Source organism: Priestia sp. TRM10, from assembly GCF_057808375.1.
The window spans coordinates 115,343-173,013 of record NZ_JBJZOT010000009.1 but is presented as its reverse complement, the minus strand read 5'-3'; the positions used below and the strand labels follow the sequence as shown (position 1 = coordinate 173,013).

The window sequence follows — 57,671 nt, the reverse complement described above, 5'->3', positions numbered from 1 at the left end:
GCCAGTATTGGCTTTTATAAATAAACAATGATCGATAATATAAATAACCTTAAGATTCTCTTCTTCATAATACATATTAAGAATACATACTGACACGTGAACTATAAAGAAGGTAATGGAATCATCGAACGGGAAAGAAAGCGGAGGAAAATGTTTTGAAAAAGAAAATGATCGCATTTAATGCAACGGTAATGTTAGGGCTAAGTGCTGTACTTTCAACACCGACATATGCTCAAACAATGAGCGAAATGCAAGCTCAAAAGCAAGAAGTTCAGAAAAAACAAGCTGATGTTCAAAGCAATTTGAAAGAAGCAGAAGACAAGCTTAGCAGTCTGAAGAGCGAACAAAAAGAATTAATTGCTCAGCTTAATCGTTTAAATCTAGCAACAGAGAAAAATAACGAAAAAGTAGAAGAAACAGAAAAGCAAATTACAGAAACAAATAAAAAAGTGAAATCACTAGAAAAAGAGATTGATGAATTAAAAGAAAAGTTAGCACAACGCGAAGAAGTTATTAAAGAGCGTGCTCGTTCTCTACAAAAAAGTGGTGGAAACGTAGACTATGTTTCTGTTATTCTTGGATCTGCAGATATCGGTGACCTTATTGGTCGCGCTTTTGCAGTAAATACAGTAGCTGAAGCTGACCGTGATCTTTTACAAGAAACAAAAGATATGCAAGATAGCTTAGAAAAGAAACAAAAAGAAGTGAAAGACAAACTTTCTAGCTTAAAAGATATGAAAGCAGAGCTTGAGGAAATGCAAGCACAGCTTGAAACACAAACAGCGCAAAAAGACAAAGTAATGGAAGACCTAAAAGCGCAAGAGATGGACAGCGCAGATATTAAAGAAGCCTTAGAACAGCAATCAAGTAGCTTAAAAGATCAAGAGTCTAACCTTGATGAAAGCATCTCAGCTGAACAAAAGCGTCAAGAAGAAATAAAGGCGCAGGAGGCAGCGAAAAAAGCAGCAGCTGAAGCGAAGCAAAATACAGAAAGCAACAGTGCTGAAGTAGCACAAGCACCTCAAGCGAAAGCTGCTCCTGCAGCAGCATCAAAATCAACAACTACATCAGAAGAACGTTCTTCTGTAAAAGCAGAGACTACATCTACACCATCTTCAAATGTCAGCTCAACGCCAACATCTGGAAATGTTGTAACAGTAGGAAACAAATGGATCGGAAACTCTGCTTATGTATTTGGTGGAGGACGTACACAGTCAGATATTGATAATGGACTTTTCGATTGCTCTAGTTTTGTTCGATGGGCATATGCTCAAGTTGGCGTAGACTTAGGGCCAATGGGGGCTGTTAGCACAGATACGCTCAAACATAAAGGAACAAAAGTATCAGCAAGTAGCATGAAACCAGGAGATCTTGTTTTCTTTGACACATATAAAAAAGATGGACATGTTGGTATTTACGTTGGTGGAGGCCAATTCATCGGTGCACAAAGCTCAACAGGCGTTGCTATTGCTAATATGTCTAGTGGATACTGGGCTGATCACTTCGCAGGTCACGTTGTGAGAATCTAACTAGTCTTTAAAAAGCGCTCTTAGTGAAAACTAAGGGGGCTTTTTTTATCAGTTTGAAAAGCGCTGCTTAATGCACTATTATAATGAAGAAAGAGATTTAGGAGGAATATAGATGTTAAAAGAGAATGTAATGAAAATGCTAGAAGAAAAGCAAATTGCTCAGGATTCAATAGAGCTTTACAAAGACGAAATAGCATACATAAATGAAAAAGAGCTTATCTCTCGGCTATCTGTGACAGAAACAGATTCGTACACTCGTTTTTTTGATGCGTATATTGAGCGAGTGAATAAAGAAACAGAGGAAATGATAGCAGAAGAAACACCTTCAAATTTTCTAGACAAGCCGCTCTCTTTTTTTAAAGAGAACATGGAGGAGTTCGCATACACTGAATCGCCTCTATTTGAGATGATTGGAGTTGAAGGGGTAACGCTTGAGCTTGATGATGTTTTTCGTTACTATAATGTTCTTCTTGGATTAAAAGTACAGAAGAAATGGCATGATGTGATTAAAACTTATCTTTCAGAAAAAATAAGTGGAGGGAAATTTGAGCTTAGCTTTAATGGGAATGATGGCCTCTGGGATGTAAACTTTGCTCTTGATGGAGTGCAAGGTTTTCACGAAGAAATGAGTATTGGAGAAGCATATAAGCTTATTTATATCTTTCTATTTAATCTTGTTGCTCAAACAGAAAAATAAAAAAGCAGGTTTTTACCTGCTTTTTTATTTTGTGAAAAAGTTTTCTGTATAATATGGCTGTGCTTCTTCATTAAAAGCAACGCCAACGCCTAACCGTCTAAAGTCAGGTTGTAAAATGTTTTTACGATGACCGAGTGAGTTCATTAGCCCTTCATGTGCAAATATACTGCTGAATTGCCCGTATGCAAGGTTTTCTCCTGCTACCGTAAAGCGAATATTATCCTCTTTCATACGATCAAATGGAGATTGACCTTGGAGGTTTTGGTGATCAAAATAATTATGTTCAGCCATATCTTCACTGTGAGCGAGAGCTGTTTCTTTCACTTGATCGTCCCATGTTAAAATAGGAAGGCCATGATTTACTCTGGCGGCATTTGTGAGATCAAAAAGTTGATATTCAAACCCTTTTTGAAGAGCTTCACTGCCTTTTGTATAAAAGTCTTGTTTATCTTCTTCAAGGTTTTCGTTCATAATCTGGATCGATGTAACTGTATTGTTTTCATGCTTGTCATAGAAAATCGTAACGAAACTATGATCAAGTTTGTACATATCATAATCTCGGTCTTTTTCTAATTTATAGTACACAAAGCCTTTGCGTATTTCTGTAAGGGGATCACCAAGCGTTTTCTCAACCGTTTCTTTTGTTGAACCACGTTTGATTCCTTTTGTAGAAGAAATTAAATCTTGGTTCGTATACAGTCCAACAACTTGATTTTCTTGATTGTACGCTACCATCATAAAGTGCTCATAGTTTTGGTGATAAGCTACCCATTCTACTCCATATTCATTGAGCGTTGAACGCTGTGGTTGTCCAAGCGTTTTCTCAACACTTGTTCGATCATCTCCAATCTCGACATTATAAACAGAAAAAGTTTGATTTTCTGGTACGTCTAGATTAGGCTTCTTCACTTCTTTTGGTTTCTGTTCTTCCGAAGTAAAGGGAAGGGCAGCAATTGCTTCATCAACTTTACCTGAAAGTTCTGTGAGTCCTGTGGAAAGTTTAGCAAATGTATCTTGGACATCAGGATTATCTTCAATTGTTTGAATTTTAGATGTTATATGGTTAATGGCAGACTGTGGAGAAGGATCTTCCGCAATCTTTTGTAAAGTGGGCCAAGAAAAGTACAGCACAGCAATGAGAATAATCAAAGAGAATAGTTTCCTCAATATGTCACCTCCTATGTTCTATTGTACCTAAAAAGAGGAGAAAAGGAAAAGAGAAAGGAAGGAAAAGAAATTCTGTTAAAAGTTGAATATTTAGAAAATTATTGAAATAAAAAAGCGTTCATGCTATATTTTTAATAAAATAGAGAATCTGTGCTATTTATTTTCTTATGCCCTTTGTCTCAAATTCGCCTAAGACCTAAAGGAGGAGAGTTATGATGGAATCATACGTTAAAGTTGGGAACCTTCGTGTGTCCCCTATTTTATATGACTTTGTAAATGAAGAAGCTCTAAAGGGAAGCGGTGTTGAGAAAGAAGAATTTTGGAAAGGGTTTCAATCTATTGTCGAAGAACTAGCACCTAAAAACAAAGCGCTACTACAGAAGCGTGAAGACCTCCAAAACAGCATAGATAAATGGCATAAAGAACATAAAGAAGGAACATCCATTTCTGATTATAAAGCTTTTTTAGAACGTATTGGTTATTTACAAGACGAAGGAGACGATTTTAAAGTCACAACAGAAAACGTTGATGAAGAGATTGCTACAATGGCGGGTCCACAGCTTGTTGTTCCTGTCAACAATGCGCGCTATGCTCTTAATGCAGCAAATGCCCGATGGGGAAGTTTATATGATGCGCTTTATGGTACAGACGTTATTCCAACAGAAGGTGGAAGTGAGCGGGGAAAAACATTTAATCCGTTAAGAGGAGATAAAGTTGTTTCATATGCTAAAAAGTTCCTTGATGATATTTGCCCTCTCGCAATTGGGTCTCATGAAGAAGTAACCAAATATACGGTTGACCGCGGCATTCTTGCAGCAGTACTTCAAGGCGGAGGCCGCACATCTCTTAAAACAGAAAAGCAGTTTGCTGGCTATCTAGGCAGCCCCGAAAGCCCCACATCTCTTCTGTTAAAAAACAATGGTCTTCATTTAGAAATCCAAATTGATCATTCATCCCCAATTGGGAGTAGTGACCGAGCAGGTATTAAAGATATTGTCATGGAATCAGCATTAACTACAATTATGGACTGCGAGGACTCTGTTGCAGCTGTTGATGCAGAGGATAAAGTTGATGTTTATCGCAACTGGTTAGGACTTATGAATGGCACTTTATCTGCTACATTCCAAAAAGGAAATGAAATGGTTACAAGAACATTAAATAAAGACCGCACGTACACGTCTCCAGAAGGAGGAAGCGTTACGTTGCGGGGGCGATCTCTTCTTTTTGTTCGCAATGTTGGTCATTTAATGACAATAAATGCTATCTTGAACGAAAAAGGAGAAGAGGTACCTGAAGGAATTGTTGATACAGTGATTACATCCTTAATTGCAAAACACGATCTTTTGCAAAGCGAATCTTTTCGCAATTCCAAGAAGGGTTCGATTTATATTGTAAAACCTAAAATGCACGGACCTGAAGAAGTAGCATTCGCTAATACGCTTTTTAATCGAACAGAAGATATACTTGGTTTAGCTCGAAATACCGTGAAGATTGGTGTAATGGATGAGGAGCGCCGCACAACGCTAAACTTAAAAGCATGCATTCGTGAAGTAAAAGAGCGGATTGTTTTTATTAATACGGGATTTTTAGACCGAACAGGCGATGAAATCCATACTTCAATGGAAGCAGGCCCAATGATTCGAAAGCAGGATATGAAATCTGCTCTTTGGCTTGGAGCTTATGAAAAGTCAAACGTAAGTGTTGGTCTTTCTGCCGGCTTAAAGGGAAAAGCGCAAATTGGTAAAGGAATGTGGGCAATGCCTGATAAAATGAAAGATATGCTCCAGCAAAAGAGTGCACATTTAGAGGCAGGAGCAAGCACAGCTTGGGTTCCTTCGCCAACGGCTGCAACGCTTCACGCTATCCATTATCATCGTATAAACGTAGCAAATATTCAGCATACTTTAATGCGCCAAAATCAACATGTGCGAGATGATATTTTACATGTTCCTGTAAGTAAGAATAAAGCTTGGACGGATGAGGAGATTCAAGCAGAACTTGATAACAATGCTCAAGGAATTTTAGGATATGTTGTGCGTTGGATAGATCAAGGCATTGGATGTTCCAAAGTGCCGGATATTAATGACGTTGGATTGATGGAAGATCGAGCAACACTGCGTATTTCGAGCCAGCATGTTGCAAATTGGCTTCATCATGGGGTTTGTACAAAAGGTAGAGTAGAAGAAACATTAAAAAGAATGGCAAAAGTTGTAGATGAACAAAACAAAACAGATCAAAACTACAAACCAATGTCTGCTGATTTTGAAGGATCTATTGCTTTCCAAGCAGCTCGGGACTTGATTTTTAAAGGGTATGAACAACCAAGCGGCTACACTGAGCCTATTTTACACAAGCGTCGTCAAGAAGCAAAAAAGAAGGAAGTAGCTCAAAAAACAAACTAAAAGGAGAAAAAGGAATGAATGTGTTTGAAGCAATTAAAACAAGAAGAACAGTTGGAGTTGTGAAACAAGATCCTGTTCCTCGAGATGTAACAGAGCGGATTCTTCAGTCTGCTGTATGGGCTCCAAATCATTTTCGAACAGAGCCGTGGCGCTTCTTTGTGTTAGAAGGAGATGGGCGTAACAAGCTAGCAACCGCTTTAGTAGATGCTATTAAAGAGAATATGGAAGATATAACAACAGAGGAAAATCAAAAAAGAATTGAAAAACAGCAAAATAATCCTTTTCGCGCTCCTCTTGTTATCGTAGTAGGGGTAGAGCCAAGTAATGAACCAAAAGTTCCGTTAAAAGAAGAGTACGCAGCTGTAAGTGCAGCGATTCAGAATATGCTGTTAACGGCCCATGCGAGCGGTCTTGGTGCGATTTGGCGTACAGGAGATATTTGTTATCATCCAAAAATTGCTCAGTCTTTTGGTTTATCAGAAAGAGGAGAGGTTGTTGGATTTCTCTATATTGGATATCCTGCTAAAGAGCCAAAAACTGTTAAAAAGACTGATGTATCAACATATACAAAGTGGTTTTCGTAATGACGAGAAGACTTCCTTATCATAAGGAAGTCTTTTTTTATTACAAAGGGGAAACGAGGATTTTGGCTTAGGTATATTAAGAATGACCACATTTAGTTGAAAATTACAGGTTTTCATTGAGACTTTTCATGAATTGACCAAATTTGTGAGAAGTTCTTTCTTTTTAATTTTTCGTCTTATGACCTTAGATGTTTATAGTGGTGTTGATATCACTATGTCCCGAAATTTTTTGGATTTCTTTTATTCCTCTTTCAATTAGAAATGAGGCATGGGGATGAGGAGTAAGAGGCTTTGTACCCGAGCTTTTCTTAAGCCATTTTTTCTCTGAATTTTTGTTATGTTAGTTTTCTAATCCCTACATAAAGAGGTGAGATTCCACATAAAGGAAGAGAAAGAACGATCAAAACCATTAAAGTGTATTTTATAGAATTACCTATGGCTTAATGGGAAAGTCTAATGTTAGTGGAATTTTTAAATGATATTTTAATTTTAGAAAGGGGAGAAGGGGATGGAATCAATATGGCTAGAGTATGCTTGGGCATTGTTAATTCTAATCGGATTAGAAGGATTGTTATCGGCTGACAATGCTCTTGTACTAGCAGTTATAGCCAAGCATTTACCCGAAAATGAGAAAAGAAAAGCTATAAATTATGGTATCATTATGGCCTTTGTTTTTCGATTTGTTGCTCTTTTTGCCATTTCTTTTATCGCAAACGTCTGGCAGATACAGGCGATAGGAGCAGCTTATCTTCTTTACTTAGGTTTAAAACATGTTATTCAAGCACGTTTTGGAAAAAAGAATAAAGATATTCATAAGGACGATGAAAAGGAAGCTGCTGGAAAAGGTTTCTGGCCGACAGTAGCAAAGATTGCGCTAGCTGACCTCGCTTTTGCCATTGATTCGATACTAGCTGCGGTTGCTCTTGCCCTTGGTCTTCCAGATTCACCGCTCGGTGATTTTGGTGGTATGGATGGAGGGCAGTTTATTGTTGTTCTTCTTGGCGGTATTGCTGGCCTTATCTTAATTAAGTTTGCAGCAACCTGGTTTGTGCAGCTTCTTGCAAAACGTCCAGCATTGGAAACAACAGCATATGTCATTGTTGCTTGGGTCGGTGTCAAACTTGCTGTCATTACCCTTGCCCACGAGGATATTGGGTTCTTAGATCATGATTTTCCTCACAGTACCGCTTGGACATTGATTTTCTACGGAGTATTAGTCGGTATTGCCCTAATTGGTTGGTTTGCACCAAGAAAAACGTGATTTCAAAGAAATCCTAAACAGTAGCTTTGAAAGAAAATTTGATTAAAACTATGTCACAAATTCCTATTTGACAATAAAAGCTAAGAATCCATTTTGAAAAATACGCAACCTGTAGATTAACTAAAAACCTTTAAGTAAAAAAGCTCTTATTACATTGATAAGAGCTTTTTTACTTAAATATAAGAAGTTGATTGTATGCGTTAGGAAAATGGAGGGAGTCCTGTTATCCACTTGTTTAAGAAATGGCGGATCACCTTTAAAAGAGTGTATGGGAAGCGGTGAAGCTCCTTTGAGTGAACTACTCAAAGACGCCATGAGGCATTGATTACAAATCATATTGTTAGTAGAAAACAGCTATCTTCTTACAAAGGTAGTTGTTTTCTTTTTATATAAAGTTAGTTAACATAACGTAATTATAAGCATTGAAAAGGGTTCGGTGTCTAGTTACCCAACCTCTTTTTAATATAACAAAATAACCTATTATTCCTTTCGATATCTTTCCTATTAGTTGAAATGGCCTTATTAGAAATAAATAGATAAAACCCTCTATTAAGATAATTTTGATCATTCAACCCTTTTTTAAAGAGTAAGTTTATATTTTTAGGCCAAAACAGGTTTTTGACGTGTAATATTCATCCAATCTTTGCTCTAACAATTTCATATGATATTACATATAAGATGTGAGGAGGTGAACACGTCTATGTATGAATTTGAATATGATTATGATAAAAAAGACTCTTGTTATGATAAACATGACAAACATGATAAATTTAAAAAAGTAAAATGTTATTGTGAAGAGCAAGAGGATCGTCGTAAATACGAAGATAAAGATGATTGTAAACATGATGATAAAGATGAGAAAAAGAAATTTGTTCTAAAAGGATATCTTTACTTCAAAGAAGATCATGATTGCGACCGCAAGAAAAAATATTAATAATATGAAAATATTTATACCTTTTCATATTGTTAAATGGATTATGCTTTGAATCATCTCTCAGTATGGATAAAAAGAAGCTGACCCCAAAAATTGTGAAAGTGAACTTTTGGTTGTCAGCTTCTTCTTTCTATTGAAGAGTCTCAAAATCTTTTTTTATTTAAAAAGGAGTGATTAAAATAAGTACGCATTATCCTTATAAGAAATCTCAAGTCTGGTACCCCAATCATAAAAGTGGCAGCGTAATATTGTCAGCATTCAGAGCTATCAATAATACTGCTAATCAATTTCTTCCCGCAAACGCTGCTAGCCAAGTTCTTTTTCAAAATGAACAATTTGATTTAGCGAATGAATATAATCCAAATACATCTACATTTATTCCACAAACGGATGGTGTATATTCGCTCACTGCATCTGTTGAGTTTCAACCGAATACTATTGGTGAGTTTACCTTAGAAATGGTTTTCCTGATAAATAGCGATGTAATTGAGGGAAGAAATAGTGAAACTTTTACAGGTAATATCCCGGCAATCCTAACGACTACTGAGATGCTTCAGTTAAATGCTGGAGATCAGGTACAGGTAGCAATGAGAAGTACTGCCGCTGGTGCAATCCAAGCAAGTCCAAGTACACACTTTGCAGCAGTTAGAGTTTCTTCCCCAGCAACATAAATAAGATTAGGCATCTAACCTCTAATATTTAATCTGTCGATAAGAAAAACGACCTTTTCTTTAAAAAAGTCGTTTTTTTGCTCTTTTTGTGTATTTATAATCCATATAATGAAATTTATAGGAAACAAAAATCCTGTTGAATTGAACAGGATTTTTAACATAATCATTTATCTGTTCACTTATTACAGATAAAACGTTTCATTAATTTCCCATGACTCGACAATTTGATGGGCTGTTCGTGGATCATATCCTTTACCCATCAGATAAGTAATAGCTGCTATTTCCATCATTGCATGAGGGATAGATGTTTTTTGAGCTTCATTTAAACCATATTGTACCCATGGATTAACCTTTAATAAAGTTTCTTGTTTGAGCTGATGTGAGGTAGTATAAAGAGGATACACAGTCATTACATCCTTTCAAATATAGTTAAATATCACAATCCTAGTTTATGCGCATTAATTAATCTTGTGAGGACTTTATATAATGGTTCTCATAATAAAAAAGCTTCCTGTCATAAGGAAGCCTTTTGCCTTTTCTCTTTTAATTCAAGAGCGTTTTGAAAGATATTTTTTTATTCAAAGCCATCATGATAAAAGCACCGATAAACATTACAACGAATTCACCAACAGCTGTTGTAAGCCATGTGAAAAGGAAGGGAAGTCCTAATGCTAAGTGTAGCTCAAAGGCGATAATAAACATTGTTACTGTAAAAATAGCTGTATTCACCATCATACGAGCCCATAAGTTCTTTATATAGCGGCCTACTCCAATTGTAACAAGTAGAGCTATAAGAGATTGAAGGACGCCAAATATAAGATCATATGCTCCAAGCGGTGAGAATAGTAAATTCGTTAAGAAAACTCCAATAACGATGCCAAAAACAAACTTCTTGTTAAATACAACAAGATGATTAAACATCTCAGAAAGTCTAAACTGAATGTTCGTAAAGCCAAATGGTTGAATTAAAAGAGATACGGCGATATATAAAGCCGCTACAAGGGCGTTAATACTCATTATTCTAATATTCATCAATCTATTTCTCCTTAGTTTTTTAGCGTGGGAGGGTTACGAACCACGATAATACTAAAAAATAATACAAGAGGGCGCACGTTTCGTCAATAAAGAGATAAGGAAAGAGAAAAAATAAAAACATTCTGGCTAGTCCTACAAAAAAGACTCTTTTTTAAAAAAGAGTCTTTTCACTATGTATAGGGATAAATTCTTCTTCCTCTTCATATAATCCACGTTCTTTTAAGTATTCAATGAAATAAAGGTCTGCTTCCTTTCTTTCATCATATGGTTTCTTTGAAAGAACGAAACCAATTTTCCCTTCATGAGTAAGTTCAACAGAAGAGATATAAGCTTGAATGTTATGACGAAGGAAAAGCTCTTTTGCAGGAATGATTAAACCTTTTAAAAATTGAGACAGAAGTTCTAACTCAAATTGAAATGTAAAACGTTCGACTTTAGAGAGATCTGCAAAGATGACGCCAATAAAGCCTGTATTAAAAATTTCATGTTCTTTTATTTTTTCATCTTCATTTAAATGTCCAACTTCACGTAGGTAGTTAATAAAATAACTTTTTCCTTCTTTACGGCGGAAGGGTGTCTTAGATAAAACAAGACCAATTTTCTTTTGCTTTGGTAAATAGATGCAGGAGATGTGCGCAGGAATACCGTGCTGCGAAAATAAAATGCTGCTTCCTTGCAATAGCCCATCAAGCACGTGATGTGTAATTTGTAGCTTTTTACGAGAGAAGTAGTATTCGTATTTCGTTAAATCATCTAAGTCTGTGAACGTTGCCCCAATGAAACCAGTATTTGAAAGAGTAGGGGAAGAGGTTTTTCTACGACTATGTTTTGTCATTCTTGCCATAAGCTCAGCTCCTTGCATTAGTAACACGAACAGATGTTCTATAACCCTATACTACAGCACTTTTCTCTAAAAGTAAAGAAAAAGAAGAGGAAAAATTGAGAGAGAAGGAAGATTTTCTCTTATTTTTCATCCAGTATAATAAAAAAGGAAACAAAAAAAGCATTGATCAGTATCATCAATGCTTTGATTATGCAAGGTTTGAACCTTCTTCATCTGTTTCATCTTCTACAAAACAGTCCATTGTATGTAATGTTTTATCATCGTGACTTCCATAATAAATCGTAATATTCATAAACATATCGCTCCTTTTTATGAGGAATGAATCTGTTGTTCACATTTCCATTGTAAGAGATAGTCTCATTATACCCCAAGGCAAGGTGTTCCACAACTAAAAAAGAGCGATATTTATATTATATTAAAATGGCTTCCATTTCACTTTCGTTGCTTCACGATAACGTTCTTCAACATGTGCCCAATTGACAACATTCCACCAGTTCTCAATATACTTCTTGCGGTCATTTTGATATTTCAAATAATAAGAATGCTCCCATACATCAAGAGCTAGAAGGGGGATAACATCGTATTGACTTAAGTTTTGGTGTTTTTCAGCTTGTAAAATCTCCACACGATGAGCACGGGGAGCCCATACTAAAATACCCCACCCAGATCCTTCTACTTTGTTTGCGGCTTCTGTAAACTGTTGTTTAAATCGTTCAAATCCTCCAAACGTGCTATCAATCGCTTTTCGTATTTCACCTCTTGGTTTTCCTCCACCATTTGGGCTCATTACATTCCAAAACAGCGTATGAAGATAATGTCCAGCACCGTGAAAAGCGGCTTCTCGTTCCCAATGGGCAATAAGCGTAAAATCTCCACTGCTTCTCGCTTTTTTCATTTCTTTCTCTGCTTTGTTCAACCCATCAACATATGTTTGATGATGTTTGTCATGATGAAGCCTCATTGTTTCGCGGTCAATATAAGGTTCAAGTGCTTCATACGGATATGGTAAAGGAGGTAAAGTATGTCCTCCAATCGGTACAGGATTAAAAGCAGGGCGAGACTCTTCATCATGATGATTTGCTTCGTCACGGTGACCCTCTTCATCATGGTGGTTCTCTTCATCGTGATGAATTTCTTCATCTCGCTCTTTCTCTTCATAGGCGTTTTCCCACAAAAGGTAAAGCTCTTTTGCTCGTTCAAAACAAGCATATGGCATATCTTGATCATGATTTTCTTCTAAAAGATGAGCAAATTCCTTCCACTTTTGGTGCCATTCTTCTTCATTTTTTCGGTGAGAGGAAAGAGAGTCCCAATGGCTGTATAAATCGTTAGCCCAGTCTTCTAAGTATGTTTTATAGTCCTTTGTCTCATTATCCATAGTACATAAGCCTCCTTCTACATCGTTGTGGTCACTATATGTAGAGGAGGAAAAAAAGGTTCATTAGTTTTTCTCTTTCATTTTTTTCATTTCTTCAGTTACCACAAATGCTAAATCATCATTTCCAAATAGGGATAAAACACCTAAAAGCGTGCTATCCCCAACTTCACCTGCTTCATCCTTTGGTACAGTAAGAGAAAGCGCGTGTTTTAATGCAGCATTCTCCTTTTGGTTAGGGTATGCGCGTATATATAGCTCAAAAGGATCTAAATCATGGTTAACGCACCATTGTGCAAAAACAAGAATCATCATTTCTTCGTCTTTTTGATAATTTTGAATAATTTTTTGTTCCATCTCTTTTGAATTCATGTTAAAAAACTCCTTTTTAAAGTGAGAGAATAAAAGTAGAATACCATATTTCTCTCTTTCTCTCTATTATAGTAAAAAAGTAAAGAAGAAAAACAGTTGAACATGGATTCTCTTTTAGTTTCTAAATTTAGAGACTAAAGAACTAGTTTGGATTAATTCTTTTTCCTTATTTAGAGAGTTTTTTGTTAACCTATAGTTGTGAAGGGTTTTAGAAGATGAGTATAAAATATGACTAGATTCACAGAGCAATATGAAAATGGTAAAAGGAAAAAATACAAGTGTTAAGGTTACAAGGGATAAAGATAAGTTAACATTAAAAGCGAGTGAAACAACTGCCTTTGATAAGGTGACATTTTATTTAAAGGATAATAGGGTTATAACGAAGTACGGAACGCTCCCTTATGATGGAATATTAGAAGCTTCAGAGCAGTAAATAATAACAGGTCCTTGGTCTGGAATGCTTACAAACTGCAAGAGGGAGAGGCAGATATAAGCAATGTAGACGAAAATACAAACTATAAATTTGTCAGATTATATGTTGGACAGCTTGAAGAGAGTAAGGATACTACATTACATATAAACTAACAAAGTAAAATAAAAGTATCTAAAAATTGCGCAAATTTATAAAGATAAGTTATCATAGATATATCCAAAATTGGGTATTAAATAGAGATGAGGGATGATTTATGATGAAAGTTCACGTAGCGACGGAAAATGGCTCTTTAGCAGACAAGTATGGAAAGCAAGCTTCAGAAGAATATTTAAGAGATGGTGTTCCATACGTTTCTTTCCCAATTTCATTTGAAAATGTGCCTGAAAATGCTAAAAGTTTAGCGTTGACTCTTATTGATTATGATTCAGTACCAGTTTGTAATTTCGCATGGATTCATTGGCTTGTAGCGAATATTCCAGCAGAGGTCAAAGAGCTTCCGGAAAATGCGAGTGATGAAAAGCCGTTTCCATTTGTTCAAGGGAACACAAGCTATGCTTCTCCAGTAGCCGGCCATAAAGATTCAAAAATTACCCAACAGTACGGGGGCCCAACACCTCCTGATAAAGATCATGACTATACACTTGTTGTATATGCGCTAGACACAGAGCTTGATTTAAAAGACGGCTATTATCTTAATGAATTTTATAGAGCAATTGAAGGTCATGTAATCGAAGAAAAAACAATCGCAGTTGTTGGACGAGCATAGAAGAAAAAGAGCTATCGAGACTGATAGCTCTTTTTAGCCTATCGAGATAAGCTTTAAAGCTGAACTATCTATAAAAGAGGGGTATACTAAAGGTAGCAAATGATGTAAGAAAGGTGGTTTTTTGGTTGTCTTTAAATCCTAAAGTTAAAATGATGCTTGATCAGCTGAATAGTATGCCAAAACTAGATTTGAAAACGATTACTCCTAAAGAATATAGAGCGCTTCAAGAACAAATGAAACAAGCTCCGACAACTGTTGAACGAGTAGGAGCAGTAGAAGATAAGATGATTCCATTAAAAGATCGAGATATTCGAGTGAGAGTCTACAAGCCAGAAGGCAATGGAAAGTTCCCTGCTCTTGTTTACTACCATGGGGGAGGTTGGGTGTTAGGAAATATTGATAGTCATGATGGCGTGTGCAGAGCAATTGTAAATATGGCGCAATGTACGGTCATTTCGGTAGACTACCGATTAGCCCCTGAACATAAATTTCCTGCTGGTGTTCACGATGCATATGACGCTCTTGTATATATTAGCGATCATGGGGAGGAATTTGATATTGATGCTAATCGAATTGCTGTTGGAGGTGACAGCGCAGGAGGAAATTTAGCTGCAGTTACAAGCATTATCGCTAAAGAGAAAGAAGGACCAAGCATTATTCATCAGTTTTTACTGTATCCATCAACAGGTCGTGATTATGAGCTTCCCTCCATGAAAGAAAACAGCGAAGGTTATTTTCTCACCCGTGAGCTCATGGAATGGTTTGGAGAACATTATGTAAATAAACAAGAAGATTGGAAGCATCCGTATGCATCCCCTGTACTTGCAGAAGATTTAGCAAACCTTCCTCCGGCAACAATCCTTACTGCTCAATATGATCCGCTTCGTGATTCTGGCGCGCTTTACGCAGAAAAGCTAAGAGAAAACGAAGTTCCTGTTTTTTATAAAAATTATGATGATTTAATCCACGGCTTTGCCAACTTTATTGAATTTGTTCCAGAAGCAAGAGAAGCGTTGAAAGAAGGAGCAGAATCTTTAAAAGAAGCGTTTTAAAGAAAATGATTTATAAAAAAGCAGGCTTCCGCCAAGGAAAGCCTGCTTTTTTAAATAGAAACAAATGTTGCACGTCGGTTTTCAAAAACACTCACTTCTGTAAATCCACACTCTTTGGCAAGAGCATACGCTTCTTTAATGCCTCGACCAATATGCTCTGAATAGTGAGAATCCGAACCAATGGTTAAAATGCGTCCGCCGAGCTCTCTATATAAAGACAAAATATAGTGTGAAGGCATTGGTTCTTGTAATGCTTCTACTGTTGAAGTATTAATTTCAATTCCAATACCTCGTTCAATGGCTTTAGAAAGTATCTTCCTTATAAGAGGCTCGAATTTTTCGAAGTCGTCCTTACTAAACGGTTCTTTTGAATAGCGCTTAATAAGATCAAAATGAGCTAAACAGTCAATGTCCGCTTTTTCGATAAGTAAGAGCATTTCTTTAAAATAAAGGTCATACGCTTCTAGCCGTGAGTATTTTGCTAACGTTTTGCGAAGGCCGATATCTTTAATATTGTGAACAGAACCAAGAATAAAATCAACGTGCTCTGTTTGAAACAGCTGTTTATATTCTTCTGTATACTTATGTGGTTCACAAAGTTCTATTCCTTTTAAGATGTGAAGAGGCTGATTTTTAAAAGCTTCTTGACACGTTTGAATGTCTTCACTGTACTTCTCCCATTTCATATGTCCATAAGTTGGAATGTTCGGGTTTAGAGTGAAGTGTTCGGTGAAGCAAATTTGTTCTACTTCGTTCTCAAGCGCTTTTTGACATGTTTCCATCATGATCGCTTTTGAGTCAAATGAATGGTTCGTATGTGTATGATAGTCCGTAAACATAATGTTCCTCCCTTTATATGTAATGAAGCCTTCTCTTATTTATTATGGCATAGATTGTGCAACGTGAAAAAGGGGATGTTGTGATACAATGAGCAAAGACTATGATGAAAGAGGAGAAAAGGATTCAGCATGAATGAACAGCTTATTCGGGGTCTATTCTATAAAGGACTGTTGAAGAAGAATGATTATTCCCCGGAAACAGAGAAGTGCATTTTTAATACGCTCAAAGGATTGAAAAATAAAAAGACAACGGCAAATAAGCCAGGGATGCTGCTTGGGAAAATCCAAAGCGGAAAAACGAAAACGTTTATTGGAATTACAGGATTAGCTTTTGATAACAATTATGATATTGCAATTGTTCTTACAAAAGGTACAAAAGCTCTTACAAGGCAAACGTACGAACGTTTGAAAGAAGAATTTTCTTCGTTTCAGGCTCATGATAAAATACAAATTTATGACATTATGAATCTTCCAGACAATCTCATTCAATATGAACTAAACCAAAAGCTCGTTTTTGTTGTGAAGAAAGAAATTCACAATTTAAAAAGGCTTCATAAAGCTTTTTTTGAACAATACCCGCTTCTTCAGAACCGAAAGATTCTTTTAATTGATGATGAAGCAGATTTTGCTAGTGTCGGTTTCTTGAAAACAAAAAAAGAAGCTCATGAAATAAGAGTTATCGCAGGGGAGATTGATCAGTTCCGGAAGAAAGTTGACAATATTTCCTTTTTACAAGTGACAGCAACACCATATTCTCTTTACCTTCAGCCTGAACATTTGAAAATCGATGGCTCTATTCAGGAGTTTCAACCTGTGAAGCCTTCATTCACAGAGCTTGTTCCTGTATCTGACGGCTATATTGGAGGAGAGTATTATTTCGAAGAGAGCACAAGGAAACAATCGCTTGCTTCTTATCTCTATGAAGCGATTCCATCGCATGAGCTTGCGATTTTAAAGAAACCAGATAGAAGGCGGTTCAAACTAGAAGAAGCGTTAACAAGTAAAAGGATTGAATCGCTTCGCACAGCGCTCCTTCAATTTATCGTTGGTGGAATTATCAGAAGGCTACAGCAGCGGCAAATGAGAAAAAGAGAGATGAAATACAGCTTTATCGTCCATACTGAGCAAGCAAAAGCAGCGCACGAATGGCAAGAAACGATTGTGGTTGAGATGAAACGAAAGCTTCAACAAATGACAGTTGAACAGCCTCTGGTTCTTTATAAACTCATTAAGCCTATTTATGCTAACTTAAAAAAATCATTAGAAAGAATAAAAGGAGAAATTCCAATGCTTCAAGATGTTCAGTATGAAACATGTTTTTACTTACAAAACGATTATGTACTTGTGACAAAAGTAAATTCAGAAAAAGAAATATCAGAGCTTTTAGATGATAAAGGACAGCTGAAACTTCGAGCACCTCTTAATATTTTTATTGGCGGACAAATTTTAGATCGCGGAATTACCGTACAAAATTTAATTGGTTTTTATTATGGACGAAATCCAAGAACATTTCAGCAGGATACCGTTTTACAGCACTCTCGAATGTTTGGTTACAGATTAAAGAAAGATTTAGCTGTCACTCGCTTTTATACAACGCTTGAAATTTATCAGGTGATGAAAAAAATTCACGAATTTGATACATCACTACGGGAATCTTTTGAAAAGAAGAGCCATGAAAGAGGTGTTGTATTTATAAGACGTGATGAAGATGAAAAGCTTGTTCCTTGCAATCCAAACAAAATCTTACTGTCTAAAACTGTAGCGCTAAAACCATTAAAGCGCCTGTTGCCTGTTGGATTTCAAACAGGTTATAAATCAACTATTGTAAAACATGTAAAAGAGATTGATCAAATCATAGAAAGGAGAAAAAGAGAAGAGGGAAAGCTCTTTTTGTTTCCTCTCGCAGAAGCTGTAAAAGTGATCCGAAAAATTAAATTAACGCATGATGAGAAAGAAGGAGAAAGTTGGGATGATGCAGCTTTTCTTTCGAGTCTCACGTACCTTTCTAAAAATTTGAACTCTAAATGCAGTGGCAACGTATTATGTATTGTAAGAGAAAATCGTAACATGAGCCGGATAAGAAGCAATTATCGCTATGAAGATGCACCAGATACAGCTGCAAATGAAGAAAGTGAGCTAATGCTTGCAAAACGCATTGCTATTGATACACCTGTGTTGATTTTACTTCGTCAAAATGGAAAAGAAGAAAACGGCTGGCGAGGCGGTCCTTTTTGGTGGCCTGTACTTGTGGCGCCAAAAAATACAAAAACAACGATCTTTACAAGTGGAGTATTAGAATAGGTGAGGCATGATATGTCTCACTTGTTTTAATGGAAGGCGATTTGTGACTATGAGGAATTTATTTGGTGGTGTAAGGAAAAAGGATCCGCCTGTTTGAAATAAGTTGCTTAATATTCTTTCTCCATAGGTGAGAGACATGTAGACTTGCGAATGAACAACATAAAAGAAAGAGAAAAAAGGATGAAGAATGTAGATTCTTCATCCTTAGGTTTTAACAAAAAAGCAATAACAAAACCTATTTTGCAGCATACAAGCGGAACAATCATCTAGGTAGTGTTGTTAACGTTTAAAATATAAATCTCCTGCTTTTTTTCTTTGCTTATCTATTCTATCTCAATGTTGTTTAAGGTGAGTGAATTAAGCATAATATGCTTCAGGACTTTTTCGCGGTTTTGTAGAGTTAAACCATTGTAAGCAAAGAAGAAAAATAAGCAGTGCGTCGATGATATCTCCCCCGTAGTACATTATCATGCCGCCAAGTTCAGCTTCATGAACGGGTACTCCATTAGGCGGTTGTGCATAAATGTATTTAGATAAAATTCCATGACCTGCTAGTGCAAAAATAAGGACAATCGTTCTGTACAGATAAGAAAAGCGATGTGACATAGGATCAAAATAAATCATAGAAATTGTAAAAAGATAGCCTGCTATAAACACGTGAGCATGAATGAAAATATGCAATAAAACATGTTCATGCATCATACTGTACAAATTTGTAGTATAAAGCAACCAAAGTCCGCCAACATTTAACAATGTTGCAACAACAGGATGAGTAAAAAAACGTGAAAATCTGCTTTTTAAAAAGGCAGAAAGCATTCTAGCTTGTTTCTTAGGAAGCGTACGCAGCAAAAGCGTTATTGGAAAAGATAAAGAAATCAACAGCGGTGAGAGCATGCCAAGCAGCAAATGTCCAACCATATGTAGAGCAAAATTAGAATGAGCTCCCTCCGCAATTGGACCGCTAACAGAGCCTACCGCACAAAGAATACCTAAAGCAAACAAAACTACTCTAGAAAAAGGCCATGTTTTATAGCGAGAATTAGAATGAAATACAGAAAAAAGATAAAGGAACAAAGCGATAAGAAATGGAGCAGCTAAGATGAAATCTGCTCTAACTATATGATGATGCATATTATTCATAAGAATGACGTCCTTGTTTCTTTTTGCTTATTTGTAGTAATACAATTCCAGCTATAATCATCAGAAGGGCTAACCCATTCCAAATAGTATCATATATCCATAAGGTATCAACATAGCGGATTTGATGAAGGCCCATAAGCTTATGCTGAATAAGTCCATCGTAAAGCTGAAATCCTCCTGTCCCAAGCCAAAAGCTACCGTGCCACTTTTTAAACTTCAGAGCATTTCGGCGGCGTAAGTCGGCAAATAGAAACAAACCTCCAATTGTGGCAAACCAGCTGAAGGCGTGAAAGAAACCGTCAGATATGATGCCAATTTTAGTTGTTGAACCGTCATAAAAATGATGCCACTGTAAAAGCTGATGAAAAACAACTTCATCAATAAAAGCAGCAAAACCCATTCCAACAAGAATACCTGAAAATACATTTCGTTTGACATAGTTTAACGATGCTTTGCCCATTTTATCATTCCTTTCTAAAAAAGTTACTATATACCACTTTCCCAACTCCTCTTTTGTGTAAACGGTTAAAAGAAAGTCTAAAAAAGCCAATTCTTATTCTCATTGTTCTCGTCCTTTTCTTTTACTTTTTCTTAAAAAGAGAATTTTATTTTGCCATTCAGAAATATTACGCTTTTTTTAGACAGTGTAAAACTAAAAGAATATAGGATGTATGCTCTGCAAAACCGTTTAGAAAAAGTCTAGCTAGAATATATAAATGGTATGAAAAAGAACGACTAAATCTCTATGATCCAATAATGAATCAAATAGAGGACATGCTTAAACATCACACTTATTAAATTCTAGAACGTATGATACATGTTTCCTTTTCTTTACGGAAAAAGTAAATATATATTTATACAGAAAAGGCAGGAGGGGAAATGGAACTTTTAAAAGAGCTAATGCTTATCTTTGGACGAATAGTCACAATTATCCCTTTACTTTTAGTTGTAACGCTTGTAATGGGAAGAAGGGCAATTGGAGAACTTCCTGTTTTTGATTTTCTTGTTGTTCTTGTATTAGGATCTGTTGTTGGAGCGGATATTGCAGATCCGAATGTTGAACATATTCATACAGCTATAGCTATTGTTTTAATTGCTTTTCTTCAACGTATTATCGCAAAGTCGGCCATCTCATTTCGAAGATTTGGAAAACTTATTACATTTGACCCAACGGTTGTCATTAAAGATGGTCAAATATCAAGAACTAATATAAAAAAGATACGCTATTCACTTGACAATATCTTGCAAATGTTAAGAGAAAACGGAGTTTTTGATATAACACATGTTCATCTTGGTATTATTGAATCAAACGGGAAGTTAACGGTTTATAAACATCCTGCTAACGATGTTGTAACGGTAAATGATTTAGGTATTGAAAAAAGTATTGATGGAATTGCTTATCCTGTTGTGATTGAAGGGAAAGTATATAGAAAGGTACTAACAGACCTCCATTTGACAGAAGAATGGTTAAATAAAGAATTGGAAAAGAAGGGGATTAAAGATATAAATCGTATTTTCTTAGCTTCTGTTAATGAGCGAAACGAAATGTATGTTTCACTTTATGACTCTAATCCAGTTATTAAGCCAGATGTTATTCATTAACCACCATTTAAACAATGGTGAGAAAAATCATCCCCTAATAAAAATAGAGAAAGTCTTTAACTATACTTTTCAAGAAGTAAATCATAAAAATCCGTAAACAGGTTTGTTTACGGATTTTTATGATGGCTTTCCTTGAAGAAACATAGAAGACTATATCTGAAAAATAAGGGGAAAGAGGAAGATAGAAAAGCAGGCTTCTCTTTTATAAGGGGCTGACTCTTTTCTAACCACAAGGTATTTTCTTTTCCCTCAGTTATAAAATAGTATGTATCATTTAAAACTAAAAAAATCATCTTACCTATACCATTATTTTTGTAAGGAATAATTTTTGTTTGTTGTTTTATACTAACTGCGAAAATATGGTTCCAAAAGGAGGAGTTTTAAATGATGCAAAATCAACAAGGTCAAACACATCAAAACATGCACACGGGGAATATTCCGCAACATATGAATCATGGTGGACATGAAGTATTTGATGTGCAAGAAGTATTATCAGGAACAATTGGTACTCTAAATTCTTATACGTTGTTACGTCAACATGTACAAGATCCTGAATTAAAAGATATTTTGGAACGCCAATATCAATTTATTCAAGATGAGTACAATACAACAGTAGAATGTTTTAAAAGTGGCCAAGATCCTTCAAAGCCAACGCAGAGTTATAAGATGAAGCAAGGTAATGACTTTGTATATGGTCTTAAGCCATCTCAACCTAAGAAGCCATTACAATCCGTAAATGAAATTACAGATGAATGTGTTTCAAGCTGTATGCTTGGCTCTGTAAAGTCATGTGCAACAATGAAAACAACAGCAGCTCTTGAAACAACTAATCCAGTTGTGCGCCGTGTGCTTGCAGATTCTATCCCAAATAGTATTGAAATGGCATATGAGCTTTCTCTTTATCAAAACAAACATCATTATTATCAAGTACCACAACTTGCGCAACAAGATATGCAACAAATGTTAAATGCATATGCACCTGCTCAAGGACAGCAAAACATGCCAAATAATAATACAACTCATTAATATTTATCTATTAATGACGAGAACTCATGGAACCTTTACTGGTTCCATGAGTTTTATTTTTGCGTATGACTAAACAATAAGAAGGGAAGAAATGAAGACTATTCTTCATCCGATTAAAACGGAAATTCTCGATATTTATCTTGGATAGAGATCCATTTTAACTTTGTAAATTCATCAATTATCCATGGGTTTCCAAACCTTCCCAGACCACTTTGCTTATTACCACCAAACGGTATATTAGATGCATCATTTACAGTTTGATCATTTATATGGGTCATCCCACTGTCAATTTTCAATCCATATTCTTCGCCTTTTTTTAAATCGGAAGTAAATATAGCAGAACTTAGGCCATAGATAGTGTCATTAGCTAATTCAATTGCATGATCATCGGATTCAGCTTTGATAATTGAAACTACTGGAGAAAATAATTCTGACTGAGCAATTTCATCAGAATTATTTACATCAACAAATACAAATGGGGTTAACACGTTTCCTATCCGTTTACCTCTTAGCCCTAGTTTGTTGCCACTTTTCTCAGCTTTTTCAATTAATTCAAGGACTTTTTCTATTTGTTTTTCATTAATCAGCGGACCAATTACTGTATCCCGCTTTGTTTGATCTCCGTACGGTAGCTTTGAAGCTCTTTCCATAAATTTATTCGCAAAGTCTTCATATAAATCTTTATGTACGATAAGTCGATTAATACACATGCAAATTTGTCCTTGATGCATAAACTTCCCAAAAATAGCTGCATCAACAGCCTTATTAATATCTGCATCTTGAAGAACGATAAAGGGGTTATTTCCACCAAGCTCTAATGCAACACGTTTGAGATTTTCTCCAGCTACTTTCCCTATATGTTTTCCAAATCCAGTAGAACCTGTAAAAGCAATTAGTTGTATCACTGGATTTTCTAACATTTCGTCCTTGATTTCATCAGGAGTCGTAAGGATAGACTGAAATACGCCCTTCGGTAATCCAGCATAATCGAAGGCTCGTGCAATAATAGAACCCCCTGTTAATCCAACTTGTAAATCTGCTTTATGAACAACTGTATTTCCAAGCGCAATAGCTGGAACAATAGAACGCAGTGATAAATTCATTGGAAAGTTAAAGGGGGAAATTGATGACACGACGCCAAGTGGTTGACGATAAACTCTATTTCTTTTTCCTTCGATTGTCGAAGGGATGTCTATTATTTCATCAACAGCATCCATATATTTAAACGTTTCTTTTAGTACATCAATAGAAAGATTCAATTCTAATTCTGATTTAAGTAGGGTTCCTCCTGTTTCTTGACTGATAATCTGAATAATATCCTCACGATTATTCTGAAGGAATTCAGCTGTCTTACGGAATATCATTTTTCTATCATTGACAGGTGAATGTGCCCAGTCTTTTTGTCTTGCTTCAGCGATTTTAAATGAATCCTTTACTTGTTGTAATGAGGCTAATTTAACAGAGGTTATGACCGAATGATCATATGGATTCATAATATCTTCTGTACGTTCCGCATCTCCATCAATCCACTCTCCATTAATATAGTTTTTATTGTACTTATTTTTAAAATCATTCATTTATTATCCACCTCTTTCCAAATATTTTTGTATTTTTCACCTTTTCAGTATGGTTTATGTATAGGATAGCATTTTACCCTAGATTGTAAAAGTTACCTTTACACCTAAATGTTTCTTCAATGGTTATATGAAAGATTCTTCTTACTTTTATAGAGTGTGGGACATTTTCGAAAGAATAAATAAAAATTCCTCTTATTTTTGTGTGAAAAATTAACAGTATAGAAGTTATTATTATTCGGCACCATTGTAAATGCAATCTTTGGAATAGTAGTATTCATAGTCAGTTTGTTCACGTCGTGATTACGAAAAAATTAATAAAGCAGAGAAGGAGAAACCTCAATAATTAAAAGATTTAGTAGAGAGGGGCACTAAGATGAAAGAAACATTGATGAAGATGTTAGAAAATCGCAAAGATGAGATGATTAACATCCGACGGTACCTCCATGAAAATCCGGAACTATCATTTCAGGAGAAGAAAACTAGTCAGTATATTGTAGAGTTTTATAAAGGCAAGAACGTCGAGATACAAACAAATGTAGGTGGAGGATATGGCATTATTGTAACGATTAAAGGAGAGAAAGAAGGAAAAAAGATTGGCTTACGGGCGGATTTTGATGCTCTTCCTATTCAAGAAGAAACGGATGTACCATTCAAGTCAAAGAATCCGGGGGTTATGCATGCCTGTGCACATGATGGGCATACCGCATATTTAATGATTCTTGCTGATTGTTTAATCCAGCTAAAAGATGAGATCCCAGGAACAATCAAAATTATTCATCAACCAGCTGAGGAAGAACCGCCTGGTGGGGCAATTGGTATGATTGAGTCAGGTTTAATTGATGATTTAGATCATATTTTTGGTGTTCATTTACTACCTCTTGGGCCTGCAGGGATAGTTGGATATAATAGTGGATACGTTTTTCCTGGGCGAGCATACTTTAAATTAAAAGTACAAGGGATAGGAGGGCACGGTTCTTCTCCCCATCTAGCAAATGATGCTATTGTAGCTGGTGCACATTTTGTCACAGCTGTTCAAACTGTTATTAGTCGACGATTAAATCCGTTTGACATGGGTGTTGTCACGATCGGTTCTTTTGATGGCAAAGGTACATTCAACGTGATTAAAGATAAGGTGGAACTTGAAGGTGATGTCAGGGGCATGACTGAAGAAACGTGGGAATTAATTGAAAAAGAAATTCGTCGTATTGCAAAAGGAATAGAAGCGGAATTTAATGTAACATGTGAGTTAACTTATACGCCTGACTATCCACCGCTATATAATAATCCAGAACTAACCAAGATGGTGGAAACTGCTTTGAAAAATACAAATGATAAAGATATTAAAGAAGTAAAAGAGTTTCCTAAATTATCGCCATCAGAAGACTTTGCCCATTATGCAAAAAAGTTTCCAGCTTGTTTCTTTTATATTTGCTGTACACCTAAAGACGTAGAAAAACCTTATTTCAATCACCATCCGAAATTTGATATTGATGAAGATGCCCTTTTAGTAGCAGCCAAAGCAGTTGGGACTGTTATTTGCGGTTATTATCAAATTAATGAATAACCAATTGCTATTGATTGTCTTCCCAAAAGAGATAACAGCCCATATTTTTCATTTTCTTAAATAAAAAAGAGAGCCTTAAGACTCTCTTCTTTATTTAATCATCATTTTGATTTGACATAGAAATAGGAGAACCAGTAGAAGTATGTTCATTGACCCAATCTCGTGTTGTATCCGAAACAGCGGACCAGTTCGGAATTTTGTCTTTGTTCTGCTGAATCCAATTCATGCAAAATTGAGGATCAATGCTATGTTGTTCACACTCCGATAAAAAGGATTGAACAGTAGTTTCATTGCAGTTTCCCCACGTTCCGCAAGTTGTGTTCCACAAGCTTTCCATTTTCTTCTGTACAGACTGATTTTCATTTAGCATATTTCTTCCTCCTTGTTATATACTGTCATTGATATAAAAGATACATAAACAGTATGTCCAAAGGAATTTAAAACATGTAGCTTCAAGAGAAAGTCAGGATGTTTGAACAAAGACGAACCAGAATATTTGATTTAAGTAGTTGTTTCGAAGTTTTTGCATCAGAGTTTAAAATAACTCTTAATTTTTAAACTCTATTTACTGTAAATTTATCATTTACATAGATGGCGTCTCGTTGTGCAATTAAGCACAGTTCGGCAGCTTTAAAGGTATGTTCTTGAGTCATAGCATTTTCCGTATCATTTAAACAATCTAATATGAGTTCACCAAAGTAAGGAAAGCCTACTTTTCCATTTAAAGAAAAATGTTGCTCTGTATCATGGTTCACTAGGTATAAGTGATCTCCATCTTCGTCTCTAGCTATATCAATATATTTGCGAATTTCAATATATCCATCTGTTCCAAGGATAGTTGTACGTCCATCTCCCCAAGTTTTAAGTCCATCAGGAGTAAGCCAGTCTACTCTGAAATAATTTGTAGCCCCATTATCAGCGATTAAAGTTGCATCGCCGAAGTCTTCAAATTCAGGATACTGTTGATGCTTGTAATTGCCAATTTTGCTATGTACGACTTTTGCATCTTTTGCATCTGAATAGAAGAGAAACTGCTCAATTTGATGGCTACCAATATCACATAGGATTCCACCATAATATTCTCTCTCAAAAAACCAGTTTGGTCTGCTTTCTACATTACTACGATGTGGACCAGTTCCAAGAACTTGGACTACTTTCCCAATGGCTCCTTGTTCAATCAATTGCCCAGCAAACACTGCACTTTCTACATGTAACCGTTCACTATAATAAACCGCCCATTTAAGTCCCGTTTCAGCGGTTTTCTTACGTGCTAACTCTAATTGTTCTAATGTTGTAAACGGGGATTTATCAGTAAAATAGTGTTTACCATGATCTAATACACGTAATCCTAAATCACAACGCTTAGATGTAATCGTTGCGCCTGCTACAAGTTTTACATCAGGATCTTCAAGAATTTCTTTTTCACTTTGAGCTGGCTGTACTTGAGGATAAGTTTTACAAAAATCTGCTACCTTTTTTGAATCTTTGTCATATACCCATTTTAATGTAGCACCAGCTTCAATTAATCCATTACACATCCCGTAGATATGTCCATGATCAAGACCGATAGCTGCAATGATAAATTGTCCATCTGTAACAACAGGAGCACTTTTTCCTTTAGGAGCATAATTCATTCCATCGCTTTTTTTCATCATTCTTCCTCCTTAAAAACATTTTAGAGTTTGAGATAAGGTTTAGATACATGACATTAAATGATTATATTTATCCCTTTTTATAATCTCTTCCGACTGTTATCGTATCATCTGAGAAATTTTCTACACTGCTTTTTTTCTCATAAAAGTGTTTAACATTGGCTAGCATTCCTTTACGTGTATAAAAAGGATCGTCTGATAAAAGAGGGAGCTTTACATTTACTCCTAAGTTTGCTGATTTATAGATAGCTGTAATAAGTTCAAGCGTCTTTCTTCCTTCTGTTCCATCAATTAAAAGCTTGTCACCTTTATTAATAGCCATTAAGAAATTGTTTATTTGTCCAGTATGGCCTTCAAATTGTAGCTCTGGATATTGATCAAAAGCTTCGTGAATTTGATTTTCTAAATTTTCGTCATTTTTTTCTTGAGGAAATCCATTTTCTTTAGATATTTGAGCTGTTACTTTCCAAGGAACAGATATTCTTGCTTTTTCACCTTGGAAAATAAGTTGCTGTTCTTCTCCGTGATGAACAACAGAGCTTGTTACTTGCGCTAAACTGCCATTGTCATAACGAAGTACAGCAACAGATAAGTCTTCAACTTCTGCATTATCATGTAGAGCATTGCTAGTTACGGCAAAAATATCAGTTGGCAATCCTAACATCCATTGCAACATGTCAATATGATGTACTGCATGATTTAGTGTGCAACCTCCACCTTCTTTTTCCCACGTGCCTCTCCACCATAAGTCGTAGTAACTATGGCCGCGCCACCATAACGAATCAACTTGAGCATGAGCAACTTTTCCAATCATTTTTTGATCAAGTACATGTTTTAATCTCATAATGGGCGTTAAGAACCTATTTTGAGCAACCACCGATAAAAGTTTCTGACTCTCAATAGCTGCTTTTATCATTTCATCACATTCTTGTAAGGAAGAGGCCATAGGTTTTTCTACTAAAACATGTTTTCCTGCTTTAAGAAAATCAATAGCAATAGCCGCATGCATATAAGGAGGGGTACAAATAGACACCGCATCAATATTAGAATCATGTAGTAACTCTTTGTAGTCAGCAACAACTTTGACTTCTAAATTATATTTCTTGGCCAAACTTCCAGCCTTTTCAGGATAAATATCAGACATAGCTACAATTGTACAAATTTCAGGCATTTCGAGATAAGCTTCAATATGTGATTTTGAAATAGAGCCAGTTCCTATAATGGCAATGTTCGTCATATGAATCTTTCCTTTCTGTAAGAAAATAGTTTTCTAAAACAAAGGTACAGATAGCGCTTTCAAAAAATTATTAACTCAGTTTCTAAAAGGTACTTTGATAGTTTATAACTATACTAGTATGGTAGTACAAACCGTATTATAATATAAATATTCTGAATTTTAAATACTTTTTTAGTTTTTTATTTTTGAGATATGGTAATCTTTATCGTAAAAATCTTTTTAGGAATTCTAAACATCTCGAGATTTTAATAGAGTGAAAAAACAGAAAAGTAAAAAATATATGTTGCTTTAGTGGACTTGTATGGTAGTATGTTAGTGAAAGGAGTATAGATGATAAATATGAATTTAAAAAATCAAAGTATTTCGACTCGAGAACAAGTTTACCATATGTTAAAAGATCAAATATTAAGTCTTAAACTTGCTCCTGGAACCAATATTTCTGAAAAAGAGATTTCAGAGCAATTTCAAGTTAGTCGTACACCAGTAAGAGAGAGCTTTTTAAAATTGTCACAAGAAGGGCTGCTAGACATCTATCCTCAACGGGGGACCTTTGTTTCTTTAATTGATTTAGATCTTGTAGAAGAAGCAAGATTTATGAGGGAACATCTTGAAAAGGCTATTATTAAGTTAGCCTGTGAGTGTCTTCCTAAAGATACGATGATTGCCTTAGAAATGAATTTAAATATGCAAAGAATATGTATTAAAGAAAAAGACTATAAAAAAATGTTTGAGTTAGATGAGGAATTTCATAGAACAATCTTTGCTGGATGTAACAAAGAAAAAACATGGTTAATTATCCAACAGATGAATGTTCATTTTAATAGAAGCCGTATGTTAAGACTAGTAACAGATTATAACTGGGATGGTATTTTGCTTCAACATGAAAGTATTTTTAAAGCGATACAAAACCAAGATGTACAAGAAGCGGAACAACTAATGGAAGAGCATTTAAAACTTGTTATTATAGACAGAGAATTGTTAAAGAAAGAGCATCCACATTATTTTAAATAAAAACTGAACTTGTATTAGCTCATGTTCCCCTAACTTGAAATATTGGCCCATATAATAGGGATTTCTATTACATGGGCTCCTTATCTATTAATCTTTACTTTCAGCTTGTTAATCTATGAATAAAACATTATTTATGAAATTCCTCCTAGAAAGGGAGTAGATTTATAGATATTTTTATGAACAGTAAAAACTAAAATGAAAACGCATTCAAAAGAACGGTTTATTGTAATAAACAATAGGCTTATCTTTTCATATTAAAAAAGACGATTTTAGTACGAAAAAGGAGGTGGTGGAAGATGACTTTAACTATCAGGTTTCATAATAAGTATAACTATTAATTAGAGTTAGTGTAATTTCAGTCCTTTTCTTTTCAAGCTGCCTATGACTTATAAATAAAGGAGGAAAGGAGTTGAGCATGAGCAACCAAAAAATACTATTCTTATACTATTTAAAAAGTAATCTCTTAGAACATATTTGAGAGGAGAGAAAGAATGAAGTCTGCAAATAGGAAATTAACAATGAAGAATTTTATGGGTTATGGAACAATGGACTTATTTGGAGGTGGAGCCTTCGCAATTATTGGAGCATGGATGTTATATTTTTATATTACCTTTTGTGGTCTTACTCCTGTTGAAGCAGGGTCAATTATTGCCATCGCCCGTATTGTTGATGCCATTGCAAGTCCACTTATGGGTCATATCACTGATAATTTTGGGCGTACAAAACTTGGAAAGAAGTTTGGAAGACGTAGATTTTTTCTATTACTTGGAGCTCCTTTAATGGTTATTTATTCTCTACTTTGGATTTCTGATATGAGCTATTGGTATTACCTGGTAGTATACATTTTGTTAGAGTTCTTGGCAGCAATGGTGTTAATTCCATTTGAAACTCTTGGGGCTGAAATGACAGATGACTTTAATGAACGTACAAAGCTTTCAACTATCAGATTAATCTATTCAGGATTAGGGACATTTTTAGCTACTTTTATTCCTGGTCGATTATTTGAAATATTTGGGAAGGACTCACCACAAGCTTTTCTTTATAATGGGATTATTTTTACGTTTATCTTTATGGCTTCGCTGTTAATCACACATAGAACAACATGGGAACGTAATATAGAAGACGATATTACAAAACCTTCTGCAACCGAAAAATTGCCTCTTATGGAAACTACAAAAAAATTCATCATTGATTTATCATCTACTTTAAGAATTAAAAGTTTTCGTCAACATCTCACAATGTACATTTGCTCCTTTACAGCAATGGATATTTTAAATGCAGTTTTTGTCTATTTTATCGTCTTTTCGTTGAACAAAGATGCTGTATTAGCATCTGACTTATTATCTATTGGATCGCTCCTTCAAATGGTATGTACATTATTGTTTGGATGGCTTGTTATTAAAATTGGACCAGCCCCATCACTGAAAATATCTTATCTTGCGATTATGATAAGTATAAGTGGTTACATATTTTTATATTTTACACAGCCAACTTATATGATTATTGCCTTGTACATTCTTTCTACTGTGTTAGGAATTGGGAAGAGTGGCCTTTATTATATCCCATGGAATATTTACACGTTTATTCCTGATGTAGATGAAATGGTAACGCAAAGAAGAAGAGAAGGCATATTTGCAGGTATTATGACCTTTACACGTAAAAGTACTACAGCATTCGCAACTTTCTTAGTAGGGGTTATTTTGCAAGAGACTGGATTTAATGCAAATGCAACGACCCAATCAACAACAGCAGTAAATGGGATTACGAGTATTTTATTTTTTGGAACAATTGGACTTATTATCATTAGTTTAATTGTGGCTTTTAGATTCAAACTATCTAAGAAGACTCACTCTATTATGCTTGCGGAAATTAATCGATTAAAAGCCAATGGAACAATGGACCAAGCTGATGAACAAACACGCATGACGTTGAAAGCGTTAACAGGATGGGAATATGAAAATCTTTGGGGAAATAATAATGTGGGGTATCAGCACCCATCCACCAATTTTAGAAAGTCAGATTTTAATCAAAAAGACTTGAATTAATACAATTTTTTATTAGGAAATTTAATTAAGTTGAAATATTCGGAAAATAAAATATAATAATAGCTATGCTACCATATTAGTATGTTAGAGTTATTTTTAAAAGTTGATTCAGGAATAAAGAAAGGGGGACTGTTAGTTAAAACATTTTATTTAAAGAGATGAATTAGTATATTTATACGCTGAATTTAAATAATGGAGAGGAGATAGATACTATGCAAATGACATTTCGATGGTATGGGGAAGGAAATGATTCTATTACATTAGCTAAGATTCGTCAAATTCCTGGAATGAAGGGAGTTGTATGGGCACTTCATGATGTACCAGTAGGAGAGGTTTGGTCTGTTCAACGAATAGAAGAAGTAGTGAACCAAGCTAAAAAATACGGGTTAAATACCGATGTTGTTGAAAGTGTTAATGTGCATGAAGACATAAAACTTGGACTACCTTCAAGAGATCAATATATAGAGGCATATAAAGAAACATTGAAAAATTTGAGCAAATTTGGCATCAAAGTTGTATGCTATAATTTTATGCCTGTATTTGACTGGCTACGTACGGATTTATTTAAAGAAATGGAAGATGGCAGTACAGCTCTATTTTTCGATGCTGAAAAAGTCCATGCTCTTACACCTGAACAAGTCGTGAAAAATATGGAAGAGAATTCAAATAATTTTACTCTTCCTGGTTGGGAGCCTGAAAGATTAAAAGATTTACAAAATCTTTTTAATCAATATAAAAGCATAACAGAAGCACATTTATTAAATAATCTAACTTACTTTTTAGAAGAAGTTTGCCCGATTGCTGAACAATGTGGGATTCAATTAGCTATTCATCCGGATGATCCACCGTTCTCAATCTTTGGTTTACCCCGTATTGTAAAGAATAAAAATGATATTGAAGCAATTCTAAATGCCGTCAATAGTCCTTCAAATGGGTTAACATTTTGCTCTGGTTCTTTAGGGGCAAACCCTAACAATGATTTAATTGATATTTTAAGATCCTTTATTAGCAGGATTCCTTTCGCTCATATCCGCAATGTAAAACATTTTGAAGATGGTAGTTTCATTGAATCTTCTCATCGAAACGAAGATGGATCTCTACCCATTACAGGAATCGTCAATACGTTATTTGAACATGATTTCAAAGGTTATGCTCGTCCTGATCATGGAAGACATATTTGGGACGAAGTATGTAGACCTGGATACGGTTTATATGACCGGGCTTTAGGCGCTATGTATTTACAAGGCGCATGGGATGCCAATGTATCGTTAAAGAAGGGCATTTTTGAAAACATACATGTTCAAAACACCTAATATTCCTTGATTTCTTTGAAAAAATGCTCTTTGATTTAGAAGCGCTTTATTCATTTTCATTTGCGAATAGACAAATAAGGGTGATTATAACTAGTAAAGAAATTCATTTGATAGTAGGGCATATAACTAAAGTTATGGAACACTAATAGGTTAATTGGAAGATAAAGATTCTTTATGAGTACTTCCCATTTATAAAGATATAAGACTGCAAATGAAGGATACAAAAAATGAATTCTTTTATACAAAAGCTTTTGAATAGGAGTGATGAAACAAATGAAACCATTTATGAATAAAGACTTTTTACTTCAAACTGAAACAGCTAAAAGACTCTTCCACGATTATGCTTCTAAAATGCCAATCTATGATTACCATTGTCATTTAGATCCACGCGAAATTTATGAAAATAGAACTTATAAAGATATGACAGAATTATGGTTAGAGGGAGACCATTATAAATGGCGTGCAATGAGGGCAAATGGTGTAGACGAATATTATATTACTGGAGAGGCTAGCGGATATGAAAAATTTGAAAAGTGGGCTGAAACGGTTGAGAAATTAATAGGAAATCCACTTTATCATTGGACACATATGGAATTAAGACAATATTTTAATGTAGAAACTATTCTAAAAAGAACTACTGCAAAAGATATTTGGAATATATGTAATGAGAAACTAAAGGAGCAAAATTTCTCAGCAAGGGCGTTAATTAAACGCTCAAACGTAACATTCATCGGAACGACAGACGATCCAATGGATGATTTACATTATCATAAGCTATTGAAAGAGGATAGGGACTTTTCTACAACTGTTTTACCATCGTTTCGACCAGATCAAGTTATGTCTATTCAACATGAATCTTGGACAGATTATGTCAGAGATTTAGGAGATGTAGCAGGAATTCGCATAACCAATTTTACAGAACTGATAGATGCCTTAGAGAATAGGCTGGATTATTTTCAGAACATGGGCTGTAAATTAGCTGATCATAGTTTAGAGACAGTTGTTTTTGAGAAAGCCACCCTACAAGAATTAGATGCGATTGTGGAAAAGAGGTTAAATGGGGAATCTCTTTCATTAAAGGAAATCTATCAGTTTCTAGCGCAATTGCTAGTAAGGCTTGGAAAGTCTTATAGTCGGAGAAAATGGGTTATGCAATATCATATTGGTGCTTTAAGAAATGCTAATTCTCATCTATTCTATAATATTGGTTCAAACATAGGTTGTGACTCTATGAAAGATGACCCTATTGCTATCCCTTTATGCCAGTTGCTTGACGAATTAGATAAAGTTCAACAACTTCCTAAAACAGTTTTATATGGATTAAATCCAAAGGATAATGAATTATTAGCAACAATAGCAGGGAATTTCCAAAGAGGGGGAACACCTTCAAAAGTTCAATTTGGTTCTGCTTGGTGGTTTAATGACCATATAGATGGTATGGTTGCCCAAATGAAAACACTTGGCAATGTAGGGGTATTATCTAGATTTATTGGAATGTTAACGGACTCACGTAGCTTTTTATCATACAGTCGTCATGAGTATTTTAGACGAATCTTATGCAATATTTTAGGTGAATGGGTTGAGAATGGCGAATATCCATATGATTTAGAATGGCTAGGGCAAATTGTCCAGGATATATCCTACAACAATGCTTCGGAGTATTTTGAAATTAAACTGAAAGAAGCCATCATTTTCCCGTCTTAAAGATAAATAATAATGTAGGAGTTAGGAGAAGGTGTACAAATGCTGCGATTAGGAAAAGAAGAACTAAAAAATAAAAAAGATTGCTTTGAGAAGATAGGGATCAAAACACCGGAATATAACTTTGAGGAAGTTTGGGAAGCTACAAAAAAAGAGCCCCTTTGGTTACACATTGGAGGAGGAAATTTGTTTAGAGCCTTCCACTCGGTCTTACAACATCATTTAATAGAATTAAAAGAAGCGGATAAGGGAATTATTGTTGTTTCAACTAGCAATGATGGCAAGATAGAAAAAGCTTATCATCCTTACGATAATTTGTGTTTAGATGTTACCATGAAAGTAGATGGAACGTTGGATATGGAAGTCATAGCAAGTGTTGCAGAAAGTATCACAGCAGATTCTAAAACTTCATCTTGGAAAAGGTTGAAGGAAATCTTCAGGAATCCTTCTCTGCAATTTATAACACTTACCATTACTGAAAAAGGATATAATTTAAAAGATATTGAGGGTAAAATCCAATGTTCTATTCAAAAAGAAATTGAGCAAGGACTTGATAACCCAAAACATACAATAGTAATATTAACAGCACTTTTATTTGAACGATATCGGAATGGGAAAGTACCATTAGCATTGGTAAGTACAGATAATTTTTCTCATAATGGGGATAAGTTAAAAGAGGCTGTTATGACAGTAGCTTCTATGTGGAAGGAAATGAATACTGTAGATCAAGGGTTTATTGAGTATTTAAATGATGAGAATGTTATTACGTTTCCATGGAGTATGATTGATAAAATTACTCCGCATCCTTCTTTAGATGTACAAGAGAAATTGAAAGAAGTAGGATTTGGAAGTATAGATTTAATTCAAACGCGAAAAAATGGACCAACAATAGCGCCTTTTGTGAATACTGAAGAATCTGAATACCTTGTTATTGAAGATTCTTTTCCAAATGGAAGACCGTCTTTAGAAAAAGTTGGTGTGTATTTTACAGAAAGAGAAGTTGTGGATCGCGTAGAAAGGATGAAAGTATGCACTTGTTTGAATCCGCTGCACACAGCATTAGCCATATTCGGTTGTTTGCTTAATTATACGTCGATTGCTGCCGAGATGAAGGATAAAGATTTGAAGGCATTAGTAGAGAAAATTGGGTATGTTGAAGGTATGAAAGTAGTGGTGGATCCTGGGATTATTAATCCGAGGGAATTTTTGAAAGAAGTAATTGAAATACGCTTTGCGAATCCGAACAACCCAGATACACCACAACGAATCGCAACAGATACTTCACAAAAGCTAGGCATTCGTTTTGGAGAAACATTAAAATTATATGTAGAAAGAGACGACCTAGATGTAAACAACTTAACTTTTATTCCATTAACAATTGCAGCTTGGTGTCGTTATTTAATGGGGATTAATGATGATGGTGAAGTATTCACGCTTAGTCCAGATCCTCTGCTAGAAGAAGTACAGCAACATATTCAAAAGATAGAGTTTGGAAATCCAAATTCTGTTCGTAATCATTTAAAACCTATCCTAACAAATGCACAAATCTTTGGGGTAGACTTATATGAAATCGGTTTGGGAGGAAAAGTAGAAGAATTTTTTAAACTCCTAATTAAAGCACCAGGTGCAGTAAGAACAACCTTGCATAACATGGTGAGAATTCCTTAGATGTTTACTGAGGCAAGGAATAAAAAAGGCCAAGCACTTTTTTAAAAAAGTCTTGGCCTTATATATATTTCTAAACCTCCTATCATAATCTTAGTTAAGAATTCTGCCTATCCCGAAGGAAGGAGGATGTCTTCCCAAAATCAATAAGAACTTATCCGTTAATTGTTTGGATTAGCTTTATAAGTCAGCCTCTTACAGGAAATCGTTTGCTAGTTACTAGGGGTGGTTCTTTACCAGTATGAGTTTCATATACTCTCTACAAGTTATTAATGAGGGGATTGATATTCTATCTCTTTATTGCATTATTTTTGTCCCTGGTCCACCAGTAGACACTTTATCTTTGGAAGCCTCACTCTCTATCTCTCTGTATTTTTCTTCCCAGAAATCCGCTCCATCTATTTCTACTTTGCTTGGATCGAAAATTGGATCTTTTCCTGCTTTTCTTTGAGCTTCATAATCTTTTAATACTTTTAAAGCTGGTTTTGTTAGAAGTAAAATAGCAATAAGATTAAGCCAAGCCATGCTGCCTATACCTAAATCCCCTAGAGCCCATAATAAAGATGCTGACTCAATACTTCCGATATAAACCATAAATAAAAATACGATTTTCAGAATCGTTTTCAACCACTGCATTTTTAGTTTTTTATCAAGATAGATAAGGGTCGTTTCGGCAATATAATAATAAGCCATTAGCGTGGTGAAGGCAAAGAAGAAGATGGCAATAGATACAAATATTGATCCAAATCCCGGTAATACAGTGTCTACTGCTTCCTGAGTATAGATGGGGCCAGCTTCAATATTCCCCATCGTTTCCACAATGGGTTCTTTTCCTTCTGGAGTAACGCTATACATACCGGTTACAAGAATCATAAGAGCCGTCGCTGTACATACAACAATTGTATCGATATAGACTGAAAATGCTTGGACTAACCCTTGCTTGGCAGGGTGGGAAACTTCAGCTGCCGCCGAACTATATGTTCCTTCCCCAACACCAGCAACATTTGAAAACACGGCTCTTTTAACCCCCCAGGAAATCGCTGCCCCAACAATCCCACCAAAGGCCTCATTCACACCAAATGCACTTGAGAATATAAGGGCGAACATAGCGGGAACTTCCTTCATATTTGCAAATAAAATAATGAATGTAACGACCACATACCCTACAGCCATGAAGGGAACTATTTTGTCTGCGACATTAGCAATTCGCTTAACACCACCAAAAATGATTATTGCAAGCAAAACAACCAATAAAACTCCAGTGATGCCCTTATTTATACCGGATGTATTTTCAAATCCAACAGCAATAGTACTTGATTGTATACCAGGCAATAAGAATCCATAGGAAATGGTAACAACGATAGCGACTAACGAAGCAAACCATTTTATCTTTAAACCTTTTTCAATAAAGTAGGGTGTACCTCCTCGGTATTCATTTCCTACTTTACTTTTGTATACTTGGGCAAGAGTGGATTCGATAAAAGCACTGGCTCCTCCTAATAGAGCCATAATCCACATCCAGAACACCGCCCCTGGACCTCCAAAGGCAATAGCTGTCGCTACACCTGCTATATTACCAATTCCTACACGTCCTGCTAGAGCCATACAAAAAGCCTGAAAAGATGATACTCCTGAATCAGAACTTTTGCCTTCGAACAGCAATTTAATCATTTCTTTAAAATAGCGTATCTGTAGAAAGCGGGTCATAATCGAGAAAAACAATCCCGCTCCAAGGGCAAAGACAACTAATCCGAGGCTCCATACTTGTCCAACTAACCATTCCACTAATTTTTCCATCCAATTCCTCCTTAATATAATGTTTGTATTTCTAAGAAAAAAGATATTAATTATTTAAATATTCAGAAAAATAAAAGGCTGTTAGTACCAGTTTTCAAGTGCATAAAAGACAATTCGTTTTGGACGGCTGAGTGTTTATAGCTACCAAATGGGGCTGCGGTGCTTATATTGTAATCATTAATTTATAATTCCATACTTTTTTGATCACACACCTGCAGCTAGGCCAAATGGAGTTATTAGTTGCTTTTTTTATGTGAATTATTTTAATAAGAAACCAGTTGGTAAAGGATCTGTCGGATCTAATATAAATTTTTGCATTCCTGTAATAAAGCCACGGCTTGCCAACGCAAACGCATATCCACTTTCTGTTTGTTTGGCAAATTGTACAGTCAAAGAGCTCTCAAAAATACTTTCATTTACAAATGGTGGTTCCATGTACAATCTACTATTAGAAAGCAAGCTTGTATAACATGCCATTGTTGATCCAAAGCCAGGGGAACGAACTATATACTCATCATTACGAAAAGTGAGCGTTTTAATTCGCTTCTCTTCTAGATGGGAAGTATCCATTAAAATGATACTTTTTACAGGTGTTTTTGATTTGAGAGACTGAAGGACTGTTTTTCCCCATTTCTTCAATTCGGAAAGCTCTTCAATACGAATCTCTGCAGAAGTATCGCATTTTTCAAACACAGCATATAATTGATCGGCTTGTACGAGAGAGAAGCGGGAATTTAAATGCTCATAAGGCGATGGAACATTTACGTGGGTTACTTGACATGGTTCACTTTCTATCAAAACCGAAACGACTTCATTATTTTCTATAGTAGCAGTAACTGGGATCACACCACTGACTGTTTCAATTTTGTATTTATTTGACGCCCTTGGTTTTAAATAGCCGCATTCCAGTAAAGCTGTAATCACGGCAACAATGCCACCATAATGAAGAGGGACGGTTCCTTCATGATTTAAAAATATGACTGCAGCATCTGCTTCCTGATTAACCGGCGGAATAATAAGACAGCCATTTATGCCTGCGAACCCTCGTGGTTCATTTAATAAAAGGTTGATTTCTTCTAGAAAAACATACGAAAGCTGTTTATTTAATTGTTTCAAGTTTTGGTAATGAATGAAAGGTACGTCTTTGATAATACGAAAAGCTTCACCAGCTACGTGTACATCTATTGTTGAGTACATTTTTTGAATCTTCATTTTACGTCCTCCGTTTCATGTTGCATAGGGGGAATAAGCAAGAACCCTTCTTTAAGTGGATCTTTTTCGTTGTAGAAGAATTGATGCAACCCCATTAACCAAGCAGATCCTGTGATTCTAGTCACTACAGCTTCATGACTTTCCACATCTGTTGTTTCCAATACACGTCCTCTAAATAGGGAACCAACAATACTTTCATGAACAAAATCTTCGCCAATTGAAATTTCTTGATTACTATATAGCACGGCTAATTTAGCAGAGGTACCTGTTCCGCATGGAGAACGATCAATTCCTCCTGGAGGGACAATCACTGTGTTTTTTACATCTGCTTCTTCATGAGTTGGTTCAGTGAAAAATTCAACATGAGTTAACCCTCGAATAAATGAATATTGTGGGTGAATAATTTCTGTTTTTTCATTAATGGTGTTTCGAATGTTGATGGCTTTTTCGATTATGGTGGAAGCATTCTCTGGAATTAAATCCAATCCAACAGATTTAGCATCAATAATCGCATAAAAATTCCCACCATATGCAATGTCAGCATCAATACGTCCAATTCCTTCGACAGCAACGGAAACTTTCTTTAAAAGAAATGCTGGAATATTGCAAAAGGAAACTTCTTTTGCTTTTCCATTTTCAACGGAAATATCCACCTCGATGAGTCCAGCAGGCGTATCTAATTTTAATGAAGTAACCGGCTCCTGGACAGGGATTAATCCTGATTCAATTAAAGCAGTACATACACCAATCGTATCATGCCCACACATTGGTAGATATCCACCGGTTTCTATGTAAATTACGCCAATATCTGCTTCTGGATGGCACGGATCGGTTAACAAAGCACCAGACATAACATCATGACCCCGGGGTTCATTCATTAAAAGCTTGCGGATCCAGTCATACTTCTTTTGCATATAAAGCATTTTTTCCGACATGGTTTTTCCTACTAGTTCCGGAAGACCACTAATCAGCGTCCTCGTTGGATTGCCACCTGTATGTGTATCAATTGTTGTAAAGATTTTTTGTGCTCTCATCGACCCAACACCCTTTCTTTAAAACGATTAAAGCTAAGCGGTTCAATAGGAATAGACGTTTCTTTTTTATTAATTAATTCTTCAACTATTTTTCCTGTTACTGCTGCTAAGCTGATGCCATCACCTTCATGACCAGCTGCAATATAATAGTTTGGAATCTTGTCCACCCGTGAAACGATTGGCAAATGGTCTTCCGTCCATGGTCTCAGCCCTGCATACGAACGAATTACCATCATATCTGCCATTTTCGGATAAAAGCGGATTGCTCTGTTAGCAATACATTTGATGATTTCATTGTTTACTTTTGTATTAAAACCAACAAATTCTCTGCTGCTTCCAATTAAAAAATTCTGACTTTCCGTTGGTTCAAAAACAAGTGCAACCCCGTATTTTTCAGTTAGTGGATCAACACGACGCTGTCCACCAAATTTAGAAATTAGGTAACCAAACTCCATTACTTTCCGAGCTCCCACATGTTCTTGTCTTGAGGCAACGATAATATGTCCTTTTCGCGGTTCAATTGGTATCGAAAGATCGAGCATTCTTCCTATTCGAGGAGCCCATACCCCAGCAGCATTGACGACATGATTTGCAGTAAACACTCCGTTAGACGTTTCTACAGTAAATGAACGGCTGTTTTGTTTTTTTATCTCCATAACTTCAGTATGTTTGAAGGCTTTGGCTCCTAATTTTTTTGCTTCCTTGAGAAGAGAAAAGGCTAGTAGATAAGGGTTAACCGTAGAATCAGTAGCACATTCTAATCCGCCTAATAAGTCATCTGCAAAAAAGGGGGACTCCTGCTTAATATCCTGTCGGTCAAGCATTCGGAATGGTAAACCAGCGGCTTTTTGACGGTCGACCCATTTTTGGGCTGCTTCCATCTCTTCGTCTGACTCACAAACAAGAATGCTTCCTGGAGCTCGGTATTCAAAAGGGTGCTCTAATTCTCTGCTTAATGTATCTACTAACTCCTGGCTAAATAACGTCATTTGACTATCAAAACCCGGGTCTTTATCAATTGCCAAAATATTGCCGTCACATCGTGAAGACGTGCCACTGACAAATTCTCCTTTTTCAATTATGGTTACATCCCTACCATATTTAGAAGCATAATAGGCTATTGAACAGCCAATAATTCCTCCACCAATTACTAAAACGTCACAGTGTCTCACATATCTTTTCTCCCCTCGGTGAAATTGTTTCATCGTTAAATATTGCAATTAATGTGCCAACTTAGTTCAAACCTCTGTATATAGAGAATATTTTTCTATCTTCTGATGTTAGATCTGATTGACAGAGACCCAAGAACATGAAAATGTGTGAAACAAAAGTAAGGAAAAACACTGTTTTTTTAGAAAGTGCGACATTTTATTTATATAACTAGACATTTATTAAATATTGATTCAGTCTGGTTTTCTTAATTTTAAAAAACACAATATTGATTACCTCTTAACTAATAACAAAATTTATTGTAAAAATATTTTGAACATTTTATGAACAACTGTATAATTTTTTATACAGTGTTGATTGTTTTTTACAGTTTAGGAGGGGAACATTATGGTATTTTCATTACCGTCAGTAAAAGAACTAATAATGAATGTATCGTTTGATAGGAGTCACATTGAACGAAAAAACGGTGAATTTTATTATCGTTCAACAGCCCAAACAGTTGAACTTCTATGTAAGACCTTAGATGAGAATGAGTCATTCTCTACATTGTTAGAAGCATTTAACCATCATTCTGCAGTTGTTATTCTAGATTCAAACAAAAAACCTATAGGCTGTATAACAGCCTCCAAAATGATTCGTTTTCTTTATAACTATTACAATCAATTGAAAGCATTTTATAAGACTATTATTCAAACTTCAGATGCCTCAGTTACGGTTATTGATGCTAACGAGAACGTTTGCACATGGACGGAAGGAGCGGAAAAGATATTCTCGGTTACCCGTCAAGATATAATGGGGCAGCCTATTACTGATTTTTTTGACTACAAAAAATTAGAAATATTGCAATCCTTGTATAAAGGAAAAAGTATTGTAGGTCATTACCATCAGCCTCGATCTGATTTATTTGTCTTAATTAACTCTAATCCTGTTTATTTAGAGGGAGAGATTATCGGTGCAGTCGTCTCAGAAACAGATGTCACGAATCAAGTAGCACTTAATGAAAAGTTATTTAACATGTCCAACGAAGTACATCGTTTAGAACAAGAAGTAGCGAAGTATAAGGATTCATCTGATCCCTTTCATTCCATTAAAGGAAAGAGTTCTGCCTTACAAAGAACAGTGAACTTGGCTAGAAAGGTGTGTTCTGTTAAATCTACAGTTTTAATACTAGGGGAGAGTGGTGTGGGGAAAGAAGTGTTCGCTAAAGCTATTCATGAAGCGAGCGAAGAGCCAAACGCACCTTTTATTTCAATTAATTGCGGTGCAATACCAGCATCTTTATTTGAAAGTGAATTGTTTGGGTATGAGCGCGGCGCCTTCTCAGGGGCTAACAGTAAAGGAAAAAAAGGAAAAATAGAATTAGCAAAAGGAGGGACATTATTTCTTGATGAAATAGGTGAAATGCCGCTCGAAATGCAAGTAAAGCTTCTACGGGTATTTCAAGAGCGGAGATATTATCGCGTTGGGGGAGAGAAAGAAATTGATATCAACTTTCGTCTCATTGCGGCTACAAATCGTGATTTACATGAACTAATGAAAGAAGGGAAGTTTCGAGAGGATTTATATTATCGCTTAAATGTAGTCAGTCTAAACATCCCTCCTTTAAGGGAACGGAAAGAAGATATTATTGAATTAACTCACTATTTTTTAAATGATTTTTCATTAAGTTATCAACGACCTATTCATGAATTTCCTCCAGAGGTAATACAGGAAATGCTTCGGTATGATTGGCCTGGCAATATTCGCGAACTTCGCAATATCGTTGAACGGCTTATCGTATTTGCGACAGATGGCGTCATAAAAAGAGAATATTTGCCCTTTAATACAAGTAATATCAGCTTTGAAAGTACTCCAAAGAATGCATCTGTTGTAATTAAAGAAAATGACTCTACAATACTACCGCTCCAAGAAGAAATGAATCAACATGAGAAAAAAATAATCGAAAGAGCGTTACACATTTTAGATGGAAACAAATTAGAATGCGCTAAGCAGCTCGGTATTACAAGAGCTACTTTATACAATCGATTGAAGCGGCTTGGTATAAATTAATCCTCTTTCATCTCTAAGTTGGCACGTTTCTTGCATAATATTTTTATATAAAGAGATTAGAGGAGGAATACAAATGCCTAAAAAAGAGAGCGTTGTTATTTGTCGCTGTGAGGAAGTTACTTATGAGCAACTTCGATCAACAGCAAATGAACATACATGCACAGCGAGAGAATTGAAATTAAGAACAAGGGCAGGTATGGGTTTTTGTGGTGGCCGTACATGCAGGCTAACATTAGATAAGATTATCGAAAGTGTCATTCCTAATGTGTCCTCTAGTGAAATTCCGCTAAAATACCAGCCACCAATTCGACCGGTAACGTTTGGAACAGTAGGTGAAAAGCAATGAGTAGAATATTGGATCATCCTATTCTAGGCAGTTTAGATAGTAGAGAACGTATTTCTTTTCGGTTTGATGGAGTTACATATGAAGCCTACGAAAGTGAAACAATTGCTGCTGCTCTTTTAGCGAACGGAATTAGAAAACTCCGTGTTCACGAAGATAGCGGAACACCTAGAGGTATTTATTGCAATATCGGTCATTGCTTGGAGTGTCGTGTAACAGTCAATAATCAAAAAAACGTCAGAGCTTGCTTAACAACTGTAGAAAAAGACATGATTGTTGAAAGTGGAAAACGTCATCCAAATATTGTGAGAGAGATGGTGGAAAAGCAATGATTGATGTGATTGTAATTGGAGGAGGGCCAGCGGGATTAGCAGGAGCTATTGCCTGTGCGAGCTTTGGTCTCAAAGTAAAAGTTATTGATGAATTTATAAAGCCAGGTGGCCGTTTGCTTGGACAACTTCATCAAGAACCTTCTGGTGAATGGTGGAATGGTATTAAAGAATCAGAACGACTCCATCAAGAAGCGAAAAGATTATCGGTCGATATTTGTTGTGGTGTATCGGTTTATAATTTAGAAAAAGAAGAACACCTATGGAATGTGCATACAAGTTCAGGTACGCTGGAAGCACCATTTGTATTAGTAGCTACTGGAGCCGCCGAATACCCTATTCCGCTCCCGGGTTGGACTCTTCCTGGTGTAATGTCGATTGGTGCGGCTCAAGTAATGACGAATGTCCACCGCGTCCAAGTCGGCAAAAAAGGGATCATTATCGGAGCAAATATTTTAGCATTTGCGATCTTAAATGAATTACAACTAGCTGGCATTAAGGTTGATCGGGTGATACTTCCGGAAAAAAGTCCCCTTAGCCAAAAAGCAGGTGAACCAGAGGAGGTTATGAAATCCCTTTTAAACGCAGCTCATCTAGCTCCATCGCCATTATTACGCATTGGGAGTCATTTCATGAAAAATGATCGAATGAGAAAAATCGGTTTGAATTTTTATCCCAAAAACGGCATGAAAGTGAACGGGACCCCTCTCCAGCTCCGTAAAGCGGCACTTGAAATCATAGGCAAGGATAGGGTGGAAGGAGTTCGTGCCGCTGATACTGATGCTAATGGTAATGTTATTGCTGGGTCCCAGACGATTTACGAGGCAGATTTTGTCTGTATAGCAGGAGGCTTATATCCGCTGGCAGAGCTCGCTGCTGTGGCTGGTTGTCCATTTCAATACATTCCAGAACTTGGCGGCCATGTGCCCCATCATTCAGAGACGATGGAAACCCCTCTTGATGGGTTATTTGTAGCGGGTAATATCACCGGGATTGAAAGTGGCAAAATTGCTATGGCCCAAGGAACAACTGCAGGCTTGTCAATTGCCAAATATGCTGGACAAAAGTCAGAAACAATTGATCAGCAGCTACAACAAGCAATACAAAATGTTTGCACTGTGCGGAGGCAAGCTACAATCCAATTCAATCCTAAGATTGACAGCGGGAGGAATAAAATGCGGGAGCTATGGAGGAGTCTCTATTTTTCAACGCAAAGATAGTTTGATTTATAAATAAACTTTTTACGAGTTTGAGCAGAGTTCACCCTAATGATGAATCTGCTAATTTAAGTATTTAACTCATCTTAACTTCATTTAGTATGGCATTTTTACTTCAAATCAAAATTTTTGCATATCAGATAGGATTGGAGGAAACGCATAAAAATTTCACATCGGCATCAGTATGGTTAATCCAATTGTGTGGGGTAGCTGAGTCTAAATAAATACAGTCAAGAGGATGTAAATCGTATTCTTCATCGTCAATAAGGACAGTAAGAGTACCTTCCAAAACGTAAAGAAACTCTTGGCCTTGATGTGAATACGAACTTCCTCTATTTTCACCCGGTTTGAGCATAACTAACAAAGGAGCAAAAAGTGGATTTTCTATATTTTTAGATAGATCTTTATAAATAAAGCTACTCGGTCTACTATTTAAATCGTTTAAAGAGTTTCGTATAATGGTCGATTTAGTCTTTTTCTCTGACTCCGAAAAAAAGTAGCCTGGATTGACATTAAGTGCGTCAGAAATCTTTTTTAATGATTCAAGTGTAATAGATGATTTTAAACGTTCCACTTGTGATAAAAAACTGATAGAAAGATTGGTTTTCTCTGATACTTGTTTTAGCGTTAGTTTTCGTTCTTTTCGCAATTTCTTTATTTTAGATCCGATTAAATCATCCATTCTTTATACCTCTCTAACATATATGATAAAAATTGTAGTTAATAATATAACTTGCTTTGGTTTGAAAATTAAAGTGGAACTTTAATTTTATTATAATCTTATTTTATTCAAAATCAAACAATTGAAAAGATTTCCTATGAATAATAAACAAAATAAATAGCAATATAGAATAGTTTAAAAATATTCAGAAAATTTAGTTTACAAGAGGTGGATTGTATGATAAGGTCGATATAAATGAAGTGACACTTCAACTTTTATTTTTTTATTAACTAGCACTTTATAAATAAGCTGAGGAGGGATTCGTTAGAATATAAATCTTTTGGTTCCAAGAAAGAAGTGCATTTTATTCTTGAATTATTAACTAAAAAAGATCTTTAATGTCCAATCTTTGCAAGATGAAATCAAAAAATTAAATAAAACCTTTTTTAAAAAGGTAAGTGTTTAAGAAATCAGATCAATTAGGAGGAATTTATGATGGCAAAATTCAATGGAGTTTATGTGGCACTTGTTACCCCTTTTACGAAAGATTATCAAGTAGATTATGTTAGATTAACAGAACTATGTAATTGGTTAATTGACCAAGGGGTAGACGGACTCGTTCCAGGGGGATCTTTAGGAGAATATGCTACTCTTACAGCTGAAGAGAGAGCAAAATTAGTAGAAACTGTAATAGAAGCGGCTAATGGTCGAGTGCCTGTTTTAGTTGGTTCAGGTGCACCGTCAACTGCTCAGTCTGTAAAATGGGTACAGCATGCAAAAGAACATGGTGCAGCAGGTATTATGGCTTTACCTCCAATCAACTATAAACCTCTAGAGAATGAAATTATTGAACACTACAAAGCATTATCTGAAGTTGGGCTTCCAATCGTTGCATATAATAATCCAAAAGATTATCCTACAGATTTAACTCCTGACTTACTAGCTGAAATTTCGAAGTTTGAAAATGTAGTTGGCGTCAAAGAATTTTCAGGTGATGTACGTCGTATGCAAGAAATCTTAGAAAAAACTGATCTTGAAGTAATGGTTGGAGTAGATGATCTTGCTCTTGAAGGAGCTTTAGTTGGAGCTACGGGTTGGATTTCTGGTGTTCCAAATGCCTTACCAAAAGAAGGTGTAGAATTATTTCATCTAGGAAGAGAAGGGAAAGTAAAGGAAGCACTTAAGCTGTATAAGCACCTTTTACCTCTTTTTCGTTATGATGCTAGTCCTCAACTAGTTCAATCTATTAAATACATGATGGAACTAGCTGGTAAACCAGTAGGACCTACACGTCCACCTCGTTTACCGTTAAGCAAAGAACAGTATCAAAAAATAGAAGAGGCTTTCCATTATTCTAAGAGAGTAACTGTTTGATTTTTAAAAAACTATAAAATCTATCTGAATGGGTACAGTGATCTTTAATAGGTTGTACCCATTCTCTATTTTTCAAGAAAGGGTGTTATGATTAGGATGACTGTAAGTACAAAAGCAAAAACATATTTAAATCATATAAATGGTGAATGGGTAAGTAGCTTAAATGAACAAGTAGAAGCGAGTATCAATCCTGCTAATAAAAACGAAATTGTAGGCTATACTCAAAAATCAATAAAAGGGGATTTAGAAAAAGCCATTAAAGCAGCGCATGGAGCTAAAAAGTCTTGGAGGAAAATGGGACAGGCAGAAAGAGGTCAATTTCTATTTAAAGTAGCAAACATTCTTGAGGAAAATTTGGACGAGATTGCTGAAACGATGACAAAGGAAATGGGAAAAACGCTTCCCGAAGCAAAGGGAGAAACAGCTAGAGGCGTTGCAATCCTTCGGTACTATGCTGGTGAAGGGATGAGGAAAGACGGAGATGTTATCCCTTCTTCTGATAAGGATGCTCTTATGTTTACAAGACGGACTCCACTTGGTGTTGTTGGTATTATCACACCTTGGAATTTTCCGGTTGCTATTCCAATTTGGAAGATTGCTCCTGCTCTTGTGTATGGAAATACAGTCGTATTTAAACCAGCAACCGAAGCAGCGGTGACCGCTGCAAAAGTAGTAGAATGTTTTGATAGGGCAGGGCTTCCAAAGGGGGTATTGAACTTTATTACAGGTTCTGGATCTGTAATAGGTCAGCAGTTGATTGACCATCCACTTTTAGATGCTATCACATTTACAGGTTCTGAAAGTGTTGGTGAGAGAGTTGCAAAATCTGCGTCATCACGTGGTATTAAATTTCAATTGGAGATGGGGGGGAAAAACCCTGTCATCGTGACAAAAGATGCCAATTTAGATGCAGCAGTTGAAGCAGTAATTAGCGGTGGTTTTCGTTCAACAGGTCAAAAATGTACAGCATCAAGTCGTGTCATTGTAGAAAATGGGATTTACGATTCATTTGTAGAAAAACTCGTTCAGGAAACAAAAAAAATCACTGTAGGAGATGGTCTTAAAGAAGGCATTTGGATGGGACCGTGCGCTAGTGAAAGCCAATTTAATACCGTGAGAAAATATATCGAATTGGGAAAAGAGGAAGGTGCCACTCTCATCACTGGTGGAGAGACATTAACTGGTGAAGAATTTGACAAAGGTTTTTATGTAACGCCTGCTATTTTCGGAAACGTACAACCAGAAATGAAAATTGCTCAAGAAGAAATTTTCGGACCCGTTATTGCCCTTCTTCGAGCAAGCGATTTAGAAGAGGCCATTGAAGTTGCCAACAATACAAGGTATGGATTAAGCGCTTCTATTTTTACATCTAATATTAGTTCTTTACTTGAATTTATTGATGATATTGACGCTGGTCTAGTTCGAATCAATGCAGAAAGCGCAGGGGTAGAACTTCAAGCGCCATTTGGTGGAATGAAAGCTTCTAGTACTGGCTCACGCGAACAAGGAGAAGCAGCGAAAGAATTCTATACTGCTATTAAAACTGTATTTATTAAAGGATAAATAAAGCTAGTGGTTCTGGTATAAAGATAATTTCCAAAATATAAATTTACCGCCAAATTATGAATGGTTATAAGGTGAAAACAGTGTATCAACGTATTCTTTTTGATTTTAGGTAAAAGAGAGATAAGTACGTGCGTTGGGCACTGAAAGTAGGGTGGGACTATAAAAGGATCTTCAAACGAAGATCCTTTTGTGATACTTGTTAAATGGATGCCCTCAAAAGACTGCTCCCCGCATATATCCTTATATCAAACTTTCGGATATATGCGGGGAGTGACTAGATACTAGACTCCATTATTACTATTGAATTCTCTTTTCTTAAGAGTAAGCATAAAGGCTAAAGATAGACAATATAGTGCTGCTAAGTAGGTCATAGCTACTGTCATATCGTAGCTTTGCAAAATATATCCAACGAGAATTGGTGATAATCCTCCGATTGCTCTACCAAAATTAAAAATTGTGTTCGTGGCCGTACTGCGAATATGAACTGGATAATAACTGCTTATTAATGCTCCGTACCCAGCGAACATTCCATTTGAAAAGAAACCTACGATTGCCCCGCCAATTAACACTCCTGCACCACCTTCAGCGTACGAATATAAGAATACAGCCGATGCTGAAGCTAAAAGAAAAACTCCAAAAGCACGTTTTGCACCAAATCGATCCATGAATCGTCCAAAGGTCAGCATTCCTACAATCATTCCAACAGCTGTACTAATAGTCCAGAGCGCTGAGCCTGAAACAGATAAACCTTGGGATTGTTGAAGCATAGATGGTAGCCAAATCATCAATCCATTATAACCTGCAATTTGAACTGTTGCCATAACAACTAAAGTAATGGTTGTTATCGCTGTTCTAGGAGTGTCAAATAGCTGAAGTAAATTTACTTTTTTGGGCTTGTTGACAACCTTTTCCGTCTTTACTGCTGCTAGCCATTCTGGAGATTCCTTTAAATTTTTTCGAACAATAAAGGCAAAAATAACAGGAAGCACTCCAATGATAAACAAGGCTCTCCACCCTAAGGTAGGGAGAATGATGGCACTAAGCAATGCTGCAAGAATAACACCAAATTGGGCACCGATACTTACATAAGAGGAAGCTCTCCCTTGTTTATTCTTAGGCCAAGCCTCTGCAACAAGAGCCATACCAATTCCATATTCTCCTCCAGCTCCAAGTCCTGCGATAAATCTAAATAAATAAACCTGTTCAATATTTGCTGCTAATCCGGTTAAGGCTGTCCCTATTGCAAATAAGATGATCGTATAAGTGAAAATTCGCACCCGGCCAAATTTATCTGCTAAAATTCCAAAAATGATTCCACCAATAAGCATGCCAATATTTGTGATTGAAGAAATAAATCCTCCTGTTGCTAAATCAATGTTAAAATCTGCTACAATCATTGACATGGCAAAAGAGATAAACATGATGTCCATGCCTTCTAATGTTAAACCTGCTACAGATGCCACAACTGTTTTGTTACGATAATTCAAATTAATCCACCCTCCAGTAATATTCTTTGAAGTAAAAACTCTTTTTGTTTTGAAGGAATGGATTAGAAAACCGATTACAGCATCTTATCCATTCTCTTTTGAAGTCTCACAGAACTTCGTTTAAAAGAGGTTTTGAAAATTTTGTATTAAATGTAAACAAAAATAAATGCCCTTCTGTCAAAAGAGGACAAAAGGGCATGGATATGTTAATAAACAAATATTACTAGATTATCAATCCATCCTTTTCGGCCTCACTGGACCGTATTAAAGGCAATATCATATTGTTATTTATACTAGCATGTTAAAAAACAAGTTTCAACATAAAGTTTTGATTAACTATTATTAAATAGTATTCTGTCTAGTTGATTTATCCTCCAATCTTTCTAAATATTATGGTGGTGATAAAAATATTTAGAAAGTCAGAAAGCTAGAAAATCAGACAAAGTTCCTTTGGCATAATGGATATTTCCAATGTATCTTCATAGAAAAATGTAACTTGTTTTTAAAATTAAAAAGCACTTCACAATAAATATATTTCTTGTGAAAATAAACCGTCCAAAGCGGTGTCTGTCTTCTTTAGAAATGCTTTTAATATATATTCAAATCTTAAATAATAGTGGATGCCAATTGATTATAGTGATAAATAATGGGTTTCTTGTGGCAGTATATATTTACACTTTAATACATGAATAAACAAGGCCAGCTTTTTAGCTGGCCTTGTTGTTCATCCTAACAGTTTTAATCCAATTGCAGAACATAAAATCATTGAAATAAATAAAATGCGTCGCCATTCTTTTGGTTCTTTGTAGACGAACATTCCAACAAGGGTTGCGCCAACAGTGCCGATTCCTGTCCAAATCGCATAAGCGGTTCCCATTGGCAGGTCACGCATCGCTAATGAAAGCATTGTAAAACTTAATGCAAAAGAAGCGATAAGCATGAGAAGAGACAATACATCTTTTCTAATGGTAACGCGTTTAAGTCCAAACACGCCGAGTACTTCACAAAGACCAGCGACAATTAAAAATCCCCAAGCCATTATGCATGCTCTCCTTCCTGTTTATCTTCTTTATCTGTAATTAACTTCAAGCCAATCACGCCCGCTAGTAGCAGAGCAATTAATAATATTTTTGCAATCTGAAAAGGTTCTCCAAACAATAGCATATCAGATGCTACTGTTCCAGCTGTTCCTAATCCTGTGAAAACAGCATAAACCGTGCCAACCGGCAGATTGTTTGTTGCTTTTAGAATGAGCGTGAAGCTCACTATGATCGCTAGAGCCGTTAATAGCCATTCCCAAATGTTTGAAGAGTGCTTAAGACCGGTTACCCAACCAACTTCTACAATTCCTGCTCCAATGACGTATATCCAATCCCTATTCATATTTCATAAAACTCCTTTTATCTTATTGCTTTTATTTCTTTTCATCTGCAAAAACGCCCCTGCAAAAAATGGGCCATGCAGCATTCATCCGAAGCATTGCTTTTTCTTCCCATGCGAAAAGCATTTCAATTAAAATACCGTCTACAAGTGTAAGATACGCAATGGAAGCATCTTGTGGGGATGCAATAATTTCTTCTTGCGGAATTCGTTCAAAACGTTTTCTCAATAATTCTTGAAACGAATCAAGCAGTGGATTTGTTCGATCCATCACTTCTTTCATTAAAGCTTCCGGGGGAAAGAAAGAATGGCGAAGCAGAAATCCAAAGCTTGGTTCGTCTTGGTAGTTTCGAATGAGAAACAAAGGAAAAGCCTCTAATGTTTCTCGCATATTTAGACGATTGTATCGTTCGATAAAATATTGAAATGTTCTTTTTTTTACTTCGCGTTCAGCGAGGGAAAAGACATTCATGAATAAATCTTCTTTACTTTTGAAATGCGCATAAATGGAAGGTTTTTTAATGTTAGCATCTTCAGCAATCATTCCTAAGGATGCACCTTCAAATCCATATTTTGAAAAATGATGAAGGGCAGAAGTGAGAATTAAATTTTTAGAACTCAAAGAAGTTAAACCCCTTTCTTTGGAAGGAAATTTCTAGTATAATACATTCGTATTGTTTAAAACCTAACGGTCGTTAGTTATTATCTCAAAGGGAAAAGAAGCTGTCAATTTAAGATTTTTAAAATGTAACACTAGCAGCTTTACAAAGCAGAGATAAGAAAGGGGCATGATGGATGGAGAATAATGAAAACTGGAGAAATAACAGTGATGTAGATATAGAGAGGAATCTAGGTTAAAACAAAAAAGAGAAGTTTACGACAAATCTTCTTTCTATGTTTCTTATGTGTAGTAAAGTGCTGATTCATACGAGAAGTTTATCTCTACACTTCTTAAAGAAGGCTGCGGTTTGCTCAAAATAATATAAAAGGAAGGTTTGAGAGAAGATATAGTGAGATTCGCTTTTATGAAAGAATAGGGTTCTTTAGTGTAGGAAACGATGAGACTAGATTAGTTTCTTACTTGCTAAATGATTTTATGATAAGAAAAGCTCGCTAATCTTGATCAATATTCGGAACGAAAAGTAAAAATCATCTTATCTTTTAAATGTTTATAGCTTTATCAAAATAAAGGAGAAACACCATGGAAAAACAGAATGTAACATTATTTATCCTATTAGCAAATCTATTTATCGCTTTTTTAGGCATTGGACTTGTAATTCCTGTAACACCTACTATCATGAATGAACTTCATTTGTCTGGAACAATTGTTGGGTATATGGTTGCTGCCTTTGCACTCACACAGCTCGTCGTGTCACCAATCTCGGGTCGGTGGGTTGATAAGTTTGGACGTAAAAAAATGATTATTATTGGGTTAATTATTTTTAGCCTTTCAGAATTTTTATTTGGAATAGGGCAGCAGGTTGAAGTATTATTTGTTTCCCGCATGCTCGGTGGAGTAAGCGCTGCTTTTATTATGCCCGGAGTTACAGCTTTCATTGCAGATATTACAACTTTAAATACTCGAGCTAAGGCGCTTGGCTATATGTCAGCTGCTATTTCAACGGGATTTATTGTTGGTCCAGGAGTTGGGGGATTTTTAGCTGAAATTGGTACGCGGTTGCCGTTCTTTTTCGCCGCAGGGCTTGCATTAGTTGCTACTGTCTTTTCTCTTGTTGCTTTACGTGAACCCCAGCGGAACCCTGAAAATGAAGAAATAAAAATCGTAAAAGGGCAAGGCCGCTTAAAACGCATTTTTGTGCCTATGTATTTTATAGCATTTTTAATTCTTTTCATTTCTTCATTTGGACTATCTGCTTTTGAATCATTTTTCTCTCTTTTTGCAGACCATAAATTCGCTTTTACACCAAAAGATATCGCAATTATGATTACAGGTGGAGCTATTCTTGGTGTTATTGTGCAAGTGGCATTGTTTGAGCGTTTAACAAAATGGTTTGGTGAAATTGGCGTTGTGCGCTACAGCCTCATTTTTTCAACGATCATTGTTTTCTTGCTTACAATTGTGAATTCTTACTATATGGTTTTGCTTGTCACGATGGTAACGTTTGTTGGATTTGATTTAATCCGACCTGCTTTAACAACGTATCTCTCACGTATTGCAGGGAATGAGCAAGGATTTGTTGGAGGAATGAACTCCATGTTCACAAGTCTTGGGAATGTATTCGGTCCTATTGTTGGAGGTATTTTGTTTGATATTAATCTAAATTATCCATTTTACTTTGCTGCCCTCTTCTCAGCAGTTGGGGTAGCCATTACTCTTACTTGGAGACATCCTCATCAGCGTGAAGAAAAAGAGCTTTCTTCACAGCCGTAAAGAAAAACATAGTATGTGTTTTCTAAGCGTATTTATAATTGAGATTACAAGAAGAAAATGAAACACTGATATGGAATTCAGGTTTTCATTTTCTTTTTTTATAAGGGGGGATGAGTGAGAATATGAATGAGCTAAGAAAGAAAGCTGAAGAACTAAAAGAAAGTTTGGTTCAATGGAGAAGATATATTCACCAACACCCAGAGCTTGGGTTTGAAGAAGAGAAAACATCGCAGTTTATTCAGGAAAGATTAAAAGAAATGAATATTCCTTTTAACATCGTTGCTAAGACAGGAATTGTGGCTTTAATTAAAGGGGAAAGTGATGGACCAACACTAGCATTAAGAGCAGATATCGATGCTCTTCCTATTAAGGATGAAAAAGAAACTTCTTATGCGTCTAAAGTTCAAGGAAAAGGTCATCTCTGTGGTCATGACGCGCATATAACAATGCTCCTTTGTGCAGCAAAGCTGTTAAGTGAACACAAAGTAAAAAAAGGAAACATTAAGCTCTTGTTTCAGCCTGCTGAAGAAACAGGAAAAGGAGCAAAAAAGCTTATTGAATACGGCGTTCTACAAAATCCAAAAGTTGATGCTATTGTTGGATTGCACGTTAATCCAATGGTAGAAACAGGACATGTAACATGTTCTAAAAAAGAAGTATGTGCAGCATCTGATTTTTTTAATATTGAAATAAAAGGTAGTGGTGGACATGCTGCACACCCGCACCTTTCTAAAGATCCCATTCCGATGGCTGCTAACGTTATTTCATCTCTTCAACAAATTGTGAGCAGACAAATAGATCCGCTCACTCCTACTGTTTTAACGATTGGTCAAATTCATGGAGGATATGCAGATAACGCGATCGCTTCTTCTGTGAGTCTTGGTGGAACTGTTAGAACATTAGATGAAGAGGTAAGGGCATCAATAAAAGAAAAGATGGAAAATGTCATATCAGGTGTTACTTCATCATTAGGCGGAGAGTATAAGTTTCACTATCACTACGAAACTCCGGTTTTAACTAACGATGATTCTTTAATTCCTACCTTAGAAGAAACGGTTAAGACGATACTTGGCGAACATTCTTTTTCAATTGTTAATCCTTCAATGGGTGGAGAAGACTTTGCTTTTTATACAAGGGAAGTACCTGGGTTATTTTTCAGGTTAGGCGTGCGAAATGAGAATAAAGGAATTGTGTACCCCCTTCATCATCCATTGTTTGATCTTGATGAAGAAGCTCTTCCTTATGGAGGAGCATTGCTTGCTCAATATGCCTTAAACTATTTAAAATGAAAAATAGAATAGGAAATAGAAAGATAGTAAGAGTTGATTAGCTCTACTATCTTTTTTTATGAAAAGAAAAACAATAAGCGAACGTACGTTTGATTTATAATTCTTCTTTATATATAATGGAGAAAAGTATGAAAAAAGGAGAAATTTAGTTACATAATAAACATGAAAAGAGGAACAAATGTGGGTGAGATAGACTTTAATCGACTAACGCACTGTATGTCTTTGCTATCATCAGAGAAAGAAACAGAGATAGTGGCAACAGACTTATATGATATTTTGGAAAGTGCTCCTAAAATACAGGATTTAGTTCTTCAGATAGTGAGTACTAACATAACGAAAGAAAAAATGATAGACCTTCTAATTGAGTTAGAAACAGAACTTGATCATCTTAACTGGCATTATGAGAGTTTTAAAAAAGAGTTGAAAAATATTGAAGAACTAGATTAATAATGAGCGAAGAAAGAGACGGATATACCTTCTCTTTCAATTGAAGAATAAGGATGAAAAGAGCCTGTTATATCAAAAGTAGTAGAATACCAAGTCCGTTATCTGAGAGATTAGGATTTTTTCAAATCGTTTATGTAAAAGAGCATTCTAACAGTTGTAGAACGCTCTTTTTTTATGGTTGTATAGTTAAAACCCCTTTCTTATTGGGAATATAGAAAGAAAAGATAACTTTATGTTAATATATGGATATGTCAACATATAGATATATAAAGGGAGAGACATACATCATTGTTATATAGCCCAAAATGGAGCAAAGCTAAAAAACATTTGTTAAGTTTTCTTTGTGCTTCTCTTTGTAAGAGAGTGGATTTTCATATGATCAATTACCGAAAAGCACATGATGGATTAGGAAGAGCGGTCATTACGATTGATCACAAAGAGATTTTTAGCATGTGTACAATTAAGACAGAAAGTAAGCTTTATCTTAGAGAGTGGGAACAAAGAAAAAAGAACAGCAATATGATTTTGAGAATGAAGAGGAAACAGAGCGCACTTGGAAGGAAATATATAAAACGCTTGAAAAAGGTGCTATTTATGCTCAATATGACTTCTTTTCCGCTCTTGAAGAGTATTTTAGTTTGCCTATAGAAAAAGCTCTCCGTTCCTCTAATTCTATTGTGAAGATGTTATGTATGATAGATCGACGCGTAGGAAAGAGAACATTGTGAAGAATTGAAAAATCTATATTAGAAGAACAGCGTATAATCAAGTATCTTTACCAATTAAGATGTGAAGCGGAAGGGATTCAGAGTAAGAGTAAGTCAAAAGTTTCATGAGACAGAAGAAGAGTGAATTGTGAGAACAGGAAAGTGAACGGAAAATCCAGTATCAAAAACAAATTAAAAGCACAAAAACATAAAAATTTTTTGTGCTTTTAATCGATCACACATCTTTTTGAATTACAAAATAATAGAAGAGAGAAAAAGAAAAGATAATAAATAAAGCAACAAAAATAATCATAAAATATTCACCTTCTCATGATGTGACATTTCTTTTTTTACAATAGATGGATAATTGTAGAAAATCATTTTAAGCTTTTGATATTCAAAAAGAAGAAGAGAAATGCTCATAAAGGTAAGAAGAGAGCTAATGGCAAGGGCAGGGATATTAAAACAGTAATCGAGAATGGTAATATTCACTGTAATAGGTAAGTAAATAATATTTCCTAAAGTTGCAGTTCTTGGTATAAGCAATAATAAGGCTGCTGTAATTTCTCCACCCGCAATAAATAAATTATAAATGTCAGAGTATCCGAAAAAATGCCAAGCAAGTTGCATAGCGGAATCCTTTGTGGAATCGAAAACAAAGTTACCTGTAGAGAATTGGCCAGGATAAATCTTAGCTCCTCCGTAAATAAAAAAAGCTAATGCTAAAACGTAACGAAATGTAGTAATCGTGCTCATTTTTAATTTGTATAAAAAAACGGTTTTATTCACTCATTTTCCTTCTTTCTCGATTGTTTATTCGTTAAGATCAATGAATCGACTCTTGATTTCTTCTGTGGGAATCATACAAGAAGTTTGTTTTCCAAATAATTGATATCGATATTTAGCACCGAATTGATACAATCTATCGCTAAGCGGTTTTGGAACTATCTTAAATAAAGAGAGGATTCTCACAGACCCCGCAAGATTTGAAATAATATGCAGAATAGCTGTTGATTCGGTATATAACGTATCTCCATCAATAAGAACAATAGAATGCAAATCTTTTCTATATCCATATTGATTCAATATAGAAGATCCAGTATTAGATTGAAGAGAAGCAAATTTAAATATACCTTTTGGATCTCTTTTAATCACAAACTGTACAAAGCTATTGCACATATTGCATACACCATCAAAAAGAATAATGATATCGTGGTTATCTTTCATTTCTATCGCCTCGCTTATCTCCTGAACATTTCACTATTTTGATTATAAGATATAGAAGATGACAATACATCTTACACTTTTGTAAGAAAAATACAAAGGGAGGAGAGAATTATGGGAAGAAAAATCCGTTTTGCACAAGATGAACTTATGTTAGAGCTAACAGGATTAACAAGCTATTTTTGTTTAAAAAGAAAA

General features: G+C 35.7%; 53 protein-coding genes, 1 pseudogene and 1 riboswitch (1 of these 55 cut by a window edge). Of the genes and pseudogenes, 30 read left to right on the top strand and 24 right to left on the bottom strand.

The genetic code is table 11. The annotated features are described in order from the left end of the window. Positions 1–155 precede the first annotated feature (155 nt). Together ACK3CR_RS07770 and ACK3CR_RS07765 are read left to right on the top strand one after the other, a co-directional pair. Positions 156–1,529 (top strand): C40 family peptidase, encoded by a 1,374-nt coding sequence (locus tag ACK3CR_RS07770; RefSeq protein WP_328124353.1) that lies wholly within the window; start codon positions 156–158, stop codon positions 1,527–1,529. A gap of 112 nt (positions 1,530–1,641) precedes the next feature. Beyond that, complete coding sequence (locus ACK3CR_RS07765; RefSeq protein WP_243519763.1) at positions 1,642–2,226, top strand: branched-chain amino acid aminotransferase; 585 nt, start codon at positions 1,642–1,644, stop codon at positions 2,224–2,226. Between the two features lie 24 nt (positions 2,227–2,250). Here the strand turns inward: ACK3CR_RS07765 and ACK3CR_RS07760 are convergent, their stop codons facing one another. Then, positions 2,251–3,393, bottom strand: coding sequence for a CAP domain-containing protein (locus ACK3CR_RS07760; RefSeq protein ID WP_488975202.1), 1,143 nt, complete (start codon positions 3,391–3,393; stop codon positions 2,251–2,253). 215 nt (positions 3,394–3,608) lie between these two features. Here ACK3CR_RS07760 and ACK3CR_RS07755 point away from each other — a divergent pair, with 215 nt between their 5' ends. From ACK3CR_RS07755 to ACK3CR_RS07735, 5 genes are all read left to right on the top strand, one after another. Continuing rightward, complete coding sequence (locus tag ACK3CR_RS07755; RefSeq protein WP_488975215.1) at positions 3,609–5,795, top strand: malate synthase G; 2,187 nt, start codon at positions 3,609–3,611, stop codon at positions 5,793–5,795. Positions 5,796–5,809: 14 nt separating this feature from the next. Continuing rightward, positions 5,810–6,379: a nitroreductase family protein gene (locus ACK3CR_RS07750; RefSeq protein WP_243519769.1), complete on the top strand. Its 570-nt coding sequence runs from the start codon at positions 5,810–5,812 to the stop codon at positions 6,377–6,379. A 508-nt stretch (positions 6,380–6,887) separates the two neighbouring features. Further along, on the top strand, positions 6,888–7,640 hold the full coding sequence (locus tag ACK3CR_RS07745) for a TerC family protein (RefSeq protein ID WP_151587238.1): 753 nt from the start codon (positions 6,888–6,890) through the stop codon (positions 7,638–7,640). A 700-nt stretch (positions 7,641–8,340) separates the two neighbouring features. Further along, positions 8,341–8,574, top strand: coding sequence for a hypothetical protein (locus tag ACK3CR_RS07740; protein WP_328124349.1), 234 nt, complete (start codon positions 8,341–8,343; stop codon positions 8,572–8,574). 248 nt (positions 8,575–8,822) lie between these two features. Then, a complete protein-coding gene (locus ACK3CR_RS07735; protein WP_243519774.1) occupies positions 8,823–9,245 on the top strand; it encodes a C1q-like domain-containing protein in 423 nt (140 codons plus the stop codon). A gap of 182 nt (positions 9,246–9,427) precedes the next feature. Here the strand turns inward: ACK3CR_RS07735 and ACK3CR_RS07730 are convergent, their stop codons facing one another. The 5 genes from ACK3CR_RS07730 to ACK3CR_RS07710 all read right to left on the bottom strand — a co-directional run bounded on the left by ACK3CR_RS07730 (position 9,428) and on the right by ACK3CR_RS07710 (position 12,871). Beyond that, positions 9,428–9,655 (bottom strand): hypothetical protein, encoded by a 228-nt coding sequence (locus tag ACK3CR_RS07730; RefSeq protein ID WP_225985310.1) that lies wholly within the window; start codon positions 9,653–9,655, stop codon positions 9,428–9,430. 133 nt (positions 9,656–9,788) lie between these two features. Continuing rightward, positions 9,789–10,277: a QueT transporter family protein gene (locus ACK3CR_RS07725; protein ID WP_243519776.1), complete on the bottom strand. Its 489-nt coding sequence runs from the start codon at positions 10,275–10,277 to the stop codon at positions 9,789–9,791. An 8-nt stretch (positions 10,278–10,285) separates the two neighbouring features. Then, positions 10,286–10,330, bottom strand: a riboswitch (PreQ1 riboswitch). A 101-nt stretch (positions 10,331–10,431) separates the two neighbouring features. Beyond that, on the bottom strand, positions 10,432–11,115 hold the full coding sequence (locus ACK3CR_RS07720) for a hypothetical protein (RefSeq protein ID WP_243520797.1): 684 nt from the start codon (positions 11,113–11,115) through the stop codon (positions 10,432–10,434). A 424-nt stretch (positions 11,116–11,539) separates the two neighbouring features. Further along, a complete protein-coding gene (locus ACK3CR_RS07715) occupies positions 11,540–12,502 on the bottom strand; it encodes a superoxide dismutase (protein WP_488975201.1) in 963 nt (320 codons plus the stop codon). Positions 12,503–12,565: 63 nt separating this feature from the next. After that, positions 12,566–12,871, bottom strand: a complete 306-nt coding sequence (locus tag ACK3CR_RS07710) for a hypothetical protein (RefSeq protein ID WP_243519780.1) — start codon at positions 12,869–12,871, stop codon at positions 12,566–12,568. Positions 12,872–13,127: 256 nt separating this feature from the next. Between ACK3CR_RS07710 and ACK3CR_RS07705 the strand changes: the two genes are divergently transcribed. The 3 genes from ACK3CR_RS07705 (at position 13,128) to ACK3CR_RS07695 (ending at position 15,122) form a co-directional block, all read left to right on the top strand. Continuing rightward, the gene (locus ACK3CR_RS07705; RefSeq protein ID WP_488975200.1) at positions 13,128–13,304 is read left to right on the top strand and encodes a hypothetical protein; all 177 of its coding nucleotides are present in this window, start codon (positions 13,128–13,130) and stop codon (positions 13,302–13,304) included. A 253-nt stretch (positions 13,305–13,557) separates the two neighbouring features. Then, positions 13,558–14,070: a YbhB/YbcL family Raf kinase inhibitor-like protein gene (locus ACK3CR_RS07700; RefSeq protein ID WP_488975199.1), complete on the top strand. Its 513-nt coding sequence runs from the start codon at positions 13,558–13,560 to the stop codon at positions 14,068–14,070. Between the two features lie 125 nt (positions 14,071–14,195). Beyond that, on the top strand, positions 14,196–15,122 hold the full coding sequence (locus tag ACK3CR_RS07695; RefSeq protein WP_430238126.1) for an alpha/beta hydrolase: 927 nt from the start codon (positions 14,196–14,198) through the stop codon (positions 15,120–15,122). Positions 15,123–15,172: 50 nt separating this feature from the next. Here ACK3CR_RS07695 and ACK3CR_RS07690 read toward each other — a convergent pair whose 3' ends face one another. Then, positions 15,173–15,961, bottom strand: a complete 789-nt coding sequence (locus ACK3CR_RS07690) for a histidinol-phosphatase HisJ family protein (RefSeq protein WP_430238128.1) — start codon at positions 15,959–15,961, stop codon at positions 15,173–15,175. A gap of 129 nt (positions 15,962–16,090) precedes the next feature. Between ACK3CR_RS07690 and ACK3CR_RS07685 the strand changes: the two genes are divergently transcribed. Next, entirely contained in the window at positions 16,091–18,262 is a 2,172-nt protein-coding gene (locus tag ACK3CR_RS07685; RefSeq protein ID WP_488975198.1) for a Z1 domain-containing protein, read from the top strand. 357 nt (positions 18,263–18,619) lie between these two features. On the opposite strand, the gene ACK3CR_RS07680 is transcribed toward ACK3CR_RS07685, so the two are convergent. After that, positions 18,620–19,402: a cytochrome c oxidase assembly protein gene (locus ACK3CR_RS07680; protein ID WP_488975197.1), complete on the bottom strand. Its 783-nt coding sequence runs from the start codon at positions 19,400–19,402 to the stop codon at positions 18,620–18,622. Further along, complete coding sequence (locus ACK3CR_RS07675) at positions 19,395–19,862, bottom strand: DUF2243 domain-containing protein (RefSeq protein ID WP_243519795.1); 468 nt, start codon at positions 19,860–19,862, stop codon at positions 19,395–19,397. The genes ACK3CR_RS07680 and ACK3CR_RS07675 overlap by 8 nt, the downstream gene beginning before the upstream one ends. A gap of 419 nt (positions 19,863–20,281) precedes the next feature. Between ACK3CR_RS07675 and ACK3CR_RS07670 the strand changes: the two genes are divergently transcribed. Both ACK3CR_RS07670 and ACK3CR_RS07665 read left to right on the top strand, forming a co-directional pair. Next, the gene (locus tag ACK3CR_RS07670; protein ID WP_488975196.1) at positions 20,282–21,004 is read left to right on the top strand and encodes a DUF421 domain-containing protein; all 723 of its coding nucleotides are present in this window, start codon (positions 20,282–20,284) and stop codon (positions 21,002–21,004) included. Positions 21,005–21,391: 387 nt separating this feature from the next. Next, on the top strand, positions 21,392–22,030 hold the full coding sequence (locus tag ACK3CR_RS07665) for a spore coat protein (RefSeq protein WP_243520799.1): 639 nt from the start codon (positions 21,392–21,394) through the stop codon (positions 22,028–22,030). Between the two features lie 113 nt (positions 22,031–22,143). Here the strand turns inward: ACK3CR_RS07665 and ACK3CR_RS07660 are convergent, their stop codons facing one another. Then, a complete protein-coding gene (locus ACK3CR_RS07660) occupies positions 22,144–23,607 on the bottom strand; it encodes an aldehyde dehydrogenase family protein (RefSeq protein WP_243519799.1) in 1,464 nt (487 codons plus the stop codon). 373 nt (positions 23,608–23,980) lie between these two features. On the opposite strand from ACK3CR_RS07660, the gene ACK3CR_RS07655 reads away from it, so the two are divergent. Then, a complete protein-coding gene (locus ACK3CR_RS07655) occupies positions 23,981–25,171 on the top strand; it encodes an amidohydrolase (protein ID WP_488975195.1) in 1,191 nt (396 codons plus the stop codon). A gap of 94 nt (positions 25,172–25,265) precedes the next feature. Here ACK3CR_RS07655 and ACK3CR_RS07650 read toward each other — a convergent pair whose 3' ends face one another. From ACK3CR_RS07650 to ACK3CR_RS07640, 3 genes are all read right to left on the bottom strand, one after another. Continuing rightward, positions 25,266–25,541, bottom strand: a complete 276-nt coding sequence (locus ACK3CR_RS07650) for a hypothetical protein (protein WP_243519802.1) — start codon at positions 25,539–25,541, stop codon at positions 25,266–25,268. A 184-nt stretch (positions 25,542–25,725) separates the two neighbouring features. Further along, a complete protein-coding gene (locus ACK3CR_RS07645) occupies positions 25,726–26,823 on the bottom strand; it encodes a Gfo/Idh/MocA family protein (protein ID WP_488975214.1) in 1,098 nt (365 codons plus the stop codon). A 70-nt stretch (positions 26,824–26,893) separates the two neighbouring features. Continuing rightward, positions 26,894–28,060: a Gfo/Idh/MocA family protein gene (locus ACK3CR_RS07640; RefSeq protein WP_488975194.1), complete on the bottom strand. Its 1,167-nt coding sequence runs from the start codon at positions 28,058–28,060 to the stop codon at positions 26,894–26,896. 339 nt (positions 28,061–28,399) lie between these two features. Here ACK3CR_RS07640 and ACK3CR_RS07635 point away from each other — a divergent pair, with 339 nt between their 5' ends. The 5 genes from ACK3CR_RS07635 (at position 28,400) to ACK3CR_RS07615 (ending at position 35,798) form a co-directional block, all read left to right on the top strand. After that, positions 28,400–29,071: a GntR family transcriptional regulator gene (locus ACK3CR_RS07635; RefSeq protein WP_268586600.1), complete on the top strand. Its 672-nt coding sequence runs from the start codon at positions 28,400–28,402 to the stop codon at positions 29,069–29,071. Positions 29,072–29,562: 491 nt separating this feature from the next. After that, positions 29,563–31,116 (top strand): MFS transporter, encoded by a 1,554-nt coding sequence (locus tag ACK3CR_RS07630; RefSeq protein WP_243519810.1) that lies wholly within the window; start codon positions 29,563–29,565, stop codon positions 31,114–31,116. Between the two features lie 212 nt (positions 31,117–31,328). Beyond that, positions 31,329–32,429, top strand: coding sequence for a mannonate dehydratase (uxuA, locus tag ACK3CR_RS07625; RefSeq protein ID WP_243519812.1), 1,101 nt, complete (start codon positions 31,329–31,331; stop codon positions 32,427–32,429). 273 nt (positions 32,430–32,702) lie between these two features. After that, entirely contained in the window at positions 32,703–34,133 is a 1,431-nt protein-coding gene (uxaC, locus tag ACK3CR_RS07620) for a glucuronate isomerase (RefSeq protein WP_243519814.1), read from the top strand. A gap of 39 nt (positions 34,134–34,172) precedes the next feature. After that, positions 34,173–35,798, top strand: a complete 1,626-nt coding sequence (locus ACK3CR_RS07615; RefSeq protein ID WP_430238156.1) for a mannitol dehydrogenase family protein — start codon at positions 34,173–34,175, stop codon at positions 35,796–35,798. Between the two features lie 294 nt (positions 35,799–36,092). On the opposite strand, the gene ACK3CR_RS07610 is transcribed toward ACK3CR_RS07615, so the two are convergent. From ACK3CR_RS07610 to ACK3CR_RS07595, 4 genes are all read right to left on the bottom strand, one after another. Next, positions 36,093–37,592 carry an alanine/glycine:cation symporter family protein gene (locus tag ACK3CR_RS07610; RefSeq protein ID WP_328124319.1) on the bottom strand — a complete coding sequence of 500 codons (1,500 nt, stop codon included), beginning with the start codon at positions 37,590–37,592 and terminating at the stop codon, positions 36,093–36,095. Between the two features lie 258 nt (positions 37,593–37,850). Then, complete coding sequence (locus tag ACK3CR_RS07605) at positions 37,851–38,804, bottom strand: proline racemase family protein (RefSeq protein WP_488975193.1); 954 nt, start codon at positions 38,802–38,804, stop codon at positions 37,851–37,853. Continuing rightward, positions 38,801–39,838, bottom strand: coding sequence for a proline racemase family protein (locus ACK3CR_RS07600; RefSeq protein WP_488975192.1), 1,038 nt, complete (start codon positions 39,836–39,838; stop codon positions 38,801–38,803). Before ACK3CR_RS07600 ends, ACK3CR_RS07605 begins: the two co-directional genes overlap by 4 nt. Further along, positions 39,835–41,010: an NAD(P)/FAD-dependent oxidoreductase gene (locus tag ACK3CR_RS07595; protein ID WP_488975191.1), complete on the bottom strand. Its 1,176-nt coding sequence runs from the start codon at positions 41,008–41,010 to the stop codon at positions 39,835–39,837. The genes ACK3CR_RS07600 and ACK3CR_RS07595 overlap by 4 nt, the downstream gene beginning before the upstream one ends. 385 nt (positions 41,011–41,395) lie before the next feature. Here ACK3CR_RS07595 and ACK3CR_RS07590 point away from each other — a divergent pair, with 385 nt between their 5' ends. The 4 genes from ACK3CR_RS07590 (at position 41,396) to ACK3CR_RS07575 (ending at position 44,949) form a co-directional block, all read left to right on the top strand. After that, on the top strand, positions 41,396–43,057 hold the full coding sequence (locus ACK3CR_RS07590) for a sigma-54 interaction domain-containing protein (RefSeq protein WP_488975190.1): 1,662 nt from the start codon (positions 41,396–41,398) through the stop codon (positions 43,055–43,057). A 73-nt stretch (positions 43,058–43,130) separates the two neighbouring features. Then, positions 43,131–43,403: a (2Fe-2S)-binding protein gene (locus tag ACK3CR_RS07585; protein ID WP_488975189.1), complete on the top strand. Its 273-nt coding sequence runs from the start codon at positions 43,131–43,133 to the stop codon at positions 43,401–43,403. After that, entirely contained in the window at positions 43,400–43,732 is a 333-nt protein-coding gene (locus ACK3CR_RS07580; protein WP_430238165.1) for a (2Fe-2S)-binding protein, read from the top strand. The genes ACK3CR_RS07585 and ACK3CR_RS07580 overlap by 4 nt, the downstream gene beginning before the upstream one ends. Next, a complete protein-coding gene (locus ACK3CR_RS07575; RefSeq protein ID WP_410914751.1) occupies positions 43,729–44,949 on the top strand; it encodes an NAD(P)/FAD-dependent oxidoreductase in 1,221 nt (406 codons plus the stop codon). The genes ACK3CR_RS07580 and ACK3CR_RS07575 overlap by 4 nt, the downstream gene beginning before the upstream one ends. 133 nt (positions 44,950–45,082) lie before the next feature. Here ACK3CR_RS07575 and ACK3CR_RS07570 read toward each other — a convergent pair whose 3' ends face one another. Beyond that, the gene (locus tag ACK3CR_RS07570) at positions 45,083–45,628 is read right to left on the bottom strand and encodes a helix-turn-helix domain-containing protein (RefSeq protein WP_328124306.1); all 546 of its coding nucleotides are present in this window, start codon (positions 45,626–45,628) and stop codon (positions 45,083–45,085) included. Between the two features lie 474 nt (positions 45,629–46,102). Here ACK3CR_RS07570 and ACK3CR_RS07565 point away from each other — a divergent pair, with 474 nt between their 5' ends. Continuing rightward, on the top strand, positions 46,103–46,981 hold the full coding sequence (locus ACK3CR_RS07565) for a dihydrodipicolinate synthase family protein (protein WP_328124406.1): 879 nt from the start codon (positions 46,103–46,105) through the stop codon (positions 46,979–46,981). A gap of 96 nt (positions 46,982–47,077) precedes the next feature. Next, entirely contained in the window at positions 47,078–48,544 is a 1,467-nt protein-coding gene (gucD, locus tag ACK3CR_RS07560) for an alpha-ketoglutaric semialdehyde dehydrogenase GucD (protein ID WP_488975188.1), read from the top strand. A gap of 284 nt (positions 48,545–48,828) precedes the next feature. Here gucD and ACK3CR_RS07555 read toward each other — a convergent pair whose 3' ends face one another. From ACK3CR_RS07555 to ACK3CR_RS07540, 4 genes are all read right to left on the bottom strand, one after another. Continuing rightward, positions 48,829–50,034 carry an MFS transporter gene (locus tag ACK3CR_RS07555; protein WP_328124304.1) on the bottom strand — a complete coding sequence of 402 codons (1,206 nt, stop codon included), beginning with the start codon at positions 50,032–50,034 and terminating at the stop codon, positions 48,829–48,831. 724 nt (positions 50,035–50,758) lie between these two features. Beyond that, positions 50,759–51,073: a DMT family transporter gene (locus ACK3CR_RS07550; protein WP_061805544.1), complete on the bottom strand. Its 315-nt coding sequence runs from the start codon at positions 51,071–51,073 to the stop codon at positions 50,759–50,761. After that, positions 51,073–51,417 (bottom strand): DMT family transporter, encoded by a 345-nt coding sequence (locus ACK3CR_RS07545; RefSeq protein WP_061805545.1) that lies wholly within the window; start codon positions 51,415–51,417, stop codon positions 51,073–51,075. The genes ACK3CR_RS07550 and ACK3CR_RS07545 overlap by 1 nt, the downstream gene beginning before the upstream one ends. Before the next feature lie 31 nt (positions 51,418–51,448). Further along, on the bottom strand, positions 51,449–52,036 hold the full coding sequence (locus tag ACK3CR_RS07540; protein ID WP_113753979.1) for a TetR/AcrR family transcriptional regulator: 588 nt from the start codon (positions 52,034–52,036) through the stop codon (positions 51,449–51,451). Between the two features lie 579 nt (positions 52,037–52,615). On the opposite strand from ACK3CR_RS07540, the gene norA reads away from it, so the two are divergent. From norA to ACK3CR_RS07520, 4 genes and pseudogenes are all read left to right on the top strand, one after another. Then, the gene (gene norA / locus ACK3CR_RS07535; protein WP_243519839.1) at positions 52,616–53,806 is read left to right on the top strand and encodes a multidrug efflux MFS transporter NorA; all 1,191 of its coding nucleotides are present in this window, start codon (positions 52,616–52,618) and stop codon (positions 53,804–53,806) included. A 110-nt stretch (positions 53,807–53,916) separates the two neighbouring features. After that, positions 53,917–55,095, top strand: coding sequence for a M20 metallopeptidase family protein (locus tag ACK3CR_RS07530; RefSeq protein WP_488975187.1), 1,179 nt, complete (start codon positions 53,917–53,919; stop codon positions 55,093–55,095). Between the two features lie 180 nt (positions 55,096–55,275). Beyond that, on the top strand, positions 55,276–55,542 hold the full coding sequence (locus tag ACK3CR_RS07525) for a hypothetical protein (RefSeq protein ID WP_410915110.1): 267 nt from the start codon (positions 55,276–55,278) through the stop codon (positions 55,540–55,542). Between the two features lie 363 nt (positions 55,543–55,905). Then, positions 55,906–56,270 (top strand): annotated as a pseudogene (locus tag ACK3CR_RS07520) (SF0329 family protein). A gap of 288 nt (positions 56,271–56,558) precedes the next feature. Here the strand turns inward: ACK3CR_RS07520 and ACK3CR_RS07515 are convergent. Together ACK3CR_RS07515 and ACK3CR_RS07510 are read right to left on the bottom strand one after the other, a co-directional pair. Beyond that, positions 56,559–57,038, bottom strand: coding sequence for a hypothetical protein (locus ACK3CR_RS07515; RefSeq protein WP_243519844.1), 480 nt, complete (start codon positions 57,036–57,038; stop codon positions 56,559–56,561). A 24-nt stretch (positions 57,039–57,062) separates the two neighbouring features. Beyond that, positions 57,063–57,476 (bottom strand): thiol-disulfide oxidoreductase DCC family protein, encoded by a 414-nt coding sequence (locus ACK3CR_RS07510; protein WP_243519846.1) that lies wholly within the window; start codon positions 57,474–57,476, stop codon positions 57,063–57,065. 111 nt (positions 57,477–57,587) lie between these two features. On the opposite strand from ACK3CR_RS07510, the gene ACK3CR_RS07505 reads away from it, so the two are divergent. Then, on the top strand, positions 57,588–57,671 hold the start of the coding sequence (locus ACK3CR_RS07505) for a hypothetical protein (protein ID WP_243519848.1). The gene runs 306 nt beyond the window's last position; only the first 84 of its 390 coding nucleotides appear in the window; its start codon is at positions 57,588–57,590; its stop codon lies off the right edge, out of view.

Coding starts and splice junctions, on each gene's coding strand:
- ACK3CR_RS07745 (WP_151587238.1), top strand. CDS start 6,888: ATGGAATCAATATGGCTAGAGTATGCTTGGGCATTGTTAATTCTAATC.
- ACK3CR_RS07510 (WP_243519846.1), bottom strand. CDS start 57,476: ATGAAAGATAACCACGATATCATTATTCTTTTTGATGGTGTATGCAAT.
- ACK3CR_RS07685 (WP_488975198.1), top strand. CDS start 16,091: ATGAATGAACAGCTTATTCGGGGTCTATTCTATAAAGGACTGTTGAAG.
- ACK3CR_RS07530 (WP_488975187.1), top strand. CDS start 53,917: ATGAGTGAGAATATGAATGAGCTAAGAAAGAAAGCTGAAGAACTAAAA.
- ACK3CR_RS07550 (WP_061805544.1), bottom strand. CDS start 51,073: ATGGCTTGGGGATTTTTAATTGTCGCTGGTCTTTGTGAAGTACTCGGC.
- ACK3CR_RS07615 (WP_430238156.1), top strand. CDS start 34,173: ATGCTGCGATTAGGAAAAGAAGAACTAAAAAATAAAAAAGATTGCTTT.
- ACK3CR_RS07755 (WP_488975215.1), top strand. CDS start 3,609: ATGGAATCATACGTTAAAGTTGGGAACCTTCGTGTGTCCCCTATTTTA.
- ACK3CR_RS07680 (WP_488975197.1), bottom strand. CDS start 19,402: ATGAATAATATGCATCATCATATAGTTAGAGCAGATTTCATCTTAGCT.
- ACK3CR_RS07640 (WP_488975194.1), bottom strand. CDS start 28,060: ATGACGAACATTGCCATTATAGGAACTGGCTCTATTTCAAAATCACAT.
- ACK3CR_RS07660 (WP_243519799.1), bottom strand. CDS start 23,607: ATGAATGATTTTAAAAATAAGTACAATAAAAACTATATTAATGGAGAG.
- norA (WP_243519839.1), top strand. CDS start 52,616: ATGGAAAAACAGAATGTAACATTATTTATCCTATTAGCAAATCTATTT.
- ACK3CR_RS07690 (WP_430238128.1), bottom strand. CDS start 15,961: ATGTTTACGGACTATCATACACATACGAACCATTCATTTGACTCAAAA.
- ACK3CR_RS07725 (WP_243519776.1), bottom strand. CDS start 10,277: ATGAATATTAGAATAATGAGTATTAACGCCCTTGTAGCGGCTTTATAT.
- ACK3CR_RS07715 (WP_488975201.1), bottom strand. CDS start 12,502: ATGGATAATGAGACAAAGGACTATAAAACATACTTAGAAGACTGGGCT.
- ACK3CR_RS07675 (WP_243519795.1), bottom strand. CDS start 19,862: ATGGGCAAAGCATCGTTAAACTATGTCAAACGAAATGTATTTTCAGGT.
- ACK3CR_RS07575 (WP_410914751.1), top strand. CDS start 43,729: ATGATTGATGTGATTGTAATTGGAGGAGGGCCAGCGGGATTAGCAGGA.
- ACK3CR_RS07750 (WP_243519769.1), top strand. CDS start 5,810: ATGAATGTGTTTGAAGCAATTAAAACAAGAAGAACAGTTGGAGTTGTG.
- uxaC (WP_243519814.1), top strand. CDS start 32,703: ATGAAACCATTTATGAATAAAGACTTTTTACTTCAAACTGAAACAGCT.
- ACK3CR_RS07600 (WP_488975192.1), bottom strand. CDS start 39,838: ATGAGAGCACAAAAAATCTTTACAACAATTGATACACATACAGGTGGC.
- ACK3CR_RS07730 (WP_225985310.1), bottom strand. CDS start 9,655: ATGACTGTGTATCCTCTTTATACTACCTCACATCAGCTCAAACAAGAA.
- ACK3CR_RS07670 (WP_488975196.1), top strand. CDS start 20,282: ATGGAACTTTTAAAAGAGCTAATGCTTATCTTTGGACGAATAGTCACA.
- ACK3CR_RS07545 (WP_061805545.1), bottom strand. CDS start 51,417: ATGAATAGGGATTGGATATACGTCATTGGAGCAGGAATTGTAGAAGTT.
- ACK3CR_RS07630 (WP_243519810.1), top strand. CDS start 29,563: ATGAAGTCTGCAAATAGGAAATTAACAATGAAGAATTTTATGGGTTAT.
- ACK3CR_RS07765 (WP_243519763.1), top strand. CDS start 1,642: ATGTTAAAAGAGAATGTAATGAAAATGCTAGAAGAAAAGCAAATTGCT.
- ACK3CR_RS07610 (WP_328124319.1), bottom strand. CDS start 37,592: ATGGAAAAATTAGTGGAATGGTTAGTTGGACAAGTATGGAGCCTCGGA.
- uxuA (WP_243519812.1), top strand. CDS start 31,329: ATGCAAATGACATTTCGATGGTATGGGGAAGGAAATGATTCTATTACA.
- ACK3CR_RS07650 (WP_243519802.1), bottom strand. CDS start 25,541: ATGCTAAATGAAAATCAGTCTGTACAGAAGAAAATGGAAAGCTTGTGG.
- ACK3CR_RS07580 (WP_430238165.1), top strand. CDS start 43,400: ATGAGTAGAATATTGGATCATCCTATTCTAGGCAGTTTAGATAGTAGA.
- ACK3CR_RS07705 (WP_488975200.1), top strand. CDS start 13,128: ATGGTAAAAGGAAAAAATACAAGTGTTAAGGTTACAAGGGATAAAGAT.
- ACK3CR_RS07590 (WP_488975190.1), top strand. CDS start 41,396: ATGGTATTTTCATTACCGTCAGTAAAAGAACTAATAATGAATGTATCG.
- ACK3CR_RS07645 (WP_488975214.1), bottom strand. CDS start 26,823: ATGAAAAAAAGCGATGGAATGAATTATGCTCCTAAAGGAAAAAGTGCT.
- ACK3CR_RS07635 (WP_268586600.1), top strand. CDS start 28,400: ATGAATTTAAAAAATCAAAGTATTTCGACTCGAGAACAAGTTTACCAT.
- ACK3CR_RS07665 (WP_243520799.1), top strand. CDS start 21,392: ATGCAAAATCAACAAGGTCAAACACATCAAAACATGCACACGGGGAAT.
- ACK3CR_RS07605 (WP_488975193.1), bottom strand. CDS start 38,804: ATGAAGATTCAAAAAATGTACTCAACAATAGATGTACACGTAGCTGGT.
- ACK3CR_RS07585 (WP_488975189.1), top strand. CDS start 43,131: ATGCCTAAAAAAGAGAGCGTTGTTATTTGTCGCTGTGAGGAAGTTACT.
- ACK3CR_RS07720 (WP_243520797.1), bottom strand. CDS start 11,115: ATGACAAAACATAGTCGTAGAAAAACCTCTTCCCCTACTCTTTCAAAT.
- ACK3CR_RS07570 (WP_328124306.1), bottom strand. CDS start 45,628: ATGGATGATTTAATCGGATCTAAAATAAAGAAATTGCGAAAAGAACGA.
- ACK3CR_RS07740 (WP_328124349.1), top strand. CDS start 8,341: ATGTATGAATTTGAATATGATTATGATAAAAAAGACTCTTGTTATGAT.
- ACK3CR_RS07710 (WP_243519780.1), bottom strand. CDS start 12,871: ATGAATTCAAAAGAGATGGAACAAAAAATTATTCAAAATTATCAAAAA.
- ACK3CR_RS07565 (WP_328124406.1), top strand. CDS start 46,103: ATGGCAAAATTCAATGGAGTTTATGTGGCACTTGTTACCCCTTTTACG.
- ACK3CR_RS07655 (WP_488975195.1), top strand. CDS start 23,981: ATGAAAGAAACATTGATGAAGATGTTAGAAAATCGCAAAGATGAGATG.
- gucD (WP_488975188.1), top strand. CDS start 47,078: ATGACTGTAAGTACAAAAGCAAAAACATATTTAAATCATATAAATGGT.
- ACK3CR_RS07700 (WP_488975199.1), top strand. CDS start 13,558: ATGATGAAAGTTCACGTAGCGACGGAAAATGGCTCTTTAGCAGACAAG.